Source organism: Helicobacter anatolicus, from assembly GCF_021300615.1.
In the GTDB taxonomy this organism is placed as follows: Bacteria; Campylobacterota; Campylobacteria; order Campylobacterales; family Helicobacteraceae; genus Helicobacter_H; species Helicobacter_H anatolicus.
On sequence record NZ_JAJTMY010000001.1, the window covers coordinates 457,476 to 513,511 of the forward strand.

Genomic DNA, 56,036 nt, shown 5'->3' on the forward strand with positions numbered 1-56,036 from the left:
TGGATTAAATATTCACCTTGCATATAGTTTTACTGATGCAAGAGTAGCAAATCATAAAACAGAAGAAATTCATGGTAAATTCTTGCCTTATGTTTCTCCACATCAATTTAGCTTTGACGCAACTTATGATATTCCAAAATTTGCAACTTTAGGTATTTCTGGATATTATTATGCAAAAAGTTATTCAGATATTATGAACACTAAAGAAGAAAGCATGGATGGTAAAAAGGGTCAATTACCAGATTATTTTGTATTTAATGCACAGATTTCAAGAACGCTATGGAAACATGGAAAACAGAGAATTGACGGATCTCTAGGGATTAATAATCTTTTTAATGCAAAATATTATTTTAGAGGAATTGGAACTAGCCCTGCTGGTAGACAGCCTGCACCAGGTCGTTCTGTAACTTGCTATGTGAGCTATAAATTTTAAAAATATAAAAGTTGAAGAATGGAGCTTGAGTATGAAGGCTCTATTCTCTCTATTCTCTCTATTCTCTCTATTCTCTCTATTCTCTCTATTCTCTCTATTCTCTTAAATGTATTTTATATGGATTTTAGATTTTTTTATGGTGATATATTGTGCGGCAATAAATATAACTTTAGATTTATAACAAAAGTTTTTAATCGATATTTTGATCTTTAGGTTTAAGGCCTAAAGAGAATAATTAATGGGTTTTGATAATTTCTAGGGCTTTTAAGAATCCTAGATGTTCAAGTTGCATACCCGTTGTCATGTTTTTTAGTGTAATAGCTTTATTTTTGTACTCTTCCTCACCAATAATGATGGTAAATTCATGCCCTTTTTGATCTGCATAGCTTAATTGTTTTTTTAATTTTGTTACTTCAGGATAGATTTCTGTGTTAACTCCACTGCGTCTAAAAGATTCTGCAAGACGATGAGCAAATGGCAAAAATTCTTCTTTGGTGCAGATTAATAATATTCTAGCTGTGGTGGACTTGTTATCTAATAATCCTAAATCTTGCAGCCCAACAAGCAATCTATCAAGCCCAATTGAAGCGCCAACCCCACTCATATTTTCTTTTGAAAAAGTTTTGGTAAGATTGTCATATCTACCTCCGGAACATACACTGCCTAGGGATTTTAGTCTGGTTAATGTGGTTTCATAAACAATGCCTGTATAATAACCTAATCCTCTTGCGATAGAAAAATTAATACGATAAGAATCATGACTCATTTCCAATTCTTCTAAAATCTTATACATATTTTCAAGATCCTCAATTCCTTTTTTTAGATCAGCATTCCATTCCTTCATGGGAGCAATTTCTTTAAAAAATTCTTCTTTATGTTGTGTTTGTTTAATGTTTGTAGTTTGTAATAATCCTTCAATTTTTTTATCTGATAAATTAAGATTTTCTTTAAGTTCATTTTTCACACCATCAATACCAATTTTTTCAATCTTATCAATAATTCGCAAGGTATTTTGAATGTCTTCTTCATTTATGATTCCAAAATACTGGCAGATTCCATTTAAAATACTTCTATGATTAAGCCAGATAATAAAATCTTCAACTCCAAGGCTTAACATAGATGCATAAATTACCTGAATAATTTCTGCATCACAGGCAATAGAATTGCTCCCAATAAAGTCAAAATCACATTGTGTAAATTCTCTATAACGTCCTTTTTGTGCACGTTCTCCTCTAAAAACATTTCCGACTACATAGCGCTTAAAAGGTAGGGGGAGTTCGTTTTTGTATTGAGAAATAAAGCGTGCTAAAGGTACAGTCTGGTCAAAACGCAATGCTACATCTCGTCCACCATGATCTTGAAAGCGATAAAGTTCTTTTTGTATTTCTTCACTACCTTGTTTTACGAGGATTTCTGCATATTCTAAATGCGGGGTTTCTATAGGGGTGAAGCCAAAACTTTCAAAAACTTGTGTGACTTTTTTTAGTAGTTTTTCTTTCGCAATAGCTTCTTTGGGTAGTCGGTCTTTAAAACCGCTTAACGTGCGTGGTGTAATTAACATATGAACTCCAAAATATAATTTTTATTTTACAAATTTTTTATGTATTATTATAACAATAAAATAAAAAAGAACTATGTTAAAAGATAGACGATGAAGATTTTGATTAGACTGCCTAATTGGTTAGGTGATGGAGTGATGCTAACTCCTATATTTGAAATTCTTAAGCATTATTATAAAGATGCAGTTTTTATTTTGGTAGGTCCACAAGGAGTGTGCGATCTTTTTACGCGTGATGAGCGAGTAAAAAAAGTTTTTGTCGATCATACAAAAGAAGCTAAAAATCGCCTTTTTGCGACTTATAAATTCGCAAGAGAAATTGGAAAATGTGATATAGCTATTACTTTTACGAATCACTTTTATTCAGCTTTTTTGCTTTTTGCAACAAGGAGTCCCATAAGGGTGGGTTTTAATGGATTTCTACGTAATTTTTTACTAAATTGTAGTGTGAAGAAAAAAAAGGTGACACATCAGGTTTTGAGCTATGCGCAAATTTTAGAGGGTTTGGGGATAAATGAGAGGGTTGGAGGGCTTAATCTTATTTATCAAAAAAAGATTCTACAACATGGTTCTGAAAAAAGAAAAAATATTGGTATTGCCGCGGGTGCTGCATTTGGTAGTGCAAAAGCATGGTTGCCAGAATATTTTGCTCAAATTGTGGAATATGTGATTGTGCAAGGGCATAGAGTGTTTCTTTTTGGTGCATCACAAGATGTTGTACTTAATCAAAAAATTATAAAAATGGTCAAGGAAAATGCCAAGAATCAGGATTTTTCAAATTTATTTGATTTGAGTGCAAAAACCTCAGTGTCTGAGCTTGTAGATTATATTGCATCATTAGATTTATTTATTGGTAATGATAGTGGAGCGGGACATATTGCTGTGGGGTGCAATACACCAGCGATTATACTTTTTGGACCTACTCATCCTACTTATTGCTTGCCTTGGCAGATGAAGAATTGTATTGTGATTAATAAACATCTTTCTTGTGCACCTTGTCAAAAAAGAGAATGTCCTTTGGGGCATCATCGATGCATGAAGGATCTTAAGCCAGAAGAAGTGATTTTGGCAATTGAAAAACAATTAAAAAAGGAAGAATTTGCAAATTAATTTAGAAGAAATTTCTGCATTATCAAAAATTAAAATTTTGGATAACTGTATTATTCCAAGGCCAATTGCATGGATTGTTACAGTAAATAATCAAGGAGTGATAAATCTCGCCCCTTTTAGTTTTTTTGCGCCTGTGAGTAGTGAGCCAATTGTTTTTTCTGTATGTTTTTATTCTAAGAGTGATGGTGATTTAAAAGATACGTTTAAAAATATTATTTGTGAAAAAAAAGCTAGTATTTGTATTTGCGAATCTGATCAATTGGGCTTGATGCATGCAAGTTCACAGGAATTGCCAAGCACAGAGAGTGAGGCAGTAAAATTTAATATTCCTATGCAAGCGATTGTGCCAGAATATCCTCCTGTTGTTGAAAAAAGTAGAATTGCATTTATGTGTGATTATTTTGATCTTTTAGATATTGGAAAATATTCAAAGACACTTTTGCTTGAGGCTAAGCAACTATTTGTAGCAAATGAATTATATCCAGACTTTGATGCAAGAATTCATGCTGTTGGGCATAGTGGCAAAGAATACCAAATGCCTGGTGAAAAAGTTCTCATGAAGAGTGTGAAGTAATATAATGCACCATTTGTAATTTATGGATACTTTTTATTAAGAGTTTTTGCATTTTTTTATTGAGATTTTTTTGGTGCGCAAAAGCATTAAAGCTTTTAAAATCTATCTTTTTGCTTTTTTTAATGAGAAAATGTAGAGCGATTTTTTCATGATCATCGATGATTTGTTTTTCTTGTAATTGTTTAGTAAAATCTAAAAGTGTGTGTTTATTTTGAAGATAGTTTTTTTGAGGTTGAAGTTGTTGTATTTTTTGATATGTTGTTGATAGAGTAAGTGTATCAGTAGGAAGATTTTTAAAAAAATAAGTAGCGTGAAATTTTTTATTAAAAATTTTTTTTGACGTAAAAAGTTTGTTAATTACAGAAATGATGCGCATAATATCCCTTTAATCTCAGATAATGTCTTTTGGGGATATAAAGCAAATATTATGCCAAAATTATTTTTTGAGTAAGAAAATTAATGATTGCGTAAGTAAACCCATAAAAGTAAAAAAACAAAAAGAAAAGAGTGTAAAAATAAAACTTGTTATAGTGCCTAATGTAGAAAAAAGAAAAAAAATAAAAATGGAGCCAAAGATTGCGACTCCAAAAAAGATTCCTACAAAAACTTCTAGTATTTTTAGGAAAGTGTGTAGGTTATTAAACATTAATGCTGATCTTCTTCTTGTATGAGTATAGCCCCAGCAAGATATACATAGGTAAGAATCATGAATACAAAAGCTTGTAAAATCCCCATAAATACAAGGATAAAAAATGGTGCAATAGGTACCAACCAAGGTACTAGCATAAGCATTACAAGCAAGAACATATCATCACCCTTAATATTACCAAACAGACGAAAGGTCAGTGAGATGATTCTAGAAAGATGAGAGATGATTTCAATGGGAAACATTAGTGGTGCAAGAATGAGCATAGGGCCAGAAAAATGAGAAAAATATTTTACAAAACCTTGTGCTCTAATTCCTTCAAAATGGTAATAAAAAAATACAATCAATGCAAGAACAAGAGTGAAGTTCCAGCTTGCAGTGGGTGCTTCAAATCCAGGAATAATACCAATCATGTTGCAGAAAAAAATAAAAATTGCAAGACTCCCAGCCAGCGGGAAGTATTTTTTAGCATTTTCTTCACCAATTACATCTTTTGCGACATTTAAGATACCTTCGATAACAGTTTCATAAATATTTTGTAATCCATTGGGGGTCATTTGCATTTTTCGTGTAGCAAGTTTGCTAACAAACACTGTAATAATTGCACATAAAACAGTATAAAACCCAATGATAAAATCATGATCATGACTTATTAGGCTCGCAAATGTAAAAAAGCGACTTTCCAGTTCCATAAAACAATCCTTATAAAATTAAATAAGCTTTGGCATTTTACCAAAAAAATATAAAAGATAGATAAAAAGATAGAGATAAAAGTAATAGAATTGGGAATTTTTGGGCTTATGTAAGAGTGACCTTTGTTTTGCAAATTAAATCGTGCAAGCATTGATGTTTTGTTGTAAAAAAAGGAAAGAATATTCCAATTAGTAAGGCCATAGAAAGAGCCCAAATAAAAAATCGCAAATATGCTTGTAAAAAACTAACTTTTTTACCATTAATTTGAGTAAGTTGGATTTGTGCGTATTTAAAACCAGGAGTTTGTTTTTTTGCAGAAAAAAAGCTTGCAAGTAAAAAACCATAAAGTAAAAAACAAATTAATATAGCACCTTGATTATTTTGAAAAGATTTGGCACCATCTAGTACAAAATAAGTCATTATATATAGAATGGGGGTGTATATCATAAAAAGATCGGTTACAAAAGCCTTGAATCTAGGTATAATTAGGGCATTTTGTAAAGTTTCTTTTATCAAGTTAGTTTCCCCTGCTACCTGGTTTAATTGCTTGACTTCCTTCTTTGCAGAGTGGGCAGTTATTAGAATCATACATATTAAAAATAAAATCTTCTAATGCAAATAATGGCACGTTATCAGGCAATTTGCATTCAGGTTTTTTAGTTAAATTACTTCCTACGCGTTGACAAAATCCACGATTGGCTAAGCCTGCATATGCAAGAATCTCTCCTCCTTGTTCCTTGATACATTGTGCCGCTTCTAATGCAGATCCACCAGTAGTAATAATATCCTCACAAACAAGAAATTTTTCACCTTTTTTGACCTTGTATCCTCTTCTTAATGTCATTTTTCCATCTACACGTTCTGTAAAAATAAAACGTGTATTAAGTGCACGTGCTAGTTCGTATCCTGCAAGTATTCCACCTAGTGCAGGTGAGCAGATACAATCAATCTTTATACCAGATTCTTTGATTTGAAGAGCAAGTGCTTGTGCTAAAATTTCTGCGACTTTTGGGTTTTCCAAAACTTTTGCGGATTGTAAATAGGTATCAGAGTGATTTCCGCTACTTAGTAAAAAATGCCCTTTTAAAAGTGCATTTGCATTTTTGTAGTATTGTTCAATATCTAGTTTTTGCATATTTAAACCTTCATTACTTCTTCTTCTTTGTTTTTTGTCATATCTTCAATTTTTTTTACATACTCATCGGTGTATTTTTGGATTGTATCTTGTGCTTTTTTACTTTCATCCTCTGTAATACTTTTATCTTTTTCTAGTTTTTTAATTTGATTATTGGAATCTTGACGGATATTTCTAATTGCAATTTTTGCTTTTTCTCCCATGGCTTTTGCATCTTTTGCAATCTCCTTGCGTTGTTCTTGTGTCATTGGCGGGAAAAAAAGTTTGATGGTTTCTCCATCGGAATTTGGGTTTACACCAATATTTGCTTCTTGAATAGATCGTTCAATATCTTTGAGTAATGTTTTTTCCCATGGGGTAATTATAATAGTAGTTGCATCTTGTGCAATCACAGATCCTACCTGGTTGAGAGGAGTGGGGGTTCCATAGTAATCTACTTTAATATTATCCAAAATATTTACAGAAACCTTTCCACTACGTAATGTGAGAAAATCTCTTTTTAAAGAGTCGATACTTTTGTCCATATGCGCTTTGGTATTATTGAAAATCTCTTGAGTCATTATTTTTCCTTTTTTTCAAATGGTGATTGTGCTGGAGTATTAGGGATTTGTAGTTTGTTTTCTAGTGGATTTTGTGGAATTAAGGTTTTTTGATCAATAGTATCTGTTACACTTTTGTGATTTTCTTTGTTATAAAAATATCCCAAGGTGATGGTGTTTGCTAAAAATAATACTCCTAGAATAAAAGTAAGTTTCGCCATAAAACCTGCGGGACCTTTTGCTCCAAAAAGAGAATCATTACTTCCGCTATACACACCAAGCCCAATGCTAGAACTTTTTTGCATTAAAACAACAATGACAATTAAAACTGTCAAAATAATTTGCAAAATAAATAGAGTGTTAATCATTAAAAACTCCTGCGTCAATGTTTTTAGCGTATTTTATCGAAAAAAACTTGATGAAAGCATAAAAGGAATTAAAAAATTATAGATATAATTAAAAGTATTTAAAAAAAATAAAGGATTTATGCTAATGAAGCGCGTATTTTCGGGAATTCAACCGACTGGAAAAATTCATTTAGGAAATTACTTGGGTGCTGTAAAAAACTGGGTAGCTTCTCAAGATGAGTTTGAGAATATTTTTTGTATTGTAAATTCTCACGCCATTACAACAACGCAAAAACCACAAGAACTTCGAGAAAAAACCTACGAACTTGCAAGAGTTTTGATTGCTTGTGGAATTGATCCTAAAAAATCTTGTCTTTTTATTCAGAGTGAAATTGATGAACATGCTGCACTTGCATGGATTTTAGATTGTAATATTTCTATGGGCGAGATGAGTAGGATGACACAATTTAAAGATAAATCTCAAAAAAATCCTAAAAATATTAATGTTGGATTATTTAACTATCCTGCATTGATGGCTGCGGATATTTTGTTGTATAATGCAGATTTAGTGCCAGTGGGAGAGGATCAAAAACAGCATCTAGAATTAACGCGTAATGTTGCACAAAAATTTAATCGTGATTTTGGAGAGTGTTTTAAGGTGCCAGAAGCTTTGATTCCAAAAGTGGGAGCTAGAGTGATGGGGCTAGATGATCCTATGAGTAAAATGAGTAAATCAGCTAATGGTGCGAATCATGCGATATTTTTAATGGATACACCAGATGAGATTTTGAAAAAATTTAAAAAGGCTACCACGGATTCTGAGGCATGCATTGGGTTTGATGAAAATCGTGCAGGAGTTTATAATCTTTTATGTATTTACGAAACTTTAAGTAAAAAAACGCGTGAGAGTATTGAGATGGAGTTTGTAGGTAGAGGGTATGGAGATTTGAAAAAAGCAGTTGCAGAAATAGTGATAGAGACATTAAGACCGATGCAAGAAAAATATCAGCTTTTAAAAAATGAACAAGGGTATATTGAAAAAATTTTGGAAGAAGGTAGGGATAGAGCTAGAGAAATTGCTCAAAAAACCTATAGTCAGGCAAAAACTTTTATTGGACTTGTGTAGAATTTAGAAGAGAGTTTTTTGCACTCATATTTTTTAGGTATTTATGGCAACACATAAAACAATCTTCTTGTGCAGGGTCAAATAAGTTAGAGTTGAATTTAAACGTTAAGCTATGTAGCTTATGTGTAAAATATTTAAATTTTTAATCTGGTATTTTATCAAGCGTTTATATTTTACTTTTCAAGAATTTTTGAGTGGAAGATATCCTTGAAAAGTAATTTTGCAGTTACATTTCAGTTTTTATTTGAATACCCAATAGATGGAATGCAAGGGTGAAGGTATTGCTAACCACTGCAAAGATTTTTAAAAATTCTGCTTCATTGGTAGTGTCTAAAATTTTATATTGATTATAAAAGCTATGAAAAACTCCTGCAAGATTTTTTAAATATTCACAAATTTTATGCAAAGCTCTTTCTTCAAAAGCATTTTGTAGAATTTTTTGTAATTGTAGTGCTAAAAAGAGCAAGTCCAAAGCATCTTTATTTTTAAGATTTTTAAGTGTTACTTTAGAGTAATCATATTCTTTTTGTGCCTTTTTGAAAAGTGTATGGATTCTGGCGTTTGCATAATTGATATAAAAAATCGGATTGCTAGAATCTTGTTTTTCAAGCTCTTGAAGATCAAACTCTAGAGCAGTATCAAGCTTTTTGGATAAAAAGATAAAACGCAGTGCATCTGCACCAATATCTGCGACAACATCTTTCATTAAGATAAAATTTCCTGCTCGTTTGCTCATCTTGTATGGTTGCCCACCTTTAAGAAGACTTACCATTTGTGCAAGGATAATTTCAAGTTTATTGCTTTCAAAACCTAAATGCTCTAAACTGGCTTTAATTCTGTTGATATAGCCATGATGATCTGCGCCCCAAATATTGATATAGTGTGCATATTTTCTTATAAATTTATCATGATGATAGATAATATCACCAGCCAAATAGGTAGGTTCATTATTGTCTCTAACAATAACACGATCTTTTTCATCTCCAAATATTTCAGATTTTAACCAAATTTTTTGATCTTTTTCATAAATAGCATTATGTGTTTTTAGTTTTTCTAAGATATCTTTCCATTGAGAATAAAGCTCTTTTTCACTCACAAAAAAGTCGAAGTTAATGCCAAGTTCCGAGAGATTACTTTTGATTTCTTCAAGCATTAGATCTTTGCCAAAAATACTGAGAATAGGAATATTTTCTTGTGTAAATATTTCTTTACCAAATTTTTCTAGAGCTAGTTTTGCAATATCTATGATATATTCACCTTTGTAGTAGTTTTCAGGATATTCTACACTTTGGTTAAGTAGATATTCTTGTCCAGCAAGCATGATGGATAGACCTAGCATTTGTATCTGAGCGCCTGCATCATTAATATAATATTCTGTTTTGATATTGTATCCAAGATAATTACCAACTTTTACAAGACTATCACCAAAAATAGCACCTCTTGCATGACCGATATGAAGGGGTCCTGTAGGATTTGCACTAACATATTCTAAGAGTATTGATTGTTCTTTTTTTGCAGGTGTAGCTTTGTGAAAAAGAGTATGATTTGCCATAGAATCTAAAAAATGTGAAGAAAGAGTGAGGTTGATATATCCTCCAATAACTTCGACTTTTTCAAAAATATCTATTTCTTGAATCTTTGGAGCTAGATCACTAGCAATATTTTGAGGAGATTTTTTATAAGTTTTAGCCAGAGTAAATGCAATAGGAGTTGCATAATGGCCAAAATCTTTATTTTTTGGCGTTTCTAAGCTAATATCTTGTAAGTCTAATTTAGCTTCTAATTGTGTTTTGATGGTTTGATACATCAATCTTCCTTAGATATTTTTGTATTTTTTACTTTTTCAGCTTTTGTAGCAGCAATTTTTTCTTGTTTTTTATTCTCTATCTCTTCTATTTCTTCTTCATCATCTTCTTTGATAGCTTTTTTAAAGTTTTTGATACCGCTACCAAGACCTTTTGCTAATTCCGGAATTCTTTTTGCACCAAATAGTAATACAATAACAAGCAAAACAATAACCCAATGCCAAATGCTTCCAAAACCACCCATAATTACTCCTTTTTTTAAATTATGAAAATTTTAAAGATTATACAAAAAAAATATTATTTTTATATAGTTTTCCATTTTTTGTTTAGTGCTAGAGCATCAAAATTTGTGCAAGAAAGCGAGTGGGCAATTGCCAGAATAGATTTTGATGCTTGATTGATATTATCATTAATAATTACAAAATCAAATTCATGGATATGTTGCATTTCTTCATAGGCATTTTGAATACGCTTTTGAATAGTGATGGCATCATCACTTTGACGAGATTCTAGACGCTGTTTTAAAATCATATCTGTAGGTGTTGTAATAAAAATAGATTTTGCAAAAGGATAGTATTTTTTAATAGAGCGATGTCCTTGCACATCAACATCAAATATAATTAAACGATCTTCTTTTAATGCATTTTCTATAGGAATTTTTGAGGTGCCATAATAGTTTTGATGCACTTGTGCCCATTCTAAAAATTTATTTTCCTTTATATCTTGTAAAAATTCTTTTTCTGTAACAAAAAAATATTCTCTACCATGCATTTCACCTTTTCTTGGTGCTCTAGTAGTTGTGGATATAGAAAAATAAAGATTGTCAAATTCTTGCTTTAAAATTTGAAAGAGAGTGCTTTTTCCACTTCCACTAGGCCCTGATAAGATAAGCATATTGTTATGCATTATTTTCCCTTGTTTATATTGATTGAAATATTGAGACTATTAAGAAGGTTTTCAAGTTCTTCTTGAGGAGTTTCTTTGATTAATTTGGCAAGATCTTTGGTGGTAATAGTATTTTGTGCTATATCTAATTCTTGGATTAATGATTGTTTATTGATTTTTATATTTTCTGGTTTATCAAAAGAGGTTTGCAAGGTTTGAGAAATTTCATTTTCATTGAGAGTTAGAGTATCAATTTCATTGTAGTTAAATTTTTTTTGTGCTAAAAATTGATGAATATTAAGAGGAGGTTCTGATTGTTCTGATTGTTCTGATTGTTCTGATTGTTCTGATTGTTCTGATTGTTCTCTATCAAAAAGCTCTATAAAGTCTGTTTCTGTGAGATGGTCAAGATCTTTATATAGAGCTTGACTGTTAGATTGTGTGGATATTATTTTAGTGGTAGGAGTATGTAGTGTTTGCGATGTTTCTGTATTTTTTGGAAAATTATTTAAAAAATCAAGATCGGACAACTTTGTAGTGATTTCATCAATGGAAGTCGAATTATGGTCTATTGGAGTTTGTGTCTCTTCTAATAATTTTTTTACTTCATTGATTTGATTAAGGTCAAGAACGCTTGATTGATCGGTATTATCACGATTTTCTGGTGTATTGGAGAGATAACTATCTAAATGTTCTAAAAAATCATTATTTGTTTGTATATCATCCCAGTTTTCTATTGAGGACTCTTTAGATAAATGTAAATCTTCAAGCAACTCATCTTTATCTTTTGTATCGACCTTTTTTGCCATGTTTTCCGTATCTATTGCTTCAGGGGTTGTATTTTTCGCAGTTGCAACATCAGGCGCTAAATTATTTTCAGTATTCGCTTTTGTAGAAGAAAGCGTGAGATCAAAATCTTGTAAGAATTTATCGTCAAAAGGGTTATTTTGCATATCTAATGCGTTGAAAAACTCATCAAGTTCTTTCTCTTTGTTGGAAGTATTAGGAGGCGTAAATTCTAGAGAATTTAAATTATCAGTAGAGTTATCTTTCGGATTTGATAGATCTTGATGAGAAACTAAAAAGTCAAAATTTACAATCTTATTTTCTTTTTCAGAATCTATAGAGTTTTGAGAAAGACTAGTTTCTGAATTTTTTTCTTGATTTTCAACGGATTGCGAAATTGTTGAAGTTTCTGTAGATATTGAAGATTGGATAGTTTCCTGTGAATGTGTAGTAAAAAGTTCTTCTGAAAAATTTATATGATTTTCTTGGTCTATAGAGGAGGGGATTATAGAATCTTCGGGTTGTTTTAATATGGAATTGTCAGAATCAAGAGAAGAATGCATTCTAGATTCAAAAATCATGGTATTGGAATCTGAAATTTCTTTTTTATCAAAAATTTCTGATAAATCATCAAGGCTTTTTTCTAATTCTTTGTCAAAAACTTGTAATTCTGAGGAGGTATTTAAAAAATTTGAAGTATTTTTTGTATGGTCTGGTAGATCAAAATCAGAATCTAAAGAATCAGTATTGAGGGATTTTTGTGTATTTGATGTTTCTGGTTGGTAATATTGTCGTATGAGTTCTAAGATTTGCGTGGGTAAAAACGGTTTTTTAATATAATGATCAAAATTTTGTAAGGGCTTAGACATTTTTTTGTGAATTAAAACTTTTAAAAATGTGGTATCTTTTACATGAGTGAGGTGCGCAAGATTATCATCAAAAAAAACTAAAGTATTTTGAGTAGGAATTTCTTGTAATATTGCAAGATCTATAGTCTCAAAAACTTGCAATGAAAGATCAGATGCTTTAGCGGCATTTCTGACAATTTTTATTACCATTAAATCTTTGCTAAATAAAAAAATATTCACAATCTGGCCTAAAATATAAAATAATCTTGAGTAAAATTATAGCATTAAATTCTATAGAAATCACATTGAGGAGTTAAAATGTTGCATAAAATTATAATGCTATGTTTATTTTTTTGTATTTCCTTGCATGCGGATGAAATTTATTTTATGCCATATGAAAAAAAAGAAGCTTTAATGGCACTGCAAAAGCAGATTTTAAGTGCTAAAAAAAGTATTAAAATTGCTATTTTTAGTTTTACAAATAAGGAGTTGGCAAAAGTATTAAAACAGCAAGCTCAAAAAGGTGTGCAAATTTCTATTATTTATGATTTAGATTCTAATTATAATAGTCCTTATTCTACTATTGGATATTTAGCAAAATTACAAAATATTAATGCTTGTACACTTCAAGGTCTAGAAAATAAAAAAGGTGTAAAAAAATACCATGGTATTATGCATCAAAAGCTTGTAATTATTGATGAAGAGTTTGTAGTCCTTGGTTCGGCAAATTGGAGTAAAAATGCCTTTGAAAATAATTATGAAAATCTTTTGATTACAAATCAAAAAAATATTGTGCAAAAGGCAAATTATTACTATACAAAAATGCTTAAATCTTGCAAGCCTTTTTAGCTTAAGCTTTTTGAAGTAGTTCTTTTACCATAGAGGAAATTCTTTTTCCATCTGCATTAAGTTTTTTTGCTTCTTGCATCACCCTTCCCATGTCTTTTGATCCTGCATTGAGAGAAGTGATAATTTCTTCAATTGCTTTTTTTAGTGCTGCATCATCAAGTTGTTCAGGAAGATAAGAGGTAATAATTTCCATTTCTTTGATTTCTTTTTCAAAAAGATCGTTTCTTCCTGCATTTTTATAGGCCATGGCTGCATCATCGCGTTGTTTGTATGCAGTTTTTAAAATTTTAATAATATCAGAATCTTTAAGAGTGATTCTTTGGTCAACTTCTACTTGCTTAAATGCGCTATTTAGTAGTCTTAAGGTGTCACGTTTAAAGCTATCTCCATTTTTCATTGCTTCTTTTAAATCTTGGTTAATTTTTTCTCTAATTGTGTTCATAGATAAATCCTTTTTGGAATAAAACTTGCTTTACATTATAGCATAAGGAAAAAATGAAGGATAAAAAATGAAGGATAAGTTTCTAAGTATCTTAGCAATTTTTTGTATTGTTTATGCCTATCAACCAGAAATTGAGATGGATCCACCTAGTTATGTTGAAGAGATGCCATCAAAGGATTTTATTCCAGATTTTGCACAACCTGGTAGCCTTTTTGGACAAGGGGATAAGCCATTATTTTCTGATAGGAGAGCAATGCGTCCGTATGATTTGATTACTGTGGTGATTAATGAAAATTCTAGTGCAAATTATTCTTCTTCAAAGGCGTATAATAATAACTCTAGTGGTAACTCCACAGCTCCAAGATTGCAATATAATGGTAATGATGTTAATAAGTTAAGACAAACTCAAGAACTTGATGATAAGACAAATTATACTTTTACAAAACCAACCAGTAATTCTAATTTTAAGGGTGGGGGAAGTCAGAGTAAAAGCGAAAATCTCAATTTAATGATTACAGCTAGAATTGTCAAAGTTTTAGAAAATGGAAATTATTATATTTATGGAAATAAAGAGATTTTAGTGGATGGAGAAAAGCAGATTATTAAGATAAGTGGTGTGGTGCGTCCTTATGATATTAATCGGGACAATACTGTAGAATCTAAATATCTAGCCGATGCAAAAATACAATATGCAAATCTTGGAGATTTGAGCAATACAAGTAAGAAAAAAGTTGCAACTGATGCTATGGATAGGGAGTATCCTTATTGATGGAAACAGTGGCAATTATCCCTGCTAGAGGTGGAAGTAAGAGAATTTTGAAAAAAAATATCAAAGAGTTTTGTGGTAAGCCAATTATTGCTTACTCTATTGAACTTGCCCTAAAAAGTGGGGTATTTGATCAGGTGGTTGTAAGTAGTGATGATGATGAGATTTTAGAAGTAGCAAAAAAATATGGTGCGCAATGTCTTAAAAGGTCTCAAGAATTAGGAAGAGATGATACGCCAACACTTCCTGTAATTGCTGAGGCGATTAAAATGCTTGGACTTTCAGAAGATAGTATGATTTGTTGTCTTTATGCCACAGCACCACTTTTAGAGGAATCTTATTTTTTACATGGGAAAATGGCTTTAGAAAAAAGTCAAAATAAGTCTTATGCTTTTTCGGTTGTAGAATTTGAAAGTTCTCCATTCAGGGGCTTTAGTATTCAGGAAGATATAATCAATTTGCTTTTTCCGCAATATCAAGTCTTTAGATCGCAAGATTTGAATAAAATTTATCATGATGCTGGGGCTTTTTATTGGGGGTATGCCAAAAGTTTTTTAGAACAAAAACCTATTTTTGATAAAGATTCTATACCTATTGTCTTGCCAAAGCTTATGGCACAGGATATTGATACTATAGATGATTGGAATCTTGCAGAAATTAAATATAATCTAAAATATGCCTAAAATTTTTATTTTTTGTGAGAGAGGGGTTAATTATGGTATGGGGCATTATGGTCGCTGTGTTCTTTTGGCAAAAAAGATAGAGGGATTAGGATTAGGGTTTAGCGTAGAAATTTATTGTCATGATGAAGAAAATGGGAGGGGTGATGCATGGTTTTTTGGAAATAGAATCTTAAAATATCTTCAAGATGAAAATTTAAAAGCAGTAGTAATTGATAGTTATCAAGCAGGAATAGAAGTTTATAGGAATGTTATAGATTGTGGGATAAAGTTATTAGTGCTTGATGATATTGGTAGATTAGATTTTCCTTGTGAAAGTGTGATTTTAAATGGTGGAATAAATACAAAAAAACTTTATAATAATCATCCTCAAAATCTTGTATATGCAGGATTAGAATACATGATTAATGATTCAATTTTTTTAGAATCTGGAAAGCGAAGAAAGATTAAAAAAAATATTGAAAAAATTTTAGTGTGTTTTGGAGGGAGTGATAAGGAAAATTATACACAAAAAGTGCTGGATCTGTTAAAAGGTTTTTATTATGAAATTGTAGTAGTTTTAGGGGCTTGTTATCCTCATGAACTACATACAAAGGCTAGAATTTTAAAAAATATTACTTCAGAAAACTTGGCGGAGGAGTTTATGGATTGTGATGTAGCAATTATTGCAGGGGGAAGAATGGTAAATGAAGTGATAAGTTCTAGGCTTCCTGCACTTGTATTTAGTGTTGCAAAAAATCAAGATCATCAAGTAGGGTTTTATGATGCAATGAAAGTGATTAAAAAAGTGAATTTAACAAATCTTATTGCAAATTTGAAAAAACTTGACTTTGTTACGCGATATAGCATGAGCATTGCCTCTTCTAAGATAAAATTTGGTAATGAGTTGCAAGAAAGTTTAAAAAAAATATTAAAGGAATGAAAAATGGCAAAAATTTTTACTTTCAATGGTGTGCAAGCGATAAATTTCGTAGATCTAAAAGAAAAGGAAATTTATAAGGTTTTAGAATTTCGTAACCATCCTGAAATTTCTAAGTGGATGTATAATTCTTCAATTTTATCGTTGCAGGCACATTTAGACTTTTTGGAAAGTTTAAAAACAACACCCTCTACTTGCTATTGGGTTTTTAAAAAAGATGAGGAATTTTTGGGGGTTGGATCATTAAAGAGAATTAATATTGCACACAAAAATGCTTATTTGGGTATTTATAAAAATCCTGAAAAAAAAGGAGTGGGTGATGAGATTTTGCAATTTTTAGAGTATATTGCTTTTGATTCTTTTGGGTTACACTCTTTAGTATTAGAAGTGATTGCAAGTAATAAAAAAGCTATTGCTTGTTATGAGCGTAATAAATTTGTACATACGGGGACATTAAAAGAATATATTTTTATGAATAAAAAATATCAAGATGTGTTAATTTATGGAAAAATTAATGCAAAATAAAAAACAAAGACCACTTTTAGTTGCAGAAATTAGTGCAAATCATAATCAAAATTTAGAGCTTGCAAAAAAACATATTTTATATGCCAAAAAGGCTGGAGCAAATGCTGTAAAAATCCAAACTTATACTCCTTCATGTTTAACACTTAATTCTAAAAGTAATATTTTTAAAATCAATGCTAATAGCCCATGGGATGGAAAATATCTTTTTGAGCTCTATAGTGAAGCATTTTTACCTTGGGAGTGGCATGAAGAATTATTTGAATATGCCAAAAATATTGATATTGAAATTTTCAGCTCTCCTTTTAGTTTAAGGGCTTTAGAGCTTTTGGAATCTTTGCATTGTCCGCGTTATAAAATTGCAAGCTTTGAGTGTGTTGATTTGGATTTTATTTATGAGGTAGCAAAGACAAAAAAACCTATTATTTTATCCACAGGAGTTGCACAAGAAGAAGAGATAAAAGATGCGGTTTTAGTGTGCAAAAAAGCAGGAAATAATGATATTACACTTTTGCAATGTACAAGTGCATATCCTGCACCATTAAAAAAAGCAAATCTTTCTAAAATGCCATTATTTTTTGAAAAATATGGAGTAAAGTATGGTCTTTCAGATCATACTTTGGGAAATTTGTGTGCAATTATCGCAACTACTCTTGGAGCAAGTTTGATCGAAAAGCATTTTATTTTGGATAAAAAACTAGGAGGAGTGGATAGTGATTTTAGTATGGATTTTAAAGAATTTTGTGGACTTTCAAAAGAAATTGATAATGTGATTTTGGCATTAGGAGATAAAGATTCTCCTAGAGTGGTGAGTGAACAAGAGAGGGTATTTGCAAGAAGTTTATTTGTCAAAAAGAAAATTCAAAAAGGAGAAATCTTAACTCGTGAGAATATCGGATCTTTTAGACCAAATGCAGGATTACATCCAAAGTATTTAAAAGATGTATTGGGAAGAATTGCTACAAAGGATTTGGAATTTTCCAAACCCCTTAATGAGAATGATTTTGAGTAGAAGCTTGACATTTTTTACAAACGACAAAAAGACGCATATCGTGGCTAATAAGCTTACAGCCATTAATATCCGCTACTTTTAATTGTTGTTCCTCAATATTACTATCGACAAATTCTGTAATTTCGCCACATTCAAGACAGATAATATGATCATGATGTTCTTTAGCAGCAATCTCATAGCGTTTGCCATTCTTATCGGTTTCTAATGTTGTAACAAAATTTTCTTTTTCTAAAAAATTCAGAATCCTATAAATTGATGAAATACTAGTATTTTTATCTTTGATACGGATTTCATTGGCAATTTCTTCTGGACTTAAATGTGTACGATTCTTGTATAAAACACTAATAATCTCTTCTCTTTGTTTTGAGTTTTTTAATCCATTTTTTTTGATAGAAGATTTTAATCGCTCCAAGATGGATTCTAAAGTTTCCAATCTATTTTGCATGAGAACTCCCTAATTTATTGTAAAAATAACTCTTTATGTTTATTGTAACACAATTCCCATTATTGATGATTAATAGAAAAATTAAAAATGGTAAAAAGTTCTAAATTAAAGAAGAATTTTTATTATAGTTAAGTATAATAGAATGCAGAACCTAGTAAAGAAAAATCAAAAGGAGAATGTAGTGTTTGGAAAATCAAAAGAGATGATGTTGAGAATTGCACAGAAAAATTCTGAAATACAAGGAATGCAAAAAGAGCTACAAAAATATAAAGAATTAGCATTTTTATCTACACGAGGCATTGTGTTTATGCAAAAAGACGGCACGATTACTTTTAAAAATAGTGAAGCACAAATCCTTGATGATCAAGAACTTTTAGAAATAGACATAAATAAAAAGGAAGTAGAAATTAGAGGTGTGCTTTATAATGTGCAAAAACAGATAATCTCTAGTGATATGTGTTGTATACTTAGCAAGTCTCAAGGTTTTGTAGAAGAAGGAAAAAAACAGATATTTTCCCAATATTTTTCCAATTTAAAAGAAGGTTTTTCTGATACGCAAAATTCTTTGCAAAATATTCTATCTGAGTTGAAAGAGATGCTTAGTGAGGCGATTAATGGTGAAAAAATTGGAATTACAGGCTTATCTTTAAGTAATGAAAGCTTAAATGATGTACAAGAATTACATAAAAAAATGGATGTTGTAATGTCTTTGGCACACTCCTTAATGCAGCGTAGCAATGATATCACCAGTGTGATTTCTTTGATCGATGATATTGCGGAACAGACAAATCTTCTTGCATTGAATGCAGCGATTGAAGCAGCTAGAGCAGGAGCACATGGTAGAGGTTTTGCTGTTGTGGCCGATGAAGTAAGAAAACTTGCAGAAAAAACACAAAAAGCAACAAAAGAAATTGCAATTGTCGTGAAGTCGATGCAGCAAGAATCTAGCGATATACAAGTAGGAATTGAAATGACAAATGAAGTTGCAGATAAAATGAAAATAAAAATTGAGGAGCTTCATGGTGCGGTAAATAGCTATAGAAATCGTTCAACATTAACAAAATATGCAGTACAAAATTCCAATAATCAGGTTTTCTGTGCACTTGCAAAACTCGATCATATTATTTACAAAAATAATCTTTATTCCATGATCTTTAAAATTAGCAATACCTTTAATCAAGTTGATCATACTCAATGTCGTTTGGGTAAATGGTATTTTGAAGGTGATGGTAAGCGTGACTTTTTTGATACACAGGGATATAAAAAATTAGATAGTTTTCATATGCAGGTACATACAAATGCAAACTATTTGGCTCAAGCTATTCAGAAAAAAGCAGATAATCTTGAAGAAATTACAGAGCAAAAGATTCAGGCAATGGAAAATGGAAGTAAGGGGGTTGTTGCTTGTATTGATGAAATGTATCTTGAAAAATATAATTATTTTCAAGATAAAAAGGCACAGATAGGGGTTTAAAGTTTGATTTTTTCTAAAAAAAAATTTTTAGTTGTGTTGGGTATTGTTTTAGGTGTTTTATTTTGTTGGTTTTTTAGTGTCTGGATTAGTCTACAAGCTGATATAGATAGGTTAAAAAACTACACCCCACAATTAACTACACAGATTTTAGATAGAAAAGATAGGCTTGTGGCAAATATTTTTGGAAATCAGTTCCGATTCTACGCGACTTTTAATGAAATTCCACCTCGGATGATTGAAGCACTTTTGGCGGTTGAGGATACATTGTTTTTTGAACATCATGGGATTAATTATGATGCAATTCTTAGGGCAATTATTAAAAATTTACGTCATGGAAAGTATTCTGAAGGTGGAAGTACACTTACACAACAATTGATTAAGAATGCAGTTTTGACACGAGATAAAACGCTTTATCGCAAGATTAAAGAAGCAATTTTAGCAATTCAAATTGAGTTATCATTAAGTAAAGAGGAAATTTTAGAGCGCTATTTAAATGATACTTTTTTGGGGCATGGGTATTATGGAATAAAAGCAGCTGCACTGGGATATTTTAGAAAATCTCTTGATCAGCTTAGTTTGAAAGAAATTGCGATGATTGCAGGTCTGCCTCGTGCACCAAGTTTTTATGATCCAACAAAAAATATTGATTTTTCTTTAAGTAGGGCAAATAATATTTTGGAGAGAATGTATACGTTGGGTTGGATTGGTGAGAATGAATATAAGACCGCTCTTGTTGAGATTCCAGAAGTTTATAACCAAAGTTTGGCACAAAATAAAGCACCATATGTAGTAGATATGGTATTAAAACAATTAGATTATATTCAAGATATTCGCACTGGTGGGTATATAGTTAAGGTCGGGATTGATTTGGATTATCAGGCTATGGCACAAGAAGCTATGGAAAAGGGTTATAAAAATGCTATGAGAATTAATCAGCTTGATGAAAATGAACATATGTTGAATGGTGCTATGATTGTGACACAGGTAAAAAGTGGAGAGATTTTAGCCTTAATTGGTGGGATTGATTATTCCAAAAGTGCATTTAATCGAGCAACACAGGCAAAAAGACAGATTGGTAGCACCATTAAACCTTTTGTTTATTTAAATGCTTTTGATTTAGGATACTCTCCTGCTACAATGATAGCAGATGTAGCAAGAAGTTTTGACAATAGTGATAATGAAGACTATTGGCGCCCTAGAAATGCTGGAAATTCTTTTAATGGAATTGTGAGTTTGCGCTATGCGTTAATACATTCATTAAATCTTGCAACGATAAATTTAGTTGATATGGTTGGATTTGATAAAACCTTTAATGCCTTAGAAAAATATAGTCTTAATCCTAGAGAGAAGAATCTTACAATTATTCTGGGTAGCTTAATTGCTTCTCCTATGGATTTAGCAAGAGCGTATTCAATTTTTTCTAATCAAGGAGTAATGCTTGAACCTCAACTTGTTAAAGAATTAATTAAAAGAGATGGTAGTAAAAAGGTATTTTATAATAAGCAAGAAGAGATCACAAGTCCACAGCAAGCCTATTTAGTCACTTCTATTTTACAAGAAGTGGTAAAAAATGGAACTGGTAGGTGGGCTAGGGTAAAAAAAATGGATGTAGCAGGCAAAACAGGGACTACAAACAATAATAATGATGCATGGTTTTGTGGTTTTACGCCAGAAGTACAAGCAGTAATTTGGTTTGGTAATGACAATAATGGTTCTATTGGAAAAATAGGAGGCGGGACAAGTATTGTGGCACCTGTATTTTCTGATTTTATTAATAAGATTTTAAAAATTGATCCTGGTATGGAGAGGAATTTTGAAAAACCAGATGGGGTTTATCAAAAAACTATTAATGGTGTAAAATATTTCTATACAGAAATTTCAAAGTTGCCTGAAAAAAAGATTGTTGATGATGAGAATAAGCTTATCTTTTAGAATATTTTTATAAAAAATTTATAGAAAACTCGTTAAAATCATAATTATTTAAAATAATTGAGGTGCGCAATGAAATTAAAACTAAATCATGTTTCTTATGTGGCAAATAAAATCGCTATTGACATTGCAAATTCAAATCTTTTGGAGGTACAGACTTCTATAGATAAAATTACTAAGTTAGCAATAGAAATTTTAGAAGAAGATATCAAAAAAGAATTACAAATTGATAGTAAGGCAAAACAGCTTTTAGAGGAAAATATTGAAAAAATTGAATATGTGCGCGCGGATGAAAAGCAATTGTTTTGGATGATTAAAAAGCAGCTTGCACAAGATGAGAATTTTTCACTTTCTTGGGAAGATCGATACAATGAATTATCTCATAAATTACTTGATGAAATGATCTTGGAAGGAATGATTAAGATTAAAGTCAGTGAAAATCAAGTAAGAAACTTGATTTTTAAAGCAATTGATATGTATGCAAAAATTTATGAAGAGGTTGAAGATGTGGTTTTTGATAAGATTAAAAACTATAAGCGCAAAATTATGGTAGGTACAGATGAGTATGAGTTAATTTTTGAAAAAATGTATCAAGAAGAATTGACAAGAAGAGGGTTTTAATGCAAAAAGCTTGGATTTATTTAGAAAATGGAATGTTTTTTGAAGCCCTATCTTTTGGTGCAGAGGGAAGTAGTGTTGGGGAAATTGTTTTTAATACCTCAATGAGCGGGTATCAAGAAATTATTACAGATCCTAGCTACGCAGGACAATTTATTACTTTTAGTATGCCAGAAATCGGGATTGTCGGAGTGAATTCTTTTGACGCAGAATCAAAAATACCATATTGCAAAGGGATTTTGGTTCGAGAATATAATGGAAAATTTTCAAATTTTAGAGCGGAAGAAAATTTAGAAAAGCTTTTAAAAAAATACAATATTATGGGGCTTGCACAAATCAATACACGTGATTTGATAAAAACAATTCGTAATGAAGGTGCGATGATGATGATTGCATCAACTATTATTAGCGATAAAAAACTCCTGAAAGAAGAGTTGCACAAATCTCAGCGTATTGAAGAAATTAATTATATTGAGAAGGTTTCGACAAAGGTGCCTTATATACATCAGCAATCTATTTTTGATTTTGAAACTTTTTCATATGCTAAATCACAGACACAAAAGAAAATTGTGGCTATTGATTTTGGCATTAAAACAAATATTTTAAATGAATTAACTGCAGTGGGGCTTGAAGTGGAGGTATTGCCTTATAGCTTTGATGCAGAAAGTTTAATCAAGCGTTTTAAGATAGGGGAAATTAGTGGAGTGTTTTTATCTAATGGTCCAGGGGATCCTATGGTTTTGACTAAAGAGGTTATGGAAATTAAAAAACTTATTGTTCATAAAATTCCTATGTTTGGCATTTGTTTAGGGCATCAGCTATTATCCATTGCACATGGCTATAATACATATAAGCTTAAATTTGGACATCATGGTGGGAACCATCCGGTAAAAAATCTTAAAACCGGTGGTGTGGAAATCACTTCTCAAAATCATAATTATTCTGTGCCAGAGGAGATAGAGGAAGTGGCACATGTCACACATCGCAATCTTTTTGATAATACTATTGAGGGGGTAGAATATAAAGATAGCCCAATTTTTTCAGTGCAGCACCATCCTGAATCTAGTCCTGGTCCCAAGGAAGCAAGTATTTTGTTTAAAAAATTTGCCGCTATGCTTTGATATCTAAAATATGTTTAGAAGAGTAGTTTTGTTTTTCTATCTCTTCTTTATCATCTTCCTTTTTTGTATTTTTTTCTTGAAAGTTTTGTTTATTTTCTTTTTTAGAATCTTTGTTGATTGTATTTGTTTCTTCAGTAGGGCGCACCTCTTGAATTTCATTGATTTTGTCTTTAAATTCTTGATTTATAATAGGCATAGATTCGTTATTTCTTAGATTTGCTACATTGACTTGAGTGTTTTGATTGATATAGGTGATATTTCCAATTGGTGAAATTGCCATGAGAAATCCTTACTTTTTATACATCAAAGTTTGGTGTTTTGTATATACCACATTTGCCTTTTCTTTAATTTTTACAAACTTCCTTAATGTATAATCGACTGCAAAATTTCCTTTTTTAATGCAATCTAATCCTACAAGAATCTCACCAGCTTTTTGGATAATATGTAGAGGAACCTTGCTTTTTCCACAATGGATAATCATATGTGATGAGGGAATGTCACGGATATGTAGCCAAATATCATTAGCTTTTGCATTTTCTAGAAGTTGTTTGTTTTCATTTTGATTTTTTCCTAATGATATTTTATGATTCTCAATAAAGAAGCTTTCAAATTTTGGTGCCTGTTTTTGATTTTTTTTGGAAGGTTGTAAAATTAAAAGATTTTCTAAATTTTTTGTTTCTTGAATAAAGCTAATTTCTTTGTGTAAAAATAGGATTTTATCTTTAAGATTTTGTTTTTGCATGCTAATTCCCTTGGCTTTTTGCAAGGTTTTTTTACTCTGGTTAAACATGTGATTGACAAGATCTTGTGGAGATGCAAATTTTTTTTCAAAAGATAGTGTTATATAGTTTTGCATGAAATCTTGTAGTGTGATTTTATCTTGATAGGGTGTGAGAAGATGAAGGTTGGCAAGTAATAGCGTAGCGTCATTGGAAAGTTTTTTTGATTCTTCTAGAAGTTTTATTTCAGAGGGTAGAGAATCTAATAAGAGATTATATTTTTGCATCTTTTTTTCAAGAGAATATAAAATAGCTTTTCTTTTAGATTCTAGATTTTTTTGCATTATTTGTACATAATGATTTTTTAGATTTTCTAGTAATTTTTCTTTATCATATTCTTCAGGAGTGTAGTGAAAATTTTTTTGGAAAAGTGGTGTTAGGGTGTGATTGACTTTGATTTCTCTTGAACTTTTATCTTTATTGAGATGACGCATTGCTTCAAGAATAATTTGTTTAGAATCCACCAAGATTGCATTAGTATATTTTCCTGTAAATTCAAAATGTAAGAAAAAATGATAGCTTTTATAAGCATTATTTTGTGTGAGAGAAAAAATTAATATTCTGTTGTTGCCATCGGTATAGCAATCATTTATACTTGCTTTTGTGCAAAGTTTTTGCAACATTAAGTCAAAAGGAGCATGATAGTTTTTTTGACTAAGAATATTTTCTCCTATAAAAATTTGACTTTGAGATTTATTGAGATCAAGGTAGAAAATATCTTGTTGGAGTTGGAGTTTAAAAAGATTATCATTAATACGCTTGATATGGTGGATTTGCTGATATTCCTTAAAAAGTTTAGCAATATTTTTTAAAAAACTAAGTTTCATAGCCCTAGTCTTTTTTTAGCAAAATCTAAGGCTTCTTGAGTAATGTTTGAACCGCTAATCATGCGTGCAATTTCTTGAATTTTTCCAGATGTATCAAGAATTTTAATCTGACTTTTTTGCCCTTCTTTATATACAAGATAGTGTGTGTCTGCAAGTGCGGGGAGGTGGGGTTGATGAGAGATGGCAAAGATTTGGTAGGAGCTAGAGAGTTTTTTTAGAATTTTTGCTACCCCTTCACTTTCTTCACCACTTAGATTAGCATCAATTTCATCGAGCACTAAGATTCCTGTATTGTGATTAAAGTCTGAATTTAAACACATTATCGCTAGTCTTAAGCGATTGTATTCTCCTGTACTAAGATTTTGGATTGGGGTGTTGTGTAGTTTTAGCTGGATTTCTTGCGTTCCTGTGGAATTTAGTATAGATTCTTGTAAGATGATTTGTATAGTTTGAAGCTTAAGAGTTGTGCAAAGTGTTTGTAGTTTTTCAAGAAAAAGAGGAAGAAATTTTTCTCTATAGGCTGTGATATCTTTTGCAATAAGATGGCACTTATTAGATAAAACATCTTGTTGTTTGAGTAATTTTTCTTTATTAAAACTAATATTTTCATAATCTTTTAGCTTTTGCTCTTGTATATGTAGATGATTGATTGCAGATTCTATGCTTCCATAACGTTGATTAAGTAAAGCGAGATCAGAAAGTCTTTGGAGTAGTTCTTCGGGATTGATCTCATCAAGCGAAAGTATTTTATTTTCTTGATCTTCTAAAATCCCTTTAGCTTCATATATACTATCATAAAAATGTGGTAAATCAATTTCTAGAGCATCTAATGCTGTTTGGATGTTATCGAGATGTTCAAAGGCTTGTAGGGCATTTTGAATTTTTTCTTGAATCTTTTCTTTTTTTGATAAGGTTTTTTTAAGTGCAATGAGTTCTTCATATTCTCCAAGTTTTGGATTAATATTAGTAATTTGTTTGATTTCAAAAGTAGCCAAATCTTTAAGATCTTGAATGTTTTTTTCTTTTTCAAGCAAGGCTTGGTATTGTTGTTTGACCTCTTTGAGGGATTTGTAATTTTCTTGCATTAAGAGGAGAGAATCCTGATATGATGGATCTTGATTTTTAATGAGATTATCAAAGGTGTTGAGAATATTTTCGCTAAGTAGTTCCGTGGCATTTTTGAGGGAAATATGCTTGATTACGGGAGAAAGGAGTTCTTGGAGAGTTTTTTTTGCAATAAAGTTTCCTTGGAGATTATAACGCGTTTTATCTTTTTTTGTTATGCTAAGAATAATTTCTTCCTCATTTTGTAAGTCATAATCCTCTAGATCTACCTTAAGATTTGACAAAATAGCCTGCAGACTTTTAGCATTAGAATCTTTGATACCAAAAATTGCAAGAAGAGATTCCATAAAAACTGATTTACCGCTACCGCTAGCACCACTAAAAACATTTAATCCTGTGTGCAAATCGATCTGTAAGTGTTCAAAAACCGGCGATTCTTTAATTTGAATACTTTCAATCATTGCTGTCCCCATTGAAATTTTTCTTTTAAGATTTGGAAGTAGCTTCGATTTTCTTTTTGTAAAAGATAACTGGGATTTTGGGCAATTTTGATTGTGGTGATATCATCAGGGGTGATAGGAATCTTATCTTGTCCATCGATAATTAAAAACCCTTGCATATTGATCTTAAATTGCAAAGTGCATTCGTGTAAAACCATGGGGCGTTGGGTGAGGGTGTGCGCAGCTACAGGTGTGAGAAGAATATTTTTGCATAAAGGATAAACAATCGGTCCCCCTGCACTGATATTATAAGCAGTGGATCCTGTAGGGGTTGCAATAATCAAAGAATCTGCATGATAGGTGTTAAAAATTTCAGAATCAATAAAAGCTTGAATTTTTAAAATTCCACTTACAAGATTATTTTTTGAAATTAAAAATTCATTAATGGCAATTTTTTTGGGCCCATTGTTAATAGAGGCCTCTAGAGTTGTGTGGGCATTGAGTTTATATCTTCCTTGTCTGAGTGCGGCGGCAAATTCAATACTTTGAGATGGATTAATTGCAGTTAAAAAACCTAAGTTTCCTATATTAATTCCAAATGCTGAAATAGAGTAGGGGTACAATTTTCTTAAGAGTGAAATTAATGTGCCATCTCCCCCGATAGATATCATTGCATCTACTTGTTTGACTAGTGTTTCAAAGGGTAAGAAAGTAGTATTGATTGTTTCTTGTTGGGATTCTTCTTCCAAAATAACTTCTATTTTTTCTTTTGCAAAATCTTCTTTAATTTTTGAGAATAAATAAGTAATGTTTGGAGTATTTGGTCTTAGGACAGCACCAAGTTTTGTGATATTTTTTTGCATAGAATCCTAAAATTTTTATGTTATTGTAGCAAATTATATAAGTATTCAAAAAGAATATATACAATAAAACCTATTGAATTATTAAGGTTTTTTATGGAATTTTTATATGTAGCAGTTGGGGTGATCTCAGGGATCACTTCAGGGTTATTTGGTTTGGGTGGTGGGACTATTATAGTTCCTATAATGCTTTCTTTAGGTTTTGGTGTGCAGCAAGCAATTGGTATATCAGTTTTGCAAATGATGTTTGCTTCTGTTGTGGGGTCGATTATCAACTATAAGAAAAAGTTATTTTCCTTAAAAGATGGTATTTTATTAGGCCTTGGAGGTATAATTGGTGCAAGTTTTAGTGGAATGGTTTTGAAGGTCTTGAGTGAAACACAACTTACTTTTTTGTTTTTATGTTTAATGTGTTTTTCATTTTATAAATTCTTGAAAAAAAAGCCCGTAGAAATAGGGAAAAATCAAGAAGTTGTTTCGCAATTGCGTTATGCAAGTATTTTGATTTTTACAGGTGTAATTACTGGTATTTTTGCAGTGTCTTTGGGTGTTGGTGGTGGATTAATTATGATGCCTATTTTGATGTATTTTTTAGGTTTTAGTACAAAGTATATTAGTGCATTGTCTTTATTTTTTATTGTTTGCTCTTCAATCTCAGGGGCTTTTTCGTTATGGAGAAATCAAGTTATTGATAGCGATATTTTATCTATTGGTTTGATTGTTGGGATTAGTGCTGTTGTGGGGGTAAGTATTGGAATTTATTTGATACAGAAGATAACAGCTCATTTGCATAAAAGCATATTATCTTGTATCTATATTTTTGCTATTTGTGTAACAATTTATCATCTATTTTGAAGTTTATTTAACTTCAAAATAGATACTATCTTTTAAGCTAGCATGTGCCTTTTTGTATTGATTAGCTTCTTTTCTTGTCTGGAAAGGACCGATAAGATATTTTGTTGCTTTTTGATTTTCTATCTCTATATCTAAAACTTTAAATGGATGTTGCTCAAGGAGTGCTTGTAATTTTTTATTTGGCATGCTCTTAAAAACTCCAACTTGCAAATAAGATCCTTTTGTTGCTTGTTCAGGAATAATTTGGCTAAACTTTTTTGTGGGTTTTTTTACTGGTTTCATAGTTTGTTTGGCACTAATAGCTTTTTCTATATTCTTTTGTGTGGCTAACTTGCTGCTTACATTGTTATCTTGTGAAACTTGCGCTGTATTTGGCATTATATCTTGTGAAGGAATAGTGGTATCTAATGATTGTTCAGTTTGTTGCATATTATGTAAATTTTCTTCTTGTTGATTTGTTTGTTTAATATCATCTACAAATTTATCAAGACTTGTTTCTGCCATATCTGTATCTGTAAGATTTTCAAAATTCTGATCTAAAAAATCAGTATTTTCTTGCTCTTGGGGCATTGTAATATTTGTATTGTAGCTTTGTTCTGTATTTTCTAATTTATGATCAGATTTTGTAAATGACCAAATTAACAATACGGCAATTAAAACAGCAATAATTGCAACAATTCCTATAATAATATTTTTTGTTTTTTGTGATTGTTTAGAGTTCTCTAACAACATTTCGTTAAAATCTTTCTCTTCCATTTTATACTCCTTTTTTATATGAAATTAAATTATAGCCTTTATTTTTCATTTTTTTTATTTTTTTAAAAAATTGGCTTATCATAAACTGGAAATTTTAGACCAAGTTCATAGATTTCTTCTCTGATAGAATTTTGCAATTCTATATCTTGAATATTGTCTAAAATATCTGCAATTTTATTGGCAATCCAAATAAATTCAGTTTCTTTCATGCCTCTTGCAGTAAGTGCGGGAGATCCGATTCTAATACCGCTTGTTATAAATGGACTGCGTTTTTCACCAGGCACAGTGTTTTTATTTACCGTGATTCCTGCATTTGCTAACGCACTATCAGCATCTTTTCCACTAAAATCTTTATTTAAGAAACTCATTAAAATTAGGTGATTATCTGTTCCACCACTTACGAGGTCATAGTTTCTTTTTAGTAGTACATCGGCCATAGCCTTGATATTATTTTTTACTTGTTTTGCGTATATTTTCCACTCAGGTTTAAGATTTTCTCCAAAGCCTACAGCCTTGCCCGCAATAATATGTATTAAAGGACCGCCTTGAGTACCAGGAAAAACTGCTTTATTGATTTTTTGTGCTATCTCTTCATTATTGCAAAGAATAAGACCACCACGGGGGCCGCGTAATGTTTTGTGTGTAGTGGTAGTTACAACATCACAATAAGGGAATGGATTTGGATATTCTCCTGCTACAACAAGTCCTGCCACATGTGCTATGTCACCCATTAAAATAGCACCCACACTATCTGCAATTTCTCTAAATTTTTTAAAATCTAATTCTCTAGCATAAGCGGAGAAGCCACAAACAATGAGTTGTGGTTTAACAATTTTTGCATATTCTAAAACTTTATCATAGTTAACTTTACCATCAAGCTCGACGCCATAAAAAAAGCTTTGATAAGTTTGGCCGCTCACATTTACTTTTGCACCATGAGTTAAATGTCCACCATGGCTTAAATCCATACCTAAGATTTTGTCATAAGGCTTGAGTAATGCGGCATAAACAGCAGTGTTAGCTTGTGATCCAGCATGAGGTTGTACATTTGCAAAATTACAACCAAAGAGTTTTTTGGCACGCTCTATTGCTATATTCTCAATTTCATCAACAAACTCACAACCACTATAATATCGCTTACCAGGATATCCTTCAGCATATTTATTGGTTAAAATACTTCCTACTGCTTCCATTACACTTGGGAATGTGTAGTTTTCACTTGCAATCATTTCCAAGTGATGGTTTTGTCTTTGAAATTCTTTTTGTATACTCGCAAATACTTCTGCATCAGTTTTTTCTAAATAATATTGCATAATTTCACCTTTCTTATTTGGTTGTGTTTTCATTAATATCAAGTTGCGTTTTTGTGGGTTTCATTGCAGGAAACAAAATTACATCCTTGATTGTTTTTGCATTGCTTAATAACATTACTAAGCGATCAATTCCTATCCCTTGTCCTGCAGTAGGTGGCATTCCATAACCTAGTGCCCATACATAATCTTCATCCATATACTGCGCTTCTTCATCACCTGCATCTTTTGCTTTAACTTGTTGTTTGAATCGTTCAAGTTGATCAAGAGGGTCATTAAGTTCGCTAAAGCCATTGGAAATTTCCTTGCCCCCAATAAAAAGTTCAAAACGATCTGCAATTTCTGGATTATTGTCATTGCGTCTTGCAAGCGGGCTAATGTCAATAGGGTATTGGGTAATAAAGGTTGGATTAATAAGCTTTTCTTCTACAAAAAGATCAAATGCTTCACCAAGCAGTTTTCCATAGCTTATTGGGAGTTCTAATTTTGTATGCTGTGCTAAAAATTCATGCAGTTTTTTTTCATTTTCTATAATTTCTCTAGGTACGCCCCCGATTGTTTCTAATGCATCTTTATAGCTAATGACTTGAAAATTTTCAAAATTAATTTCATGTTCATTGTATTGTAGAATTTTGGGGAGTTTAAGAGCATCTAAAAGATAGGCAAAAAATTCTTTTGTAAGAAGAATTAAATCTTCATAGGTCTTATATGCCCAATAAAATTCAATCATTGTAAATTCTGGATTGTGAGAATGATCCATTCCTTCATTTCTAAAATTTCTATTCATTTCAAAAACTGCTTCAAATCCTCCAACAATAAGGCGTTTTAAATAAAGTTCTGGAGCAATACGCAGATATCTATCAACATCTAATGCATTGTGGTGGGTAATAAAAGGTCTTGCATTTGCACCACCGGGGATAGGATGAAGCATAGGGGTTTCTACTTCTAAAAATCCTTTAGATTCAAAAAATTTTCTAATATGTGAGATAATTTTACTACGCAAAATAAAAGTTTCTTTGACTTCTTTATTCATAATTAAATCTACATAGCGTTGTCTATAGCGTAATTCTATATCTGTGAGACCATGGAATTTTTCTGGCAATGGTACTATTGCTTTTGTAAGAAGTCTGTATTCTAGGGCATGTAGACTGAGTTCGCCAGTTTTAGTTACAAATGGATAGCCATAAACATTAATAAAATCTCCAACTTCTAAAGTCTTTTTTAGGAGTTCAAAATCATTTTGTAAATCATTTTGTGAAGCATAAATTTGTATACTTGCATTGGAATCCTCAATGTTGATAAAGCATGCCTTACCCATCATTCTTAAAAGTTTTACACGTCCTGTGACATAGAATTTTTGTTCTAATAATTTGTTGTTTTCTTGATCTTTAAGATAAGAGAATTTTTGAATAAACTCTATATTTGTGATAGTTTTTTTACTTTGATTATCGTAGGGATTTTTTTGATGATCTCGTAAGATTTGTGCTTTGCTTAATCGTTGTTGAATATATTGATTGCTAAACATAAGTTCTCCTATTTTGAGGGATTGATGATTGATGGTATGGTTTCTTGTATTTGTTGTGCCCCATCTTTGATTTGTTTTGATGCTTCAGGTGACAATTTTTCAAGTTTTTGCATAATTTTTTCTTTACTATCAAAACTTATAATAATTTTTGCAGTGTCTAACATTGCGTTATAAACCTTACTTTTGTTCGGTAATGTTTTTACAAGATCAATTTCTTGGATAAATTTAATTTGTACAATTCCATAAATAATGAAAGAAAAAAGGCAAAAAACCTTAACGCAAGAAAATAGATACCCTAGTATACGATCCAAGAAACCAAGACCAGTAGATTTTACGAACTTTGAAACAACAAAACCAATTGCTAACATTCCAATCCAAAAAAATGCCAAAACAATTAAGAAGCCTAAAATAATGGAGATAGATGGGCTTTGTATATTATAGACATGGCTATTGAAAAATATAGCCATGTCGCTTGCCAATCTTGAAGCAAAAAATATTCCTGCAACAATTCCTATGAGTGCTGAAATCTCATGAATAAATCCGTCAAAAAATCCTTTGTAACTTATCAAAAGTATGATTACTAAAATTACAATGTCAATATAATTCATTACCCTGCCTGTAAAACTAAATATTGTGCAAAACAAAAACTTGTGCTATTCTACCAAAAAATATTTGACTTTGTGGAGTTTTGGGGTGAATTTGCGTATAAGTTTTTGGGTAAAAAATCTACAAGCTTTTTTATTCGCTTTGTTTTTTTGCTTACCGATTTTAAGTGGAGCTTTTTTACTTTCTTTGGAATATGAAAAAATTTATATTGCTTGCAATAGTATTTTTGCTATTTTTAGTATTGTAGTGTTTTTAAAGATTCCAAAAAAAATGAGATTTAATTTTGGATTTTTTGTTGGAATCTTGCTATTTTACTGGATAGGATTTAGTTTTTTTTATTCCCCTTATCCTTTTTTAATGCCTTTTGTGAGTGTTGGGGTTGCTTTGATTTATGCGGGGATTTTAGGGTTGACTTTATGGGTTGAAAATCTTTTTTTTAGAGCAATAATGCTTTATTTTCTTGGTTATGTGCATCCTTTTTATTTTGATTGGTTTTTGCCACAATCTTTTTTTGCATATAGTATTTTTGGTGTAGATAATTTTAGTTTTTTGTGTATTTTGCTTGCGGGGATTGTTTTGGCAAACTTTACGATAAAAAAATTTTTCTTTGCTGGATTATTGTTGGTTTTAGCAATTTTTAATACTAATTTTTTTACAGAATATCAAATTCCTTTTAAAATTTCTTTAAGTTCTACAAATATTCCTCAAGATGCGCGTTGGGATAGGGATTTTATCGATTCTATTATTGCGCAAAATTTTGAAAAAATCTATCAGGCTAAAAAAGAAAAAAAAGAAGTAATTGTATTACCAGAAACAGCTTTTCCAATGGCGTTAAATATGCAACCTTATATCCTGGAGGCCTTGAAGAATCTAAGCAAAGATATTGTTATTATTACTGGTGGAATGCGACTGGAAAATCACAAAAGTTATAATAGCACCTATATTTTTACTGATAATAAAGTAGAGATTATTGACAAAGTTGTATTGGCACCATTTGGTGAGCGTATCCCATTGCCAGATTTTTTAGCAAAATATTTTTATAAAATATTTTTTGGTGCACAAGAAGGGTTGGAATCTGCTCAGATTCCCAGAGATTTTATTCTTAAGAATCAAAAATTTAGAAATGCAATTTGCTATGAGGGAACTTCTTCTCTGCTTTATCAAGGTAATCCAAAATATCTCATTATGATCAGTAACAATGCTTGGTTTTTTCCAAGTATTGAGCCTTATTTTCAGCAAATTTTGCTAAAGTATCGCGCAAGAAAACATGGAAGCATAATTTTTCATAGTGCAAATTTTTCTAATTCCATGATTATTTTTCCTACTTTATTTTCAAGGATAAAACAATGATTTTAACGCTTAAATCTCTTAGACATAGTTTTGAAACTATGCTTTATGATGATGTAAATTTTTCTTTAGATTATGGGCAAAGTTTAGCAATTTTAGGAGTAAGTGGTAGCGGAAAATCAACAATTTTAAGTCATCTCTCAACAATGCTAAAACCAGATAATGGTGTGATAGATCTTTTAAATTATCAAGATATTTATTCGCTAAGTCAAGAAAAATTGCTTAAAATTAGACGCTATGAAATTGGTATTATTTTTCAATCTCATTATCTTTTTAAGGGATTTAGTGCAATGGAAAATTTAAAAATTGGAAATCTCTTAACAAACACACATCTTGAAAAATCTCTTTTAGAATCTTTTGGAATTGATCATATTTTGAAGCAAAATGTAGGTACATTAAGTGGAGGACAACAACAAAGAGTATCAATTGCTAGGGTTTTAGGCAAACAGCCAAAAATTATTTTTGCAGATGAACCTACAGGGAATTTGGATCATGATACTGCAAAAAATGTTATGTCTGTCATTTTTGAATATGTTAAAAAAACAAATACCGCACTTGTTTTGGCAACACATGATGAAGCATTGGCTAGAGAGTGTGATTATGTTTATCGTCTCAAGGATAAGAGATTGGTTTTAGAAAAATAAAAGCCTAAGTTTTAAATAAAAATCAAAAATACATAATATAGGAAATTTTAAATTCAGGTTTTTTATTGATATGGAAAGTTTGTCGCAATGTTTGCTCTTGCCAAATATTATCTCCCGGCTTTGTATAGTTATTCCATTCTTCGTGAGAAAGTTGATAAAATGGTAATTTTACACTAAATTCTATGCGATCTTTTTTTGTAAGATAAAGATGTCCTCCAAGATTGATAAATAAACCATTTCCAGATGCATAAAATGGTTTTGTTTGGTTGGAATATAGAGTTTCATTAATCCAGTAAGGACTTTTGAGGAGACTAATTTCTGCTCCAAAACCTGCAAAAACTCCAAGATTAAAGAGAAAAGGGAAATCTTCTTTGACATATTTTTTTATAAAATAGCTTATAGGGAGATTTGCAAAAAAATCAAGATTAAGGCTAAAGGTAGTCATCAAAGCATTGGAAAAAAGAAAATCTTGTTGGGTGCGTGGGCTAAGCATATCAACATTTTTAATTACAGGAGTATTGCTGTTGTTATTTGTAATTGTTTGATATTGTTTATCTCTTGCTTCTTCTGTGATGATTTTACTATTACGCTTACCTAGTGATGCTTGAGAGATTTCCATGGTTCCATAAAATCGCATTCCTGAGATTTTTAGATGGTCAAAGGAAGTTTCATTACCTAGAATAAAGCGTATTCCAACTGAATTTTTTGCAGTTTTGCCTTGATAATTTGCACTAGATTTTCCTCCTATACAAACACTATCGGGGCAAGAATTTATCTCTTTGGTAACAACTTGAGAAAAACTTGTTTTGAGTGTAGTTGGTAAAATAAAACCTATACCCGTAAAAATACGGTTTTCTACAGCTTGAAGAGCACATAAATACAAAAGGGATAAAAAAATCTTTTTCATTTTTAAGAACTTTTTTTATTAAGTGTTACAAGTTGTGGAAAATCTTGTTCAATAAGTGCATTAGTGCTAAAAAAATCTTGGATTCCTTGACGCATGATATTTTTATCAGTAATGCGATTAACCTGATCGCGATATTGTGTAGCTTCGCTATGCCCTTTTGCATAGGCATGAAGATTTTTTCTAAACATAATAACACCTCTATCTCCATAAAATTTTACCATAGCATCAAAATGTTTTAATACCAACTCTTTTTTTACAATAGGAGGGATTTCATTTGTTTTGTTTTTGATTTGCCAAAAAATCCAAGGCGAACTAATTGCAGCTCTTCCGATCATAAGTCCATTTGCACCAGTTTCATTGAGTACTTTTTGTGCGACTTGATAGTCTGTAATTTCCCCATTTGCAATTACAGGTATTGATAAAATACTCTTAATTTTTGCAATGCTTTCATAATCGATTTTATCTTTTTTGTATCCATCAGTACGAGTTCTTCCGTGTACAACGACATAATCTATATTAGCATCTTTTAGTGCATGCGCAATTTCTAAAGGGATTTTTTGATCAAAACCTAAGCGTACTTTAACGCTACTATAGGGTTTGTTGCTTGTTTCCTTGATTGTATTAAGAAGTTTTACAAGTAGAGGTAGATTCTTTAATAATCCGCTTCCATTGCCATGATTTGCGACTTTTGGTGCAGGGCATCCACAATTAAAATCTATTATATCAATACCATCTACTAAATTTAGTTTTTCTATCGCCTGTTTTATAATTTCAATTTTTGAGCCAGAAATTTGCACAGCATAGGGTTTTTCATCAGGAGATTTCTCTATCATTTTAAGTGTTTTTTCATTGGAATACACAAGTGCATGTGAGCTAATCATCTCGCTTACTGTAATATCAGCACCAAATTGTTTTACCACACTTCTAAAAGGAAGATCTGTGTAACCAGCAAGTGGAGCTAACATTAAAATATTATTAAAATCCATTTTTTTCCTTAATGATTATAAATTATAGTAATTATGGTTTTTTATTTTGATTATATCCTAATAATCTTTAGATAAAAATTTTTCATAAGCATTTTTTCTAAGGATACAGGCATTGCATTTTCCACAACCATATCCCCAATTATGCAATGTATCGCGTATTCCTTCATAGCAAGTATGCGTATCTTTTAAGATGATTTCTAAGATTCCCAACTCTTGCGCTAGGGCAAATTCCTGTGCTTTCGTCATTTTAATAAATGGTGTGTGGATTTGTATTTGAGTTTGTGCGCCAAGATTGAGAGATTTTTCTATGGCTTGTATAAAATCAAGACGACAATCAGGATATCCACTATAATCTTCTTCTGATACGCCTATTGCAAGGTGGTTTGCATGAATTTTTTGTGCTAGAGAATGCGCGATTGTAAGAAACATTGCATTACGATTTGGCACAAATGATGCAGGGAGATTATGATGGGTTTTGTGGGCATCATTGACATTTGAAATAGTATTTGAAAATAATGCAGAATCGCAAATTGAATTAAAAAAATCAAGATGAATAATTTGAAAATCCAGATTTAATTTTTTAGCAATAATCTTGGCTTGTTCTAGTTCAATTTGATGTTTTTGATGGTAAAAAAAACCTAATAAGGACACAGAATCAAAATTTTTTTTTGCCCATTGTGCTAATGTTGTGCTATCTTGCCCACCACTAAAAATTACAAGGCATTTTTCCATAATCATCCTTTTTTCTCAAAAAAAATTTCTGATATAATACAAAAAAACAGGGGTTTTTCAAAAATATTATGCAGCTACAAGAAAGATTCCAAAATCTTCCTCAAGCAATTTTTCAAATTTTTGATATTTTAAGAGGGTATGAAATTTACCTTATTGGTGGATGTGTAAGGGATTTGTTGCTTGGAAATATTCCTAAGGATTATGACTTTACAACTAGTGCCACACCACAAGAAATGTTACAAGTTTTTACTTCCTATGGTATAAAAACTTTAGATGTAGGGATTAGGTTTGGCACTATCGGAGTTGTTTTAGAAAAACAGGTTTTTGAGATTACAACTTTTAGAAAGGAAGGGGGATATAAGGACTTTAGGCGACCAAATTTTATTCTTTTTTCTAAGACCTTAAAAGAAGATGTTTTGCGTAGAGATTTTAGCATTAATGCTTTGGCATGGCATCCGGATTTTGGAATTATTGATCATGTTGGAGGGCGATTTGATTTAAAAAATAAAATTTTACGCACTATTGGGGTGCCAGATGAGAGATTTGGTGAAGATTCTTTGCGAATCTTGAGAGGAGTGGGATTTTGTGCTCGTTTTGGTTTAGAAGTAGAAGAGAAAACTAAAGAATCAATGTTAAAAAATGCGCCACTTTTACATCATATTTCTAAAGAAAGAATCCAGAATGAATGGGAAAAGATTTTAGGGGCTAGAGAGCCTATTTTTGCATTAAAAGAATTTGTGCAGATTTTTGAAATTTATTTTGGAGAAGAAATGGATTTTGATGTAAAATTGCCTCAAAATCCTTTGCATCGTGCCGCAATCCTTTTAGAAGATGGAAAAAAATTAGAAAAATTAAGCTATAGTAAAAAAGATAAATCTCAGATTTTGCAGTTTATGCAGTGGCAAAAAAAAGAGTTATTTACAGATAAGATTGCGATAAAAAAAATGCTTGCAAATTATCAGATTGAATGGATTAAGGTTTTTTTGGAGTCAGATTTACAAAAAAGCTATTATTTTAATGAGATTTTTAAAAATAATGAAGTATTTTCTTTGGGGCAATTAGAGATTGATGGCAAAGATGTTTTGGTTTTTCCTAATCATAAGCGCAAGGAGATTTTACAAAAAATTTTATTTTTAGTGATTGAGGGGAGGTTAAAAAATATACGCAAAGATTTATTGTGTTATTTGCAAGAAAATAAAGAAGAATTGCAAGAAAATTAATAATCTTTGTGTTTTTAGTGAAGGGGAATAATGGTATTGTAATTAAAAAATTTTTGTATAAAATGCTATTCCAATTTTTATAGATCCAAAATGTGCATGATCAAAGGCGTTAAGATAGGCAATATCCAGACTAACCGAATCTTTGTAGATTAAAAATGAGGCACCAACTTGATAAAATGAAGAATCTAAAGAAACTTTTTCTTGACTAGCAAGACTAAATTCTCCTACAAGCCATATTTTTTCGGTGAGATTACCACTAATACTTCCGCTAAAGGTAAAAAATTGTTCTTGAAAATTTTGATTGCTTGCAATTCCTAGATTTAATGTGGTGCGTAGTTTTTCATCAAGCCAATTAAAACTAATAGGAATATAAGCGTAAAGATTGTTTTGAAAAATTTTATTTTTACTGATACCATCACCTAAGATCATACCTATATTAAAAAAACGATCTTTGGTGGTATAGAAAGATTGTTCAAGTTCAATAAATGCTTGATTCTCAATACTTTGGCTAGAAGTGTTGCTAGCAATTTGCAAAGAAGTGCTCGGAGAGATGACGCAGTCTGTATAGAATCCTAAATTTTGAGATGTATAAGCTGTGTGCAACCAAAAGTCAAATTCACATTTACCTCGCTCTTCAGTGAAAGTATCTCCAACAATACTCCATCCTGCTGCATAGATATAAGTGATTCCAAATATTATACCTACAAAAAATCTTAACATTTCTAGCTCTTTTGTATAAAATAATTGTGTATTGTATCACAAACTAATAGTGCGCAGTTGGCTTTGTTGGTGAAAAAATAAAGATTGTATAAAATTGTTTTTTATCCTTGATTTTTGTAGAATATAAAAAATAATGTGGGAATTTTATGGATAAAAGAATAAAGGATTTTATTGCGTCATCTCATATTTTTTCCTTAGGGATACGAGATGAAGATGGTGGCGTTTATACGGCTAATTGTTTTTATATTTTTGAGGAAGAAGAGGAGGTTTTGATTTTTAAAAGTGATGAAAAAAGCAGACATATAGAGCTTGCAAAAAAAAATCCACAAGTTGCTATTAGTATTTTTGAAAATACAAAAAATTTGCAAGAGATTAAAGGGGTGCAGATCAAAGCATTTTTCAAAGAATCTGAAAAGATGCATCAACAAAGTTATTACAAAGTTTATCCTTTTGCACGGATGATTTCTGGTAAAATTTATATTCTTAAGTTAATGTGGGTAAAATATACAGACAATAAATTATTATTGCCAAGAAAAATCGAATATCATAGACTAGGGAGTAAAAATGTTTAAAGATAGTAATGGGGTAGAATTGCAAATGGGAGATAGTGTGCAAATTATCAAGGATTTAAAATTAAAGGGTTCGTCTAGTACGCTAAAAAGAGGAGTTATTGTAAAGAACATTCGTCTTACCGATAAAGAGGGTGAAATTGAAGGAAAAGTTGATAAACATGGCGTTATTGTGCTAAAAACTTCTTTTCTTAAAAAGGTATAAATAAAAACTGAAGAGGAGAGGGTGCTATAAGGGGATTCCCTTATAGCAATTAGCATTATAGTTTGCTGTGATTTTCTTTTAAATATTCTGCAACACCTTCAGCAGTTGCTTTCATACCTTTTTGACCTTTTCTCCATCCAGCAGGACAAACTTCACCATTTTCTTCAAAGAAAAGTAGAGCATCACACATTCTTAGCATTTCATCCATTTCTCTACCAAGTGGTAAATCATTGATTACTGCATGGCGAACAATTTGATTTCTATCAATTAAGAAAGAACCTCTTAAAGCTACTGCACTATTAAATAATACATCATAGTCTCTTGAGATTTGCTTAGTAATATCTGCTACCATTGGGAAGCTTACTTTACCAATACCACCATTTTCTACTGGAGTATTTTTCCATGCAAAATGCACTTGCTCAGAATCAATAGATACACCAATTACATTAAATCCCTTTGCTTCAAATTCTTTTACTCTGTGATCCATTGCAAGAATTTCAGATGGGCATACAAAAGTAAAATCTTTTGGCCAAAAGAAAAGAACAGCACCATTCTTGCCTAAATTTTTTGACAACTCGAAATTTTCTACAATTTCATTATTTGCTAATACTGCTGGCGCGATAAAATCAGGCGCTTTTTTTGTTACTAACATAGTTTCCCCTTATTAAAAAAAGTTAATGATAACGATAAAAATTATCGTTTGAATTATAATTTTTAAAAAGTTAATTATGGGTTAATGAGAAAAAAACCTTATGGTTTTTAATTGTTTTGATAGGAAAATTTTAAAGTATCATTAATCGTTTTTTTAATTAATTTTGTCATATGTTTAAGGTATAGATTCGAACTAAAATTATAAAAATACAATATGAGTTTGAAAATATATTCTATTTGCTAAAGTAGTGTTATTATTCCACAGAAAAACTAAAAAATACAAGGTGAGTTTATGAAAAATAATTTTTTATTTACATCAGAATCTGTAACAGAAGGACATCCGGATAAAATGGCTGATCAAATTAGTGATACGGTATTAGATTATATTATAGAAAGAGATCCTAAGGCACGTGTAGCATGTGAGACTTTAGTGTCTAATGGATTTTGTATTGTAGCAGGTGAGTTAAAAACTACAACTTATGTGCCTATTCAAGATGTAGTAAGAGAAGTGGTAAAAGATATTGGTTATGTCAATGCAGATTATGGTTTTGATTATAAAAGTGCGGCTGTATTAAATGGGATAGGGGAGCAAAGTCCAGATATTAATCAAGGTGTGGATCGAGCAGATGGAGAGATTGGCGCTGGAGATCAAGGGTTGATGTTTGGTTATGCATGTAAAGAAACAGATGTTTTAATGCCATTGCCTTTATGGCTTTCTCATCAAATCACTTCAAATCTTGCTTTAAAAAGAAAGGATGGAACTTTACCTTTTTTGCGTCCAGATGGCAAGGCTCAAGTTACGGTGCGTTATGAAAATAATAAACCAGTAGCAATTGATACGATTGTTATTTCAACGCAACATAATCCAGAAGTTAGTCAGCAAGTGATTAAGGAATCTGTGATTGAAGAAGTAGTACAAAAAATATTGCCAAAACAATATTTGCATAGCAATATTAAATATCATATTAACCCAACAGGAAATTTTGTTATTGGTGGTCCACAAGGCGATGCTGGACTTACAGGTAGAAAAATCATTGTGGATACATATGGTGGAAGTTGTCCGCATGGTGGAGGTGCATTTAGCGGAAAAGATCCTAGTAAGGTAGATAGGAGTGCGGCTTATGCGGCAAGATATGTGGCAAAAAATTTAGTTGCAAGTGGGGTTTGTGAAAAAGCAAGCGTGCAACTTGCATATGCAATTGGAGTTGTTGAACCTGTTTCAATTTTTGTGGATACGCATGGGACTTCATCCTATGATTCTAAGAAGATTGAGACTTGCGTGCGAGAGATTTTTAAACTTACGCCAAAAGGAATTATCGAAAGCTTAGATCTTTTAAAACCAATTTATAGAAAAACATCAAATTATGGGCATTTTGGTCGAGAATTACCAGAATTTGGTTGGGAGAAAATTGATAAGGTTGCAGCAATTAGAGATTTTTTAAAATAATTTATTCTCATTAAAGTTATTTTTATAATAATTGTTTTATACTTATCTATAGGTTTAATAGACCAAAAAAAACATAAGGATTGAAAAATGGCAGTAAAAATTACAGATATTTGTATATCTTGTGGTTCTTGTATTGATGAATGCCCTGTTAGTGCAATTGTAGACGATGATGATAATCCAACAGGTGAAGGTATTTATTATGTATATTCCGATAAGTGCGTAGAGTGTGTTGGTCATAATGATGCACCTGCATGCGCTAGTGCTTGTCCTACAGATGGCTGCATTGTATGGAGCGATTCTGGTAGCGTAAAAAGAGAAGAAATTGGTGCAGATCTTAGAGATGGAAGCATTCCAGTAATGCAATAATCTCTCTAGTATCTACTGTATAGCAAGGGGAAACCCTTGCTTCATTTTTATTTTTCTTAACTTTATATTTTTATTTTAAAAATTTTTTTATATCTCCGCTGTAGTGCATAGATTCTATAGGAGTTGTGTCGATTAATTCAGCGATTTTATCGGCCTGCATTTTGCAATCTTTTAAATCACTTTCACTATAGGTTAGATGCATATCTGCACTTAAAATTCCGTGAATTTTTTGTATTTTTTGAAGAATTTGTATTTCTTCTTGTGTGTCATTTGCTTCAATGGTTGCAATGATAATGCTCTTATCTTTTTCATGTAATGCTACTTCGGCATTTGCGATTGCATTGATTGCTAGAAGAATTTCCTCCCATTTTTCTTGTTTTGCTTTAATAATAATGCTTGAAATATTCATACTTTCTCCTTTGTATTAAAAAAATAAATAAAGCGATTGTCACATCCAACGATTATAAAATCATTGTAAAAGAGGATTGTATTTGCAATAGCATTAAGATTTGTTAGGGTTAAAAACTCTTTTTTATTTTGCATATTAATAAGGGCAATTTCTCCATTTTCATTTTTTAGGTATGCAAAATTTTTTCCATTTTGTGCAATGCCAACAGCATAAATTAAAAAATTATTTTTTATGCTTGAAATTTGCTGTAAATTTGCATTACTACCAAAATGATAGATTCCTACCTGTCTATCTTGTCCTCCTGTAATAAGGATATTATCAGTAGTGGCTATTTGGTAGACTTTATCTTTATTAATAGCATCAAAGGTGTTTAGCAATCTTCCATTATAAGGATTGATTGCATATGTAATACCAGATTCTCCTGTGGTAAATAGTAGTGATTTTGAAGGGTTTAAAACCATGTCGCTTAGGCTTGATTGGGAGAGTTGTCTTTGATAGATGATTTTTTTCTTTTCAAGATCAAATAATAAGATTTCATGGCTTAATAATCCAATTAAGATTTGATGAGAATTTAACCATAAAGCTTTTTCTATGTTTAGATTTTCCAATAGAAGAGTAATTTTTTTATTTTTAAAAAGGTTAAGATTTCTTGTGCCATTGTGATTTGCAGAGACGATAAGAATTTCTTCATTTTCATTACTATTTATATGAAAAATTTTTGGCGCATAAGAATTGTTGAATAAATCTTGAATTTTTGGTAATTTTATGATTTTTTCAAGTATGGGCTTAGGGTATAATGTATAAATTTCCACACTACCATGAATTGTGGATGCATAAAGCTTATTTTTAGTAAGTTGTAGAGATGAAATTTCTGCCTGTGTTTGGAGTGTAAAATTAGGTTTTAGAGATGTGGCAAAAAGATTGCCAAGGCAAAAGAAAAAAGTAAAAATAATATTTCTCATGTTTGAATCTCTTTGAGTATGATAGCATTTTGCGGGCAAAGATGAAGACATTTTTCACAACCATCACAACTAGGAAGAATTTCTGGAAAAAACAAACCTTGAAAAGAGATGTGTTCTTTGCAAATATCCTTGCAGCTATAACAAATAATTTTATGATAAGCAAGACAAGAAAGTGGATTAATTGTAGCAATTTTTCTTGTTTGTGTATCCAAAGATGATGTATTTTTTGAAAACTTCAAAAGATTGCGTCTTGAGAGATTTACCCCTGTAGGGGTGGTGTCTATTTTTTTCATTGGACACCTTGATTGATTACATCTAAAAGATTAGAGCGATGTTTTTTATCCTCATCTCTAAAATCTGGTTTAAAATTATTTTCTACTAGGGGTTTTGTTTGTGCTTGTGGGACATGACACTGGGTGCAATTATATCTTTGTTCTGCAATACCTTCTGTTATTTCTTTATGATTTCTTAGGTCATAAGTGTGAGATTTTGGAAGAGGAGTTGCACCAATACTTTCTGCGATTTTTGGAGAATGACATCCTAGACATGCATTATCTTCTTGTGTAATAGGTGTCATGCCTTCAATATCATGAGGAATCATTGGAGGGGCATTTTCATATGCGCGTTCAATTTTTTGACTTTCTCCTGCAGACCCTGTTCCAAAAATAAAGTTTTGCAATTGTACCTTGTTTTCATCATTTAAAGGAGCTTTTCTTAATCCAAGCTCTGTTTCATCAAGTTTTTTATCTGCCAAGAGATAAGAACTCATACCAAAAAGGGTAATAAGACCCACTGAAATTATTTTTTTCATTTTTTCTCCTTTTTTGTTTTAAAATTTAGTAAATTAAAATGTAATGCATCATCATCGCAAGCTTCTATACAGCGACCGCATTTAATACAGGCAATTTTATTAACAAAACCACTATGTTTTCCAATAAGGTCTAAGACTTGATTTTCTGGGCAAATACGCACGCAATTCATGCATTTTGTGCATTTATCAAGATCGTATTGTACTTTTAATAAAGATTTTGCTCCTATAATGCTATAAGTCGCACCAAGTGGACATAAATGTCCGCAAAAACCATTTTTTAGCATAAATAGATCAAATAAAAAGACTGCTAAAATACCAAAAAATCCCATACCCATTCCAAAAACAACTCCACGATGCAACATGGATATTGGGCTAATGCTTTCCCAAGCGAGGATTCCAAATAAAAATGATAAAAAAAGGCTTAGTGCTAAAATAGCAAATTTTGTTTGTCTGGAAAAAACAACAAAACGAATGTTTTCAATTTTTAACTTTCTTCTAAGAAAGTTTGCTAAATCAGTAATAAGATTGATTGGACAGACAAAAGCACAAAATCCTCTACCTAAAAAAATTCCATAAATAAAAACAATTACTAAGAATCCTAAAAAAAGATCTAAGCTAATTGCTCCACCAGCAAAAAAAACTTGTAAAAAAACAAGAGGGTCACTCATTGGTAAAAAATCTAAAATTTTTGAACCACTAAGATTTCCCATCAGAATTGGAGGTGCAATAAGCTCTGTTTTTGTATTTGCAATCGCGAGATTTCTCTCATTTTTTGTAAAGCTTTCTAGATTTCCTTGGAAGATGAGATGTTCTTTATTGTTGATAGTAATCAAGGAACAATTACTTAGAAAAAATAACAATAAAATACCAAGTTGTGTAAATCTCCTTAAAATTAAAAAACGATTTTTTATGTAATAATTTTTCATAAAGATTCCTCATTAAGATAATCTAGTGCATGATTTTTAGAATCTTTTTTCTTTTGAGGTTCTGCGGTTTCTAGCCTTTCTTCATCTTTTTTATCCCAACCCTTGATATAGTTAGTTCCCATTTTTCCTAGCACTTGATCATGTTTTAATACTTTGATAGATGCAATTTCTGTGACACATGCTTTTTCACATTTGCCACAACCTGTACAAATATCATTAGCCACAATAGGCAAAAGTAATGCATGTTTTCCTGTTCTTGTATTGGATTTATATTCAAGATAAATTGCTTTATCTATCAAAGGACAGGCACGATAGCAAGCATCACATTGAATCCCTGCATATGCAATACAATTAAATGTATCAACTACCGCCACTCCCATTCGTGCTTTTGTAATATCAAGCTTGTTGTTTGTGAGCAATAAATTTTTATCTAGTGCACTTGTTGGACAAGCTACTACACATGGGACATCCTCACACATAAAACAAGGAATATCTCTAGGAGTAAAAAAGGGTATTCCCTTTATTCCTGAGCTTGAGAGTTTAAGTGTGTAATAAGGACATGCCTCTACGCACAATCCACATTTAATACAGGTGCTAAGAAAATTATCTCTTGCAGCGGGCGGAAAAAGCATTTGAGTGTTATCTTTTGCTTCAGCAAGATATGCACTCCAAATTAGCCCTCCAAAAGAAACTAATCCCATTATTTGCGTAATAGATTTAAGCGTCCTTCTGCGTTGTGGATTCATCGATTATGCCTTATAAACCTTTACAGCACATTTTTTAAAATCTGTTTGCTTTGAAATTGGACAAGTTGCATCAAGACAAACTTTATTAATATAAACATTTTCATCAAACCAAGGTACATAAATAAGCCCTTTTGGTGGTCTATTTCTACCATTGATCTCTACTTTTGCCTTTACTTTTCCTCTTCTGGATTCTACCCACACTAAATCTCCGTGTTTAAAATTATTTTCTTTTGCATCTACTTCACTCATATAGCAAAGTGCTTCAGGAACTGCGCGATAGAGCTCAGGTACTCGCATTGTCATGGTGCCACTATGCCAATGTTCCAAAACCCTCCCTGTGCAAAGCCACATCGGATAATTTTTGTCTGGCATTTCGCAAGGATCCATATATGGGCGGAAAAAGATTTTTGCACGATTGTTAATGGATTTTTTCTCATTATTCGGTGCTTTTAAATCCCCTTGAGAAAGTTTTGCTTCCTTATTTCCATAGAAAGCAAATTCTTTTCCATTAGCATATTTTCTTGCATAAGGATCGTATTTTGCATTAAATCTCCATTGTGTTTCTTTGCCATCTACTACTGGCCAACGCAAACCTCTTACTTTGTGATATACATCAAATTCTGCGAGATCATGTCCATGACCTGTACCAAATAAACGATATTCTTCCCAGAGATATTTTTGTATAAAGAATCCATATCCCTCAAATTCTTTACCATCGCTACCTTGCACTCTTCTTGTATCACCAAATACTTCAGAGTTTAATGGCTTATCTTTTAGAAGTGCTTCTTTTAAATCAAATTTTCTTGCATTTTTATTTGCAAATAAAACATCAAAAAGCGTATCGCTTTCTTTATATCCCATTTGCTTTGCTTTATCTAAGACATTTTTTAGTTCAAGATCTGCATAATCCTTACCCCATACATCTTTGATTTTAAAGCGTTTTGCAAATTCTAATATCTGCCAACTATCACTCATTGCATGACCCTGTGGTAGTACTTGCTGTTTCCAGTGTTGTGTTCTTCTCTCAGCATTTCCATACGCACCCCATTTTTCATAAATCATTGCACTAGGTAAAATAAGATCTGCAATTTTTGCTGTGATTCCAGGATAGCAATCACTTACTACAATAAAATTATCCATTTCTCTAGCGGCCTTGATCCAATGATTTGCATTGGCTGTGTTTTGCCAAGGATTATTAACGGCTACCCAAAGCCATTTTACTTTTCCATCTTCTAATGCACGCATGATATCAAGATAGGGGAGACCTGGTTTTGCTCCTATTGTACCTGCGGGAATATTCCAAATTTTTTCTGTAATTTCTCTATGTTTTGGATTATTCACAACCATATCTGCGGGGAGACGATGAGAAAATGTTCCTACTTCTCTAGCAGTTCCACAAGCACTAGGCTGACCAGTTAGAGAAAATGCACCACTTCCTGGTTTGGCTTGTTTGCCAAGGAGCATATGTACCATATAACTTTGCTCATTAACCCAACTTCCTCTTTGGTGTTGATTAAATCCCATTGTCCAAAAACTAACAATTTTTCTATCTTTTTCAATATAGTAGTTTGCAAGTTGTTGGAGTTTTTCTTTGAATTTTTCTAGATCTTCTAAATCATCGCCCTTTGCTAGTTTTGCGACAAAATCTAAAGTATAGGGTTCTAAAGCTTTTTTAAAATCTTCAAAACTAATTTCCCAATGCGCATCAGCTTGTTTACTCTTATCCATCTCTAGATTATCACCAGCTTTTAGTCCTAGATATTGAAGCGTGATTCCTTCATTTTCACTTAGAATTTTGCTTTTTTGTTTAGCTGCTGTGTCTTTTTCGCTAGGAAGGAATTTTTTATGATTAATGTCTTCACGCATTCCATATCCAATATTTACATATCCTGTACTAAAAGTGCAATATTCCTTGATAAATTCTTGATCAATGCTTTCTGGTCTATTATATACAATTTCTCTGGCAATAAAATTCCATATTGCCAAATCTGTATTGGGTTTAAAAATAATTTCAATATCAGCAATATCAGAAGTTCTATTTGTATAGGTAGAGAGGTTAATAATTTTTACTCTTTCTGTATTTGTGAGTTTTCTATCGGTAACACGACTCCAGAGTATGGGATGCATTTCTGCCATATTTGCTCCCCAAGTAACAATAGTATCTGTAAGTTCAATATCATCATAACACCCAGCAGGCTCATCAATTCCAAAAGTTTGCATAAATCCTACAACAGCACTTGCCATACAATGCCTTGCATTAGGATCAATGTTATTGGATCTAAAACCTGCTTTCATAAGTTTAAGTGCAGCATAGCCTTCTGGAATTGTATATTGACCACTTGCCATTAGTGCAACACCTTTTGGACCTAATGTATCATAAGTTTTTCTAAATTGCTTTTCCATTTCATCAAAAGCTCTTTTCCAACTTACTGGAGCAAATTTTCCTTTTTTGTCAAATTCGCCTTTTGCATTCACCCTAAGAAGAGGTTGTGTTAAGCGATCCTCTCCATACATAATTTTTGCACAAAAATATCCTTTAATACAGTTAATTCCTCGATTTACGGGTGCTTCAGGATCTCCTTTTACTGCTACAATCGAACCATCTTTTGTAGCTACCATAATTCCACATCCTGTCCCACAGAATCTGCAGACAGCCTTATCCCATTTCCATGTTTTTTGAGTGTCTTTAGATTGTGCTAATATAGTACTAGGTATATTTAAGCCTACCGCAGAAGCAGCAGAAGCAACCGCAGTACTCTTGATAAAATCACGACGATTAAAATTCATTTTTTCTCTCCTTTTGCAATATTCTGCAAAAAAATTATACTATTTTTTTTGATTTTTTTAAAAAAATAATTTTTTGTTAATGTTTATTTGATATGAGATAGGTTTTTATGGCTTGAGAGTAGTAGATGATTGTAATAAAAAGTGTTTAAAAAATAAAGATAATTCCTAAAATATTAAAATAAAAAAAAGTAACACTTGCTAAAAACAATAAAGCAATATTGAAATATTTGTAGATTTTTTATAAGTAGAAATAGATAAAATTTAAGAAATATGAAATATTTTGAGGAGATTTTAAAAGGGATATTTCATGTCAATATTTTTTTGTAAGAAAATTGGTTAGATCGATATAAACATAAAAACATGGGGAACTAATGCTCCCCATGAAAATTACTCTACTTCTGCATCAATAACATCATCATCTTTTTTTGTATTAGTGTTAGCATTGTTTGCATTATTATCTTTTGCATACATTGCTTCTGCAAGTTTATGGCTCACTTCTGTAAGCTGTTTTACTTTTTCATCAATTTGCTCTTTTGAAGCATTTTCATCTTTTAACACTTCTTTAAGCGCATCGATTGCATTTTGAATATTGCTCACCTCATTTGCATCGAGTTTATCTTTCATTTCTCCTAAGGATTTTTCTGTTTGATATACAAGGCTATCTGCAATATTTCTAGATTCTATCACTGCCTTTCTCTTAGAATCTTCTTCTTTATGAAGCTCTGCATCCTTTACCATTTTTTCAATTTCACTATCACTTAGACCACTAGATCCACTGATTTTGATTTCTTGAGACTTGCCACTTGCTTTATCTTGAGCGCTAACAGTTAGAATTCCGTTAGCATCAATATCAAAAGTTACTTCGATTTGTGGTACGCCTCTTGGTGCTGGCGGGATTCCTTGAAGATCAAATCTACCTAAAGATTTATTATCTTTTGCCATTTCCCTCTCACCTTGTAAGACAGAGATAGAAACTGCGGGTTGATTGTCTTCCGCAGTAGAGAAGGTTTGTGTTTTTTTAGCAGGAATAGTTGTTCCGCGATCAATCACTTTTGTCATTACACCACCAAGAGTTTCAATTCCTAGACTTAAGGGTGTAACATCAAGTAGTAATACATCTTTTACATCACCTTTTAAAACACCACCTTGAATAGCTGCACCAACAGCTACAACCTCATCAGGATTTACAGATTTATTAAGTTCTTTACCAATAAACTCTTTTACTCTTTCTTGAGCACGTGGAATTCTTGTGGAGCCACCTACCATTACTACTTCACTGATATCACTTTTACTTAGTCCTGCATCTTTAATAACAAAATCAATTTTTTTGATAGTTTCTTCGATAAGGTCATCTACAAGATTTTCAAATTTTGCACGAGTGAGTTTTTTTACTAAGTGTTTTGGTCCTGTTGCATCTGCAGTGATAAATGGAAGGTTAATTTCTGTTTCTTGTGCGCTAGAGAGTTCTTTTTTTGCATTTTCAGCTGCATCTTTTAGTCTTTGAAGTGCCATAACATCACTTTTGATATCAATACCAGTCTCATTTTTAAATTCGCTAGCAGCCCAATCAATAATTCTATTATCAAAATCATCACCACCTAAAAATGCATCTCCACCAGTTGCTAAAACTTCTACAACACTATCACCGGTTTCAAGTACAGTAACATCAAATGTTCCTCCGCCAAGGTCATAAACCATAATTTTTTCTGCTTCTTTTTTATCTAGTCCATAAGCAAGTGCTGCGGAAGTTGGTTCATTGATAATTCTAAGTACATTTAAGCCTGCAATAGTTCCCGCCTCTTTTGTCGCTTTTCTTTGTGCATCATTAAAATACGCAGGAACTGTGATTACTGCTTCAGTTACTTCTTCACCAAGATAGCTTTCTGCATCTTCTTTAATTTTCATCAAAATTTTTGCAGAGATTTCTTGAGGAGTATAAACCTTATCTGCAATTTCAATTGCACATGCACCATTTCTATCTACAATTTTATAAGGTAGTCTTTTTTCTGCTTCTTTTGCTTTATCTTCATTAAACATTAATCCCATTATTCTTTTGATGGAATAAATTGTTTTTTCTGGGTTTGTGATTGCTTGGCGTTTTGCAGGCTCACCTACTAAAATTTCACCCTTATCTGTAAATGCAACAATCGATGGAGTAGTGTTTTTCCCTTCTTTGTTTGCAATAATCTTTGCCTCATTTCCTTCATAAACTGCCATTGCAGAGTTTGTTGTTCCTAAGTCAATTCCTATTACTTTTCCCATAGTTTTTCCTTTATTTTGAGATTAATTTTTTACAATTGCTACCATTGCAGGTCGCAAAATTCTTTCTTTGTATATATAACCTTTCTGCATTACCTGAGCAATTTTTCCATCTTCAAGTTCTGCATTTGGTGTTTGCATAATACAATCATGCAAATTTGGATCAAAATCCCCATCAGTAGGAATTTCTTCGATTCCATATTTTACTAATGTTTTTAATAATCCATCGGTAATAAGGTGAATTCCTTCTAAAATTGCCTCATTATCTTTTGCAGCTTGTTTTGCATTGTCTAGTGCATCAAGAGTAGGCAATAAGTCTTTGGCAAATTTTTCATAAGCATATTCTAGTGCCTGAGTTTTATCTTTTTCTAGGCGTTTTTTACTATTTTCAAAATCTGCAAAAACTCGTAAATATTCATTTTTTAATTCATTATATTTTTGCTCATAATCCTCCTGTTGTTGGGTTTCTTCTTGAGGTTGTTCTAACTCTTCAAGGTTTTCAACATCATTTTGTTTTTCTTCTTCCATTTTTACTCCTTTATTTGAGATTAAGCTGCAATTTGTTCATAAAAAGTTTCATAATCTGCAGTGAGATAACCTACACATAGCATTTTTATATTTTTTTCTTGTTGTAGGCCATCATGTAGGATTCCCATATAGTTTTCTGGGAAAATAGGATCAAATAAAATTCCATTAGCACATTTATCAAAAATATCACCCTTTATAATGTTAAAAAATAAGTCTTGATAATAAGGACAACTTATAAAAGAATCTAAAACCTCTAAAGCAAAATATGTTACTTTGTCATTTTGCAAATAGTTGATCTTTTTTAGAAGAGTGTTTGCCATCACTTGGTATGCAATTTTTTTGATTTCTTGGATATCCAATCCGATTAGTTCTTGCAAGAATTTCTCCATTCTTGCTTGATAATCAAGTAAAATTTTTCCTTTTTCAAACACTAATATAAGAAAATTATTTTCAATATTTAGCACTTGAGTGAGCTTTTGAGAAATATCTTCCTTAAGCAATAAAAAAATTTGATGTTTTTTGCAAATTTGGTGTAAAAGCTGTTTATCATCAAGAATTTTAAAATTCTTATTAATATTGATTTTTTGTCGCCAATAGTTTTTCATCGCAAAATGTGTAGGGATTCTACCACTACTAATATGAGGTTGAATTAAAATTCCTTCATCCATCAAAACTTTGAAATAATTGCGAATTGTAGCAGATGAAATTTTCAATTCAAGAGAGTTTTTTAACATTTCAGATCCAATGGGTTCTTTTAACTTAATATATTCTTGAATAAATTGCTCTAGCAATATTTCTTTGCTATAACCCATTCTCTTAATCCTTGTCTTAAATATTTATGCAAATTATCACTAAAAAAAGTAAATAGATTTAGCATTCTATTTAAATTATTGCTAATTTTTTAAAAAACCTTAGTCTATTTATATAAAGTTTTATTAGTATCTATTTCATAACCTATTAAAAAATAATAAATAATATAGGATTATTGTTTTTATAAGTGTTTAAAAGTTGCAATTTAAATAAGGTTTATTTTCAAGTATTATGTAAATGGGTGAGCGTTGTATTTTGTTGGTGGTCAGTTTAAAGAAGAAAGATAGAAAATGCAACAACTATATTTTTTAAGATGTGTAGGGGGGGGGGGATAAAAATATAATTTTTCTACTATTTTTGTTGCGATTGTAAAAAAAACCCTACCTCGTGAATTTCTTTGTCAATTTGCACTTTTATATATATTTTTCCTTCAATAGCATCTTGTAATACAATTGCTACAAATCCTCCTGAAAAAATATCGTTTTTTAAAGTTGTTTTTTTGAGATAATGTGCAAATAAAATACTGCTACTATATTCAATTTCTCTAAAATAATCATCGCTAATTCCATAATTTCTTCCAAATCCAAAGCCAAAAAATGGAGAATAAAAAATATTTGGGTAGTAATAATTTATAGGTAGCGATGGAATAGGAATATTAAAAGCACGCAAGGAGTTTGTAAAATTAATATTGCTATGTAGGATTTGATGTGAATCAAGTACTTTGAATATTTTTCCTTCTTGATACGCAGTAATATTATTGCTATCAAAAACAATAGGATTTTGCGATTTTGCAAGAACTTTTACTAAAAGAGGAGTTATAGTATTGTAATTATCTTGTGCAATTTCTAGTAAAACACTTGAATTTTTTAAATTAGATTCTATGATTTTTTTACCATTTTCAAAACTAAAATCTTGCAGAGGTGTAATTTGATACACACTGCCACATCCATAAAATAAACAAAAAAATAAAATTCCAAATATCTTTTTCATTTTTTCTCTTTTTTTTGTATTATGACAGAAAAATATCAAAAAAAGGTATGTTTTATGCAAGTGGTACAATTAGCACATGGTAGTGGTGGCATACAAACACAAGAGTTTATTGAAAAGGTTTTTGAGAAGTATTTGGGGGAATTTTTTATAAGTAAAAGAGAGGATGCAGGGGTATTTATGGCAAATGGAAAGTTTGCTAGTAGTACAGATACTTATGTGGTTAACCCTTTATTTTTTTCGGGTGGAGATATTGGAAAATTAAGTATTTGTGGGAGTAGCAATGATGTTTTAATGATGGGGGCAATTCCTAGATATATCACCATTGGTTTTATTATAGAAGAGGGGTTGGAAGTTGAGGTTTTGGAGTGTGTTTTGGAATCTATGAGAAGTGAGATAAAAAAAACTCAGCTAAAAGTTCTCTCTGCAGATACTAAAGTAGTAGAAAAGGGTAGTGTAGATAAACTTTTTATCAATACTACTGCAATTGGTGAGGTAATAGAGGATATTAGTATCCAAAATTTGCAAGAAGGTGATGTAATTATTTTAAGTGGAAGTATTGGTGCGCATGGTGGTGTCATATTTTGTGCACGGAATGAAGTTAATCTTAATTCTTCGCTAAAAAGTGATTGTAAGCAACTTTATAGTATGTTTGCAAGGGTTTTTTCAAACCATGGACTTATTCATACTATGCGAGATGCAACAAGAGGAGGGATTGCCTCTGTTTTAAATGAATGGTGTGAGAGCTGTGATATGGATATTTTAATTGATGAAGAGAGTATTCCTGTAAGTAGTGAAGTGCAGGGGATTTGTGAAATTTTAGGGTTAGAACCTTATGTTTTGGCAAATGAGGGGACTTGTATTCTTGCTGTGGCTAAGAAAGATGCCATTAGGGTTTTAGAACTTTTACATATGCATGAAGATGGCAAGGAGGCTTGTATTATTGGAGAGATTTGTAAAAAATCTAGTAGTAATGCTAGGGTGATTTTAAAAAATGCATGGGGCGGTATGAGGTTTTTGGATTATCCGCAAGGTGAATTGCTACCAAGAATTTGTTAGTTTTTATTGGTGTATAAGGGTTTATATAGTTTTGCATAGGGGTTTGATTTTCTGTTTTTTGTAAAATCAAATTATATGAAAATTATAGTTTTCAATACTAAAATAAAAAAAGTAGCTGTATCCATAATTTTGTGATTTTCTATGTTGCTGTTTTAAAAACTTTTTGACAAATTTCTTTGATAACTTTTCGATCATCAAATTCAATTGTTTTGTCCTTTAGAATTTGATAAGTTTCATCCCCTTTACCCAATACAAGCAATACTTCATGTTTTTTTAGGTTTTTAATTGCTGTAAAGATTGCTTCATAGCGATCTTCTTGTAAAACTACATGGGATGTATCATTGATTCCTTGTATAATATCTTGAATAATCTCTTTGGGTTCTTCGTTTCGTGGATTATCACTTGTAATATAGATTTTTTTAGCGTATTTTTGCGCTACTTTTCCCATTAGTGGGCGTTTGCTTTTATCTCTATCGCCACCTGCACCAAATACAACACTAATTTCATAATCCTCAAAACTCTGAAAAATTTTCTCCATTCCATCGTGAGTGTGTGCAAAATCCACAAGAATTAAGGGGTTTTGATAAACTACTTCCATGCGACCACTCACCCCACAAAATCCCCTTAAACTTTTTAAAAGTTTTAAAATATCACTATCAAAAAGCTTGTGAATACAAAGTAAAGAAGCTAGAATATTTGAAAGATTATGTTTTCCATAAAGAAGGGAAGAAAGTTTATAACATTGATGATTTATAATTAAATCCGCTGAAATTCCATTTTCTTGCAAATAATTTTTAATGCAAAAATCAGCCCCAGAATCTTGCAAACTATAAGTATAAGCATTTTTGGGGTTAAAATGTACATTTTTATCATCATGGTTAATAATTTTTAGTCCCTCATCTTGCAAAAAAGCATTTTTGGTTGCAATATAATTTTCAAGACTCTTGTGATAGTCTAAATGATCACTTGTGATATTTGTAAGAATTTTTGCCGCAAATTCTAAACCATAGATTCTTTGCTGTTCAATAGCATGGGAACTTACCTCCATAACTAAAACTTCACATCCTAGTTTTGTTAAAAGATTTAAATCTTCATATAGTTCCAAAATTGTTGGTGTTGTAAGTCCTTTTTCTTTCAATCTCTTTCCATCAAAAAAAAGACCTTGTGTCCCTAGCATTGCGCATTTATAACCTAGATCCTTTAGAATGTGATAGATGAGATTTGCGGTTGTTGTCTTGCCGTTTGTACCTGTGATTCCAATAATTTTATTAGGGAAGGAAAAATATTTTTTTAGATCACTGTAATGCAAAATATCATATCCTAAAGTGCGCATTTGCTCTGCAAAAATTTTATTTCGTGGAGTTTGTACAAATAAAACTTCTTGATTTTCCTGTGCTTCTTGTGCGCGATCGCTTAAAAATTTATAATTTTTGTGATTAAAATTAATCGTGTATGTAATTTTCATAATCTATCTACAAGTTTTTTTAATATTTTATCTAATTCAGAATCAAAAAATACAACTTTTTTCATACTTTCAATATATTGTAAACAATACTCCGAGAGATTGTTGTCCAACAAATCATTTAAAAAACTATAAAAATCTTCTTTTTTAGTAAAAATAATTTTAGAACTAAAGAGTAGATTTTCAAAAACTTCTTTAAAATTTTTTTCCT

Annotated in this window: 63 protein-coding genes and 1 pseudogene (2 of these 64 cut by a window edge); 25 read left to right on the top strand and 39 right to left on the bottom strand. The window is 31.3% G+C overall.

Translation table 11 applies throughout. The features are described 5' to 3' along the window. Positions 1 to 433 carry the end of a TonB-dependent receptor family protein gene (locus tag LW133_RS02330; RefSeq protein ID WP_233076016.1) on the top strand. Its footprint begins 1,691 nt before the window's first position, so the window shows 433 of its 2,124 coding nt (coding positions 1,692-2,124); its start codon lies off the left edge, out of view; it ends in the stop codon at positions 431 to 433. A 235-nt stretch (positions 434 to 668) separates the two neighbouring features. Here LW133_RS02330 and hisS read toward each other — a convergent pair whose 3' ends face one another. Next, a complete protein-coding gene (gene hisS, locus LW133_RS02335) occupies positions 669 to 1,994 on the bottom strand; it encodes a histidine--tRNA ligase (RefSeq protein WP_233076020.1) in 1,326 nt (441 codons plus the stop codon). Between the two features lie 90 nt (positions 1,995 to 2,084). Here hisS and waaF point away from each other — a divergent pair, with 90 nt between their 5' ends. Both waaF and LW133_RS02345 read left to right on the top strand, forming a co-directional pair. Then, positions 2,085 to 3,101, top strand: a complete 1,017-nt coding sequence (gene waaF, locus LW133_RS02340; protein WP_233076022.1) for a lipopolysaccharide heptosyltransferase II — start codon at positions 2,085 to 2,087, stop codon at positions 3,099 to 3,101. Beyond that, positions 3,091 to 3,675 carry a flavin reductase family protein gene (locus tag LW133_RS02345; RefSeq protein WP_233076027.1) on the top strand — a complete coding sequence of 195 codons (585 nt, stop codon included), beginning with the start codon at positions 3,091 to 3,093 and terminating at the stop codon, positions 3,673 to 3,675. Before waaF ends, LW133_RS02345 begins: the two co-directional genes overlap by 11 nt. Here LW133_RS02345 and LW133_RS02350 read toward each other — a convergent pair. Then, positions 3,656 to 4,051 carry a hypothetical protein gene (locus tag LW133_RS02350; RefSeq protein WP_233076028.1) on the bottom strand — a complete coding sequence of 132 codons (396 nt, stop codon included), beginning with the start codon at positions 4,049 to 4,051 and terminating at the stop codon, positions 3,656 to 3,658. The genes LW133_RS02345 and LW133_RS02350 overlap by 20 nt on opposite strands. A gap of 67 nt (positions 4,052 to 4,118) precedes the next feature. Here LW133_RS02350 and LW133_RS02355 point away from each other — a divergent pair, with 67 nt between their 5' ends. After that, a complete protein-coding gene (locus LW133_RS02355) occupies positions 4,119 to 4,346 on the top strand; it encodes a hypothetical protein (RefSeq protein WP_233076029.1) in 228 nt (75 codons plus the stop codon). Here the strand turns inward: LW133_RS02355 and LW133_RS02360 are convergent. The 5 genes from LW133_RS02360 to secG all read right to left on the bottom strand — a co-directional run bounded on the left by LW133_RS02360 (position 4,321) and on the right by secG (position 7,056). Next, the gene (locus LW133_RS02360; RefSeq protein WP_233076187.1) at positions 4,321 to 5,007 is read right to left on the bottom strand and encodes a F0F1 ATP synthase subunit A; all 687 of its coding nucleotides are present in this window, start codon (positions 5,005 to 5,007) and stop codon (positions 4,321 to 4,323) included. The genes LW133_RS02355 and LW133_RS02360 overlap by 26 nt on opposite strands. A gap of 112 nt (positions 5,008 to 5,119) precedes the next feature. Next, positions 5,120 to 5,602, bottom strand: a complete 483-nt coding sequence (locus LW133_RS02365) for an RDD family protein (protein WP_269843709.1) — start codon at positions 5,600 to 5,602, stop codon at positions 5,120 to 5,122. After that, positions 5,532 to 6,149 carry an orotate phosphoribosyltransferase gene (gene pyrE, locus LW133_RS02370; protein WP_233076031.1) on the bottom strand — a complete coding sequence of 206 codons (618 nt, stop codon included), beginning with the start codon at positions 6,147 to 6,149 and terminating at the stop codon, positions 5,532 to 5,534. Before pyrE ends, LW133_RS02365 begins: the two co-directional genes overlap by 71 nt. A 2-nt stretch (positions 6,150 to 6,151) precedes the next feature. Then, positions 6,152 to 6,709, bottom strand: a complete 558-nt coding sequence (frr, locus tag LW133_RS02375) for a ribosome recycling factor (protein ID WP_233076032.1) — start codon at positions 6,707 to 6,709, stop codon at positions 6,152 to 6,154. Beyond that, positions 6,709 to 7,056: a preprotein translocase subunit SecG gene (gene secG / locus LW133_RS02380; RefSeq protein ID WP_233076035.1), complete on the bottom strand. Its 348-nt coding sequence runs from the start codon at positions 7,054 to 7,056 to the stop codon at positions 6,709 to 6,711. The genes frr and secG overlap by 1 nt, the downstream gene beginning before the upstream one ends. A gap of 118 nt (positions 7,057 to 7,174) precedes the next feature. Here secG and trpS point away from each other — a divergent pair, with 118 nt between their 5' ends. Beyond that, a complete protein-coding gene (trpS, locus tag LW133_RS02385) occupies positions 7,175 to 8,161 on the top strand; it encodes a tryptophan--tRNA ligase (RefSeq protein WP_233076036.1) in 987 nt (328 codons plus the stop codon). 226 nt (positions 8,162 to 8,387) lie between these two features. Here the strand turns inward: trpS and argS are convergent, their stop codons facing one another. Genes argS through LW133_RS02405 form a run of 4 tightly spaced genes read right to left on the bottom strand, consistent with a single transcriptional unit; the run spans position 8,388 to position 12,725 of the window. Next, positions 8,388 to 9,968 carry an arginine--tRNA ligase gene (gene argS / locus LW133_RS02390; protein WP_233076037.1) on the bottom strand — a complete coding sequence of 527 codons (1,581 nt, stop codon included), beginning with the start codon at positions 9,966 to 9,968 and terminating at the stop codon, positions 8,388 to 8,390. Beyond that, positions 9,968 to 10,210, bottom strand: coding sequence for a twin-arginine translocase TatA/TatE family subunit (gene tatA / locus LW133_RS02395; RefSeq protein WP_233076039.1), 243 nt, complete (start codon positions 10,208 to 10,210; stop codon positions 9,968 to 9,970). The genes argS and tatA overlap by 1 nt, the downstream gene beginning before the upstream one ends. Positions 10,211 to 10,269: 59 nt before the next feature. Then, positions 10,270 to 10,872, bottom strand: coding sequence for a guanylate kinase (gmk, locus tag LW133_RS02400; protein WP_233076040.1), 603 nt, complete (start codon positions 10,870 to 10,872; stop codon positions 10,270 to 10,272). Next, entirely contained in the window at positions 10,872 to 12,725 is a 1,854-nt protein-coding gene (locus LW133_RS02405; protein WP_233076041.1) for a hypothetical protein, read from the bottom strand. Before LW133_RS02405 ends, gmk begins: the two co-directional genes overlap by 1 nt. 78 nt (positions 12,726 to 12,803) lie before the next feature. Between LW133_RS02405 and LW133_RS02410 the strand changes: the two genes are divergently transcribed. After that, positions 12,804 to 13,334, top strand: a complete 531-nt coding sequence (locus tag LW133_RS02410; RefSeq protein ID WP_233076042.1) for a phospholipase D-like domain-containing protein — start codon at positions 12,804 to 12,806, stop codon at positions 13,332 to 13,334. A 1-nt stretch (position 13,335) separates the two neighbouring features. On the opposite strand, the gene LW133_RS02415 is transcribed toward LW133_RS02410, so the two are convergent. After that, complete coding sequence (locus LW133_RS02415; RefSeq protein WP_233076043.1) at positions 13,336 to 13,776, bottom strand: GatB/YqeY domain-containing protein; 441 nt, start codon at positions 13,774 to 13,776, stop codon at positions 13,336 to 13,338. Between the two features lie 67 nt (positions 13,777 to 13,843). Between LW133_RS02415 and flgH the strand changes: the two genes are divergently transcribed. From flgH to pseI, 5 genes are read left to right on the top strand one after another with little or no spacing between them, the layout of a single operon-like run. Beyond that, on the top strand, positions 13,844 to 14,545 hold the full coding sequence (gene flgH, locus LW133_RS02420; RefSeq protein WP_233076044.1) for a flagellar basal body L-ring protein FlgH: 702 nt from the start codon (positions 13,844 to 13,846) through the stop codon (positions 14,543 to 14,545). Next, positions 14,545 to 15,225, top strand: coding sequence for a pseudaminic acid cytidylyltransferase (pseF, locus tag LW133_RS02425; RefSeq protein ID WP_233076045.1), 681 nt, complete (start codon positions 14,545 to 14,547; stop codon positions 15,223 to 15,225). Before flgH ends, pseF begins: the two co-directional genes overlap by 1 nt. A 37-nt stretch (positions 15,226 to 15,262) precedes the next feature. After that, positions 15,263 to 16,144, top strand: a complete 882-nt coding sequence (locus tag LW133_RS02430) for a hypothetical protein (protein WP_233076046.1) — start codon at positions 15,263 to 15,265, stop codon at positions 16,142 to 16,144. Between the two features lie 3 nt (positions 16,145 to 16,147). Then, on the top strand, positions 16,148 to 16,666 hold the full coding sequence (gene pseH / locus LW133_RS02435) for a UDP-4-amino-4,6-dideoxy-N-acetyl-beta-L-altrosamine N-acetyltransferase (protein WP_233076047.1): 519 nt from the start codon (positions 16,148 to 16,150) through the stop codon (positions 16,664 to 16,666). After that, complete coding sequence (gene pseI / locus LW133_RS02440; protein WP_233076049.1) at positions 16,656 to 17,675, top strand: pseudaminic acid synthase; 1,020 nt, start codon at positions 16,656 to 16,658, stop codon at positions 17,673 to 17,675. Before pseH ends, pseI begins: the two co-directional genes overlap by 11 nt. On the opposite strand, the gene fur is transcribed toward pseI, so the two are convergent. Continuing rightward, a complete protein-coding gene (gene fur / locus LW133_RS02445; protein WP_233076050.1) occupies positions 17,653 to 18,120 on the bottom strand; it encodes a ferric iron uptake transcriptional regulator in 468 nt (155 codons plus the stop codon). The two genes, pseI and fur, sit on opposite strands and share 23 nt — an antisense overlap. A 691-nt stretch (positions 18,121 to 18,811) precedes the next feature. Here fur and LW133_RS07415 point away from each other — a divergent pair. The 5 genes and pseudogenes from LW133_RS07415 to carA form a co-directional block, all read left to right on the top strand. Next, positions 18,812 to 19,075 (top strand): annotated as a pseudogene (locus tag LW133_RS07415) (methyl-accepting chemotaxis protein); the annotation flags it as partial. Positions 19,076 to 19,114: 39 nt separating this feature from the next. Further along, positions 19,115 to 19,594, top strand: coding sequence for a CZB domain-containing protein (locus LW133_RS07420; RefSeq protein ID WP_408610453.1), 480 nt, complete (start codon positions 19,115 to 19,117; stop codon positions 19,592 to 19,594). 3 nt (positions 19,595 to 19,597) lie between these two features. After that, positions 19,598 to 21,526 carry a transglycosylase domain-containing protein gene (locus LW133_RS02460; RefSeq protein WP_233076052.1) on the top strand — a complete coding sequence of 643 codons (1,929 nt, stop codon included), beginning with the start codon at positions 19,598 to 19,600 and terminating at the stop codon, positions 21,524 to 21,526. A 69-nt stretch (positions 21,527 to 21,595) separates the two neighbouring features. Then, positions 21,596 to 22,144, top strand: a complete 549-nt coding sequence (locus tag LW133_RS02465) for a DUF507 family protein (protein WP_233076054.1) — start codon at positions 21,596 to 21,598, stop codon at positions 22,142 to 22,144. Beyond that, positions 22,144 to 23,262: a glutamine-hydrolyzing carbamoyl-phosphate synthase small subunit gene (gene carA, locus LW133_RS02470; protein ID WP_233076056.1), complete on the top strand. Its 1,119-nt coding sequence runs from the start codon at positions 22,144 to 22,146 to the stop codon at positions 23,260 to 23,262. Before LW133_RS02465 ends, carA begins: the two co-directional genes overlap by 1 nt. Here carA and LW133_RS02475 read toward each other — a convergent pair. Genes LW133_RS02475 through LW133_RS02490 form a run of 4 tightly spaced genes read right to left on the bottom strand, consistent with a single transcriptional unit; the run spans position 23,252 to position 27,236 of the window. Continuing rightward, on the bottom strand, positions 23,252 to 23,542 hold the full coding sequence (locus LW133_RS02475) for a hypothetical protein (RefSeq protein ID WP_233076057.1): 291 nt from the start codon (positions 23,540 to 23,542) through the stop codon (positions 23,252 to 23,254). The two genes, carA and LW133_RS02475, sit on opposite strands and share 11 nt — an antisense overlap. A 9-nt stretch (positions 23,543 to 23,551) precedes the next feature. Then, entirely contained in the window at positions 23,552 to 24,868 is a 1,317-nt protein-coding gene (locus tag LW133_RS02480) for an NFACT family protein (RefSeq protein ID WP_233076058.1), read from the bottom strand. Then, complete coding sequence (locus tag LW133_RS02485; RefSeq protein WP_233076060.1) at positions 24,865 to 26,394, bottom strand: AAA family ATPase; 1,530 nt, start codon at positions 26,392 to 26,394, stop codon at positions 24,865 to 24,867. The genes LW133_RS02480 and LW133_RS02485 overlap by 4 nt, the downstream gene beginning before the upstream one ends. Beyond that, positions 26,391 to 27,236, bottom strand: coding sequence for an NAD(+)/NADH kinase (locus LW133_RS02490; protein WP_233076062.1), 846 nt, complete (start codon positions 27,234 to 27,236; stop codon positions 26,391 to 26,393). Before LW133_RS02490 ends, LW133_RS02485 begins: the two co-directional genes overlap by 4 nt. 93 nt (positions 27,237 to 27,329) lie before the next feature. Here LW133_RS02490 and LW133_RS02495 point away from each other — a divergent pair, with 93 nt between their 5' ends. Beyond that, positions 27,330 to 28,088, top strand: a complete 759-nt coding sequence (locus LW133_RS02495) for a sulfite exporter TauE/SafE family protein (RefSeq protein WP_233076064.1) — start codon at positions 27,330 to 27,332, stop codon at positions 28,086 to 28,088. Between the two features lie 3 nt (positions 28,089 to 28,091). Here the strand turns inward: LW133_RS02495 and LW133_RS02500 are convergent, their stop codons facing one another. The 4 genes from LW133_RS02500 to LW133_RS02515 all read right to left on the bottom strand — a co-directional run bounded on the left by LW133_RS02500 (position 28,092) and on the right by LW133_RS02515 (position 32,287). Then, the gene (locus LW133_RS02500; protein ID WP_233076066.1) at positions 28,092 to 28,844 is read right to left on the bottom strand and encodes an SPOR domain-containing protein; all 753 of its coding nucleotides are present in this window, start codon (positions 28,842 to 28,844) and stop codon (positions 28,092 to 28,094) included. Between the two features lie 62 nt (positions 28,845 to 28,906). Further along, the gene (locus tag LW133_RS02505) at positions 28,907 to 30,157 is read right to left on the bottom strand and encodes a serine hydroxymethyltransferase (RefSeq protein ID WP_233076069.1); all 1,251 of its coding nucleotides are present in this window, start codon (positions 30,155 to 30,157) and stop codon (positions 28,907 to 28,909) included. A gap of 13 nt (positions 30,158 to 30,170) precedes the next feature. Then, positions 30,171 to 31,679: a lysine--tRNA ligase gene (gene lysS / locus LW133_RS02510; RefSeq protein WP_233076071.1), complete on the bottom strand. Its 1,509-nt coding sequence runs from the start codon at positions 31,677 to 31,679 to the stop codon at positions 30,171 to 30,173. 8 nt (positions 31,680 to 31,687) lie between these two features. Continuing rightward, positions 31,688 to 32,287 (bottom strand): CvpA family protein, encoded by a 600-nt coding sequence (locus tag LW133_RS02515; RefSeq protein WP_233076072.1) that lies wholly within the window; start codon positions 32,285 to 32,287, stop codon positions 31,688 to 31,690. A 25-nt stretch (positions 32,288 to 32,312) separates the two neighbouring features. On the opposite strand from LW133_RS02515, the gene LW133_RS02520 reads away from it, so the two are divergent. Both LW133_RS02520 and LW133_RS02525 read left to right on the top strand, forming a co-directional pair. Further along, entirely contained in the window at positions 32,313 to 33,635 is a 1,323-nt protein-coding gene (locus LW133_RS02520) for an apolipoprotein N-acyltransferase (RefSeq protein WP_233076074.1), read from the top strand. Next, positions 33,635 to 34,276, top strand: a complete 642-nt coding sequence (locus tag LW133_RS02525) for an ABC transporter ATP-binding protein (RefSeq protein ID WP_233076196.1) — start codon at positions 33,635 to 33,637, stop codon at positions 34,274 to 34,276. Before LW133_RS02520 ends, LW133_RS02525 begins: the two co-directional genes overlap by 1 nt. 22 nt (positions 34,277 to 34,298) lie before the next feature. On the opposite strand, the gene LW133_RS02530 is transcribed toward LW133_RS02525, so the two are convergent. The 3 genes from LW133_RS02530 to queC are packed head-to-tail and all read right to left on the bottom strand — an operon-like array spanning position 34,299 to position 36,907. Continuing rightward, positions 34,299 to 35,183: an outer membrane beta-barrel protein gene (locus LW133_RS02530; RefSeq protein ID WP_233076080.1), complete on the bottom strand. Its 885-nt coding sequence runs from the start codon at positions 35,181 to 35,183 to the stop codon at positions 34,299 to 34,301. Positions 35,184 to 35,185: 2 nt separating this feature from the next. Further along, the gene (locus tag LW133_RS02535; RefSeq protein WP_233076081.1) at positions 35,186 to 36,169 is read right to left on the bottom strand and encodes a tRNA dihydrouridine synthase; all 984 of its coding nucleotides are present in this window, start codon (positions 36,167 to 36,169) and stop codon (positions 35,186 to 35,188) included. 57 nt (positions 36,170 to 36,226) lie between these two features. Next, complete coding sequence (gene queC / locus LW133_RS02540; RefSeq protein ID WP_233076083.1) at positions 36,227 to 36,907, bottom strand: 7-cyano-7-deazaguanine synthase QueC; 681 nt, start codon at positions 36,905 to 36,907, stop codon at positions 36,227 to 36,229. 62 nt (positions 36,908 to 36,969) lie between these two features. Here queC and LW133_RS02545 point away from each other — a divergent pair, with 62 nt between their 5' ends. Beyond that, entirely contained in the window at positions 36,970 to 38,121 is a 1,152-nt protein-coding gene (locus LW133_RS02545) for a CCA tRNA nucleotidyltransferase (protein WP_233076085.1), read from the top strand. 42 nt (positions 38,122 to 38,163) lie between these two features. Here LW133_RS02545 and LW133_RS02550 read toward each other — a convergent pair whose 3' ends face one another. Continuing rightward, the gene (locus tag LW133_RS02550; RefSeq protein ID WP_233076087.1) at positions 38,164 to 38,841 is read right to left on the bottom strand and encodes a hypothetical protein; all 678 of its coding nucleotides are present in this window, start codon (positions 38,839 to 38,841) and stop codon (positions 38,164 to 38,166) included. 146 nt (positions 38,842 to 38,987) lie between these two features. On the opposite strand from LW133_RS02550, the gene LW133_RS02555 reads away from it, so the two are divergent. Together LW133_RS02555 and LW133_RS02560 are read left to right on the top strand one after the other, a co-directional pair. Next, complete coding sequence (locus LW133_RS02555) at positions 38,988 to 39,413, top strand: pyridoxamine 5'-phosphate oxidase family protein (protein WP_233076090.1); 426 nt, start codon at positions 38,988 to 38,990, stop codon at positions 39,411 to 39,413. Continuing rightward, a complete protein-coding gene (locus LW133_RS02560) occupies positions 39,406 to 39,615 on the top strand; it encodes an alkylphosphonate utilization protein (RefSeq protein ID WP_233076092.1) in 210 nt (69 codons plus the stop codon). The genes LW133_RS02555 and LW133_RS02560 overlap by 8 nt, the downstream gene beginning before the upstream one ends. Before the next feature lie 55 nt (positions 39,616 to 39,670). Here LW133_RS02560 and LW133_RS02565 read toward each other — a convergent pair whose 3' ends face one another. Further along, positions 39,671 to 40,267 (bottom strand): peroxiredoxin, encoded by a 597-nt coding sequence (locus LW133_RS02565; protein WP_233037567.1) that lies wholly within the window; start codon positions 40,265 to 40,267, stop codon positions 39,671 to 39,673. A gap of 291 nt (positions 40,268 to 40,558) precedes the next feature. Between LW133_RS02565 and metK the strand changes: the two genes are divergently transcribed. Together metK and LW133_RS02575 are read left to right on the top strand one after the other, a co-directional pair. Beyond that, positions 40,559 to 41,713, top strand: a complete 1,155-nt coding sequence (metK, locus tag LW133_RS02570; RefSeq protein ID WP_233076094.1) for a methionine adenosyltransferase — start codon at positions 40,559 to 40,561, stop codon at positions 41,711 to 41,713. A gap of 87 nt (positions 41,714 to 41,800) precedes the next feature. Next, positions 41,801 to 42,079, top strand: a complete 279-nt coding sequence (locus tag LW133_RS02575; RefSeq protein WP_233037569.1) for a DUF362 domain-containing protein — start codon at positions 41,801 to 41,803, stop codon at positions 42,077 to 42,079. 70 nt (positions 42,080 to 42,149) lie between these two features. Here the strand turns inward: LW133_RS02575 and LW133_RS02580 are convergent, their stop codons facing one another. The 11 genes from LW133_RS02580 to LW133_RS02630 form a co-directional block, all read right to left on the bottom strand. Continuing rightward, positions 42,150 to 42,488: a chaperone NapD gene (locus LW133_RS02580; protein ID WP_233076096.1), complete on the bottom strand. Its 339-nt coding sequence runs from the start codon at positions 42,486 to 42,488 to the stop codon at positions 42,150 to 42,152. Further along, positions 42,485 to 43,450 (bottom strand): WD40 repeat domain-containing protein, encoded by a 966-nt coding sequence (locus tag LW133_RS02585; protein WP_233076097.1) that lies wholly within the window; start codon positions 43,448 to 43,450, stop codon positions 42,485 to 42,487. The genes LW133_RS02580 and LW133_RS02585 overlap by 4 nt, the downstream gene beginning before the upstream one ends. Beyond that, the gene (locus LW133_RS02590) at positions 43,447 to 43,743 is read right to left on the bottom strand and encodes a 4Fe-4S dicluster domain-containing protein (RefSeq protein ID WP_233076098.1); all 297 of its coding nucleotides are present in this window, start codon (positions 43,741 to 43,743) and stop codon (positions 43,447 to 43,449) included. The genes LW133_RS02585 and LW133_RS02590 overlap by 4 nt, the downstream gene beginning before the upstream one ends. Next, the gene (locus tag LW133_RS02595; RefSeq protein ID WP_233076099.1) at positions 43,740 to 44,261 is read right to left on the bottom strand and encodes a nitrate reductase cytochrome c-type subunit; all 522 of its coding nucleotides are present in this window, start codon (positions 44,259 to 44,261) and stop codon (positions 43,740 to 43,742) included. The genes LW133_RS02590 and LW133_RS02595 overlap by 4 nt, the downstream gene beginning before the upstream one ends. Then, positions 44,258 to 45,187 carry a quinol dehydrogenase ferredoxin subunit NapH gene (gene napH, locus LW133_RS02600; RefSeq protein ID WP_233076107.1) on the bottom strand — a complete coding sequence of 310 codons (930 nt, stop codon included), beginning with the start codon at positions 45,185 to 45,187 and terminating at the stop codon, positions 44,258 to 44,260. The genes LW133_RS02595 and napH overlap by 4 nt, the downstream gene beginning before the upstream one ends. Beyond that, positions 45,184 to 45,933 carry a ferredoxin-type protein NapG gene (napG, locus tag LW133_RS02605; protein WP_233076108.1) on the bottom strand — a complete coding sequence of 250 codons (750 nt, stop codon included), beginning with the start codon at positions 45,931 to 45,933 and terminating at the stop codon, positions 45,184 to 45,186. The genes napH and napG overlap by 4 nt, the downstream gene beginning before the upstream one ends. A 3-nt stretch (positions 45,934 to 45,936) precedes the next feature. Further along, positions 45,937 to 48,720, bottom strand: a complete 2,784-nt coding sequence (napA, locus tag LW133_RS02610) for a nitrate reductase catalytic subunit NapA (RefSeq protein ID WP_233076109.1) — start codon at positions 48,718 to 48,720, stop codon at positions 45,937 to 45,939. 387 nt (positions 48,721 to 49,107) lie between these two features. Then, positions 49,108 to 50,982 (bottom strand): molecular chaperone DnaK, encoded by a 1,875-nt coding sequence (gene dnaK, locus LW133_RS02615; protein WP_233076113.1) that lies wholly within the window; start codon positions 50,980 to 50,982, stop codon positions 49,108 to 49,110. A gap of 21 nt (positions 50,983 to 51,003) precedes the next feature. Then, on the bottom strand, positions 51,004 to 51,507 hold the full coding sequence (gene grpE / locus LW133_RS02620; RefSeq protein ID WP_233076114.1) for a nucleotide exchange factor GrpE: 504 nt from the start codon (positions 51,505 to 51,507) through the stop codon (positions 51,004 to 51,006). 20 nt (positions 51,508 to 51,527) lie between these two features. Then, positions 51,528 to 52,319, bottom strand: coding sequence for an HrcA family transcriptional regulator (locus LW133_RS02625; protein WP_233076117.1), 792 nt, complete (start codon positions 52,317 to 52,319; stop codon positions 51,528 to 51,530). A gap of 349 nt (positions 52,320 to 52,668) precedes the next feature. Beyond that, positions 52,669 to 53,307 (bottom strand): hypothetical protein, encoded by a 639-nt coding sequence (locus LW133_RS02630; RefSeq protein WP_233076119.1) that lies wholly within the window; start codon positions 53,305 to 53,307, stop codon positions 52,669 to 52,671. A 54-nt stretch (positions 53,308 to 53,361) separates the two neighbouring features. Here LW133_RS02630 and hypE point away from each other — a divergent pair, with 54 nt between their 5' ends. Beyond that, positions 53,362 to 54,363 carry a hydrogenase expression/formation protein HypE gene (gene hypE / locus LW133_RS02635; protein WP_233076121.1) on the top strand — a complete coding sequence of 334 codons (1,002 nt, stop codon included), beginning with the start codon at positions 53,362 to 53,364 and terminating at the stop codon, positions 54,361 to 54,363. 139 nt (positions 54,364 to 54,502) lie between these two features. On the opposite strand, the gene LW133_RS02640 is transcribed toward hypE, so the two are convergent. Both LW133_RS02640 and LW133_RS02645 read right to left on the bottom strand, forming a co-directional pair. Continuing rightward, complete coding sequence (locus tag LW133_RS02640) at positions 54,503 to 55,828, bottom strand: UDP-N-acetylmuramoyl-L-alanyl-D-glutamate--2,6-diaminopimelate ligase (protein ID WP_233076124.1); 1,326 nt, start codon at positions 55,826 to 55,828, stop codon at positions 54,503 to 54,505. After that, positions 55,825 to 56,036 carry the final stretch of a histidine kinase gene (locus LW133_RS02645; RefSeq protein WP_233076126.1) on the bottom strand. It continues 388 nt past the right edge of the window, so 212 of the gene's 600 nt are visible here — the last part of the coding sequence; the start codon falls outside the window, past its right edge; it ends in the stop codon at positions 55,825 to 55,827. The genes LW133_RS02640 and LW133_RS02645 overlap by 4 nt, the downstream gene beginning before the upstream one ends.

Excerpts from the sequence above, each read along its gene's own strand:
- waaF (WP_233076022.1), top strand. The coding sequence starts at position 2,085 with ATGAAGATTTTGATTAGACTGCCTAATTGGTTAGGTGATGGAGTGATG.
- frr (WP_233076032.1), bottom strand. The coding sequence starts at position 6,709 with ATGACTCAAGAGATTTTCAATAATACCAAAGCGCATATGGACAAAAGT.
- LW133_RS02350 (WP_233076028.1), bottom strand. The coding sequence starts at position 4,051 with ATGCGCATCATTTCTGTAATTAACAAACTTTTTACGTCAAAAAAAATT.
- hypE (WP_233076121.1), top strand. The coding sequence starts at position 53,362 with ATGCAAGTGGTACAATTAGCACATGGTAGTGGTGGCATACAAACACAA.
- LW133_RS02530 (WP_233076080.1), bottom strand. The coding sequence starts at position 35,183 with ATGAAAAAGATTTTTTTATCCCTTTTGTATTTATGTGCTCTTCAAGCT.
- pseI (WP_233076049.1), top strand. The coding sequence starts at position 16,656 with ATGCAAAATAAAAAACAAAGACCACTTTTAGTTGCAGAAATTAGTGCA.
- queC (WP_233076083.1), bottom strand. The coding sequence starts at position 36,907 with ATGATTATGGAAAAATGCCTTGTAATTTTTAGTGGTGGGCAAGATAGC.
- flgH (WP_233076044.1), top strand. The coding sequence starts at position 13,844 with ATGAAGGATAAGTTTCTAAGTATCTTAGCAATTTTTTGTATTGTTTAT.
- LW133_RS02625 (WP_233076117.1), bottom strand. The coding sequence starts at position 52,319 with ATGGGTTATAGCAAAGAAATATTGCTAGAGCAATTTATTCAAGAATAT.
- hisS (WP_233076020.1), bottom strand. The coding sequence starts at position 1,994 with ATGTTAATTACACCACGCACGTTAAGCGGTTTTAAAGACCGACTACCC.
- LW133_RS02465 (WP_233076054.1), top strand. The coding sequence starts at position 21,596 with ATGAAATTAAAACTAAATCATGTTTCTTATGTGGCAAATAAAATCGCT.
- dnaK (WP_233076113.1), bottom strand. The coding sequence starts at position 50,982 with ATGGGAAAAGTAATAGGAATTGACTTAGGAACAACAAACTCTGCAATG.
- gmk (WP_233076040.1), bottom strand. The coding sequence starts at position 10,872 with ATGCATAACAATATGCTTATCTTATCAGGGCCTAGTGGAAGTGGAAAA.
- LW133_RS02365 (WP_269843709.1), bottom strand. The coding sequence starts at position 5,602 with ATGATTCTAATAACTGCCCACTCTGCAAAGAAGGAAGTCAAGCAATTA.
- LW133_RS02580 (WP_233076096.1), bottom strand. The coding sequence starts at position 42,488 with ATGAATATTTCAAGCATTATTATTAAAGCAAAACAAGAAAAATGGGAG.
- argS (WP_233076037.1), bottom strand. The coding sequence starts at position 9,968 with ATGTATCAAACCATCAAAACACAATTAGAAGCTAAATTAGACTTACAA.
- LW133_RS02640 (WP_233076124.1), bottom strand. The coding sequence starts at position 55,828 with ATGAAAATTACATACACGATTAATTTTAATCACAAAAATTATAAATTT.
- LW133_RS02485 (WP_233076060.1), bottom strand. The coding sequence starts at position 26,394 with ATGATTGAAAGTATTCAAATTAAAGAATCGCCGGTTTTTGAACACTTA.
- grpE (WP_233076114.1), bottom strand. The coding sequence starts at position 51,507 with ATGGAAGAAGAAAAACAAAATGATGTTGAAAACCTTGAAGAGTTAGAA.
- secG (WP_233076035.1), bottom strand. The coding sequence starts at position 7,056 with ATGATTAACACTCTATTTATTTTGCAAATTATTTTGACAGTTTTAATT.
- LW133_RS02505 (WP_233076069.1), bottom strand. The coding sequence starts at position 30,157 with ATGCAATATTATTTAGAAAAAACTGATGCAGAAGTATTTGCGAGTATA.
- LW133_RS02575 (WP_233037569.1), top strand. The coding sequence starts at position 41,801 with ATGGCAGTAAAAATTACAGATATTTGTATATCTTGTGGTTCTTGTATT.
- LW133_RS02595 (WP_233076099.1), bottom strand. The coding sequence starts at position 44,261 with ATGAAAAAAATAATTTCAGTGGGTCTTATTACCCTTTTTGGTATGAGT.
- napG (WP_233076108.1), bottom strand. The coding sequence starts at position 45,933 with ATGAATCCACAACGCAGAAGGACGCTTAAATCTATTACGCAAATAATG.
- pseH (WP_233076047.1), top strand. The coding sequence starts at position 16,148 with ATGGCAAAAATTTTTACTTTCAATGGTGTGCAAGCGATAAATTTCGTA.
- LW133_RS02590 (WP_233076098.1), bottom strand. The coding sequence starts at position 43,743 with ATGAAAAAAATAGACACCACCCCTACAGGGGTAAATCTCTCAAGACGC.
- LW133_RS02560 (WP_233076092.1), top strand. The coding sequence starts at position 39,406 with ATGTTTAAAGATAGTAATGGGGTAGAATTGCAAATGGGAGATAGTGTG.
- trpS (WP_233076036.1), top strand. The coding sequence starts at position 7,175 with ATGCTAATGAAGCGCGTATTTTCGGGAATTCAACCGACTGGAAAAATT.
- pseF (WP_233076045.1), top strand. The coding sequence starts at position 14,545 with ATGGAAACAGTGGCAATTATCCCTGCTAGAGGTGGAAGTAAGAGAATT.
- lysS (WP_233076071.1), bottom strand. The coding sequence starts at position 31,679 with ATGTTTAGCAATCAATATATTCAACAACGATTAAGCAAAGCACAAATC.
- metK (WP_233076094.1), top strand. The coding sequence starts at position 40,559 with ATGAAAAATAATTTTTTATTTACATCAGAATCTGTAACAGAAGGACAT.
- LW133_RS02480 (WP_233076058.1), bottom strand. The coding sequence starts at position 24,868 with ATGAAACTTAGTTTTTTAAAAAATATTGCTAAACTTTTTAAGGAATAT.
- LW133_RS02495 (WP_233076064.1), top strand. The coding sequence starts at position 27,330 with ATGGAATTTTTATATGTAGCAGTTGGGGTGATCTCAGGGATCACTTCA.
- LW133_RS02545 (WP_233076085.1), top strand. The coding sequence starts at position 36,970 with ATGCAGCTACAAGAAAGATTCCAAAATCTTCCTCAAGCAATTTTTCAA.
- LW133_RS02500 (WP_233076066.1), bottom strand. The coding sequence starts at position 28,844 with ATGGAAGAGAAAGATTTTAACGAAATGTTGTTAGAGAACTCTAAACAA.
- LW133_RS07420 (WP_408610453.1), top strand. The coding sequence starts at position 19,115 with ATGAAAATAAAAATTGAGGAGCTTCATGGTGCGGTAAATAGCTATAGA.
- LW133_RS02410 (WP_233076042.1), top strand. The coding sequence starts at position 12,804 with ATGTTGCATAAAATTATAATGCTATGTTTATTTTTTTGTATTTCCTTG.
- LW133_RS02415 (WP_233076043.1), bottom strand. The coding sequence starts at position 13,776 with ATGAACACAATTAGAGAAAAAATTAACCAAGATTTAAAAGAAGCAATG.
- carA (WP_233076056.1), top strand. The coding sequence starts at position 22,144 with ATGCAAAAAGCTTGGATTTATTTAGAAAATGGAATGTTTTTTGAAGCC.
- LW133_RS02515 (WP_233076072.1), bottom strand. The coding sequence starts at position 32,287 with ATGAATTATATTGACATTGTAATTTTAGTAATCATACTTTTGATAAGT.
- LW133_RS02550 (WP_233076087.1), bottom strand. The coding sequence starts at position 38,841 with ATGTTAAGATTTTTTGTAGGTATAATATTTGGAATCACTTATATCTAT.
- napA (WP_233076109.1), bottom strand. The coding sequence starts at position 48,720 with ATGAATTTTAATCGTCGTGATTTTATCAAGAGTACTGCGGTTGCTTCT.
- napH (WP_233076107.1), bottom strand. The coding sequence starts at position 45,187 with ATGAAAAATTATTACATAAAAAATCGTTTTTTAATTTTAAGGAGATTT.
- fur (WP_233076050.1), bottom strand. The coding sequence starts at position 18,120 with ATGCAAAATAGATTGGAAACTTTAGAATCCATCTTGGAGCGATTAAAA.
- LW133_RS02475 (WP_233076057.1), bottom strand. The coding sequence starts at position 23,542 with ATGGCAATTTCACCAATTGGAAATATCACCTATATCAATCAAAACACT.
- LW133_RS02490 (WP_233076062.1), bottom strand. The coding sequence starts at position 27,236 with ATGCAAAAAAATATCACAAAACTTGGTGCTGTCCTAAGACCAAATACT.
- LW133_RS02565 (WP_233037567.1), bottom strand. The coding sequence starts at position 40,267 with ATGTTAGTAACAAAAAAAGCGCCTGATTTTATCGCGCCAGCAGTATTA.
- LW133_RS02585 (WP_233076097.1), bottom strand. The coding sequence starts at position 43,450 with ATGAGAAATATTATTTTTACTTTTTTCTTTTGCCTTGGCAATCTTTTT.
- LW133_RS02555 (WP_233076090.1), top strand. The coding sequence starts at position 38,988 with ATGGATAAAAGAATAAAGGATTTTATTGCGTCATCTCATATTTTTTCC.
- LW133_RS02535 (WP_233076081.1), bottom strand. The coding sequence starts at position 36,169 with ATGGATTTTAATAATATTTTAATGTTAGCTCCACTTGCTGGTTACACA.
- tatA (WP_233076039.1), bottom strand. The coding sequence starts at position 10,210 with ATGGGTGGTTTTGGAAGCATTTGGCATTGGGTTATTGTTTTGCTTGTT.
- pyrE (WP_233076031.1), bottom strand. The coding sequence starts at position 6,149 with ATGCAAAAACTAGATATTGAACAATACTACAAAAATGCAAATGCACTT.
- LW133_RS02630 (WP_233076119.1), bottom strand. The coding sequence starts at position 53,307 with ATGAAAAAGATATTTGGAATTTTATTTTTTTGTTTATTTTATGGATGT.
- LW133_RS02430 (WP_233076046.1), top strand. The coding sequence starts at position 15,263 with ATGGGGCATTATGGTCGCTGTGTTCTTTTGGCAAAAAAGATAGAGGGA.